Raw genomic sequence first — 56894 nt, forward strand, 5'->3', positions numbered from 1 at the left:
CTTGTCCAGCCGGAAGATCTCGTACGACTCGTCGCCCACCTGCAGCGTGCTGCGGGCGTCGAAGCTGTTCGCCGACACGACAGTCTCCTTCATTGATGTGCGCGTACCACCGTCAATCGTGCCGCCACCCTGGCTGGGCCGATCCGCTAAGGTAAGGCTAAGTTAGGTAAACCTTAGCGGGTGGCGACCGCGGTGCGCCTGGCAGATATCTCGATGTCGAGATAACTCTAGTACATGGGCGCTGGATGGTCATGCCCGGACGCCCGGGGGCACGCCGGAGTCCGGTGGCATGGCTCACACGTCGGTCCACGAGGACCGGCACGGGCCGGAAGGGCGCCCGGGGGCGTCGGCGCCACACGTTCTTCGCCCATCAATACGCCAAACGGGGGTAACCGGACGAAGGGTCCGTGGCACACCCGCCCATCCCGGCAAACCGGCAGAGGCGCCGGTCGACTGACGCGCTGTCACCCGAATGGACCCCCCACACAAGCGCCATCTCATATCTGAGATAACCTCAACCCCATGGCAGACGACTACCTCGTACGCATCGGCAAGCTCATCCGTGACGCCCGGCAGCACCGAGGCTGGACACAGACGCAGCTCGCGGAGGCGCTCGGCACCAGTCAGAGCGCGGTCAACCGCATCGAGCGCGGGAACCAGAACATCAGCCTTGAGATGATCGCCCGCATCGGTGAGGCCCTGGACAGCGAGATCGTGTCGCTGGGTTACGCGGGGCCGATGCATCTGCGAGTCGTCGGCGGCCGTCGGCTGTCCGGTGCCATCGACGTCAAGACCAGCAAGAACGCCTGTGTGGCGCTGCTGTGCGCCTCGCTGCTCAACAGGGGGCGCACGGTGCTGCGCCGGGTCGCGCGGATCGAGGAGGTGTACCGGCTGCTGGAGGTGCTCAACTCCATCGGTGTGCGCACCCGCTGGATCAACGACGGCGTCGACCTGGAGCTGGTGCCGCCGGCCGAGCTGGAGATGGCCGCCATCGACGCGGAGGCCGCCGTGCGCACCCGCTCGATCATCATGTTCTTCGGGCCGCTGCTGCACCGCATGGACCGCTTCAAACTGCCGTACGCCGGCGGCTGCGACCTGGGCACGCGGACCATCGAACCGCACATGATCGCGCTGCGCCGGTTCGGCCTGGACATCGCGGCCACCGAGGGGCAGTACCACGCGCAGGTCGACCGCGCCGTCCGCCCGGACCGGCCGATCGTGCTGACCGAGCGCGGCGACACCGTGACCGAGAACGCGCTGCTGGCCGCCGCCCGGCACGACGGCGTGACGGTGATCCGCAACGCCTCCTCCAACTACATGGTCCAGGACCTGTGTTTCTTCCTGGAGGCGCTCGGCGTCAAGGTCGAGGGCATCGGCACCACCACGCTCACCGTGCACGGCGTGCCGAACATCGACGTCGACGTGGACTACTCCCCCTCCGAGGACCCGGTCGAGGCGATGAGCCTGCTGGCCGCCGCGGTGGTCACCGAGTCCGAACTGACCGTGCGGCGCGTGCCGATCGAGTTCCTGGAGATCGAGCTGGCGGTCCTGGAGGAGATGGGCCTCGACCACGACCGCAGCCCCGAGTACTGCGCGGACAACGGCCGCACACGCCTTGTCGACCTCACCGTCCGCCCCTCGAAGCTGGAGGCGCCGATCGACAAGATCCACCCGATGCCGTTCCCGGGCCTGAACATCGACAACGTCCCCTTCTTCGCGGCCATCGCGGCCACCGCGCAGGGCAAGACGCTCATCCACGACTGGGTCTACGACAACCGGGCGATCTACCTCACCGACCTCAACCGCCTCGGTGGCCGCCTCCAACTCCTGGACCCGCACCGCGTGCTGGTCGAGGGCCCGACCCGCTGGCGCGCCGCCGAGATGATGTGCCCGCCGGCGCTGCGCCCCGCGGTGGTCGTCCTGCTGGCGATGATGGCGGCGGAGGGCACGTCGGTGCTGCGCAACGTGTACGTCATCAACCGGGGTTACGAGGACCTCGCCGAGCGCCTGAACTCGATCGGGGCGCAGATCGAGATCTTCCGGGACATCTGAGCACCTGGCGCCGCTGGGACTCCTCGACGACTCATGGCCCGGTCAAGGCCGGTGGAAGGCAAGGACGACGTTCTGACCGCCGAAGCCGAAGGCTTGGACGAGTGCGGCGGGCACCGGCTGCCGGCGGGGCTCCTCGACGATCAGGTCGAGGTCGATCCGGGGGTCGCGGTTGCCGAGGTTGAGAGTGGCCGGAATCAGATCTTCCTGAATGGACAGCAAGGTCATGATGGCTGCGAGGGCTCCGGCCGCGCCGAGCGTGTGTCCGGTCGCCGACTTGATCGCGGTCACCGCCGGGTGTGGCCCGAGCACCTCGGCGATGGCCTGGGCCTCCGTGTGGTCGCCGGCTGGAGTACCGGTGGCGTGCGCGCTGACGAGTGCCACGTCCGCAGGAGACAGGCCTGCCGCCGCAAGTGCGAAGCGGATGGCGCGGGCCTGTTCGGACCGAAGAGGGGTCGTGAGGTGGTGCCCGTCGCTGGTGATGCCCTGCCCGGCAAGAATGCCCAGGATACGAGCGCCGCGGGCGCGTGCGTGGTCGGCGCGTTCCAGAACCAGGGCGGCTGCGCCCTCGGCCAGCACGAAGCCGCAGCGGTCGGCGGCGAACGGGCGGCTGGCGCCGGACGGGTCGTCGTTGCGTCGGGCCAGGGCTCCGATCCGGTCGAAGCCGCTGATCGACAGAGGTCTGATGCAGGCATCCGCGCCGCCGGCCACGACCACGTCCGCGCGGCCCCAAGCGACCATGTCTGCCGCCGTGGCGAGTGCCTCGGCCCCGGCGGCGCACGCGCTGACCGGGGAGTGAACACCAGCGCGTGCGCGCAAGTCCAGCGAGATGGCTGTGGCCGGCCCGTTGGGCAGCATCATCGGAATGGTGAAAGGTGAAACGGCGCGCCCACCTTTCTCCCGGCGTGCGGCGTCCTGTTGCAGGAGCGTGCGGGCGCCGCCCACGCTGGTCCCCATGACGACGGCGAGTCGCTCGCGTTCCACGTCCGGTGAGCCGGCGTGTTTCCAGGCTTCCCGGGCCGCGATGAGTGCGACCTGCTGGCAGCGGTCGGTCCTGCGGCGGGTGACCCGGTCCAGCGCGTGATCGGTGTCGACGGCCAGTGGCGCGCCGATCCGCACGTCGACGCAATCGACCCAGGGTTCCTCCAGGCGCCGCACGCCGCTCTTGCCGGAGACCAGATTCTGCCAGGTGTCGGTCGCGGTGCCGCCGAGCGGGGTGGTGGCGCCCCACCCGGTGATCGCGACGGCTGCGGGCGCCGGGCTACCCGTGCGAATGACGTCCATGCGGGCATGCAATCACACGCGGAAGCGGCCATAGGTACAGAGACCGGAAATGCCCATCTTCGACGGACATGTACTGTTTTTCAGTGGAGTTGTATGCCTTTTGCCGCTAAGTGGTCTTGATTTCCATGATGCCCGTTGTTCCCGCTATGGTCTGGCTCGCTCAGGTCGCGCGGATCATGGAGGTCGGGTGCACATGTCGCCAGCCAGCCCGGTATGGCGGATCGGCCTGCCGGTGCACTGCCGGGATCTTCAACCCGATTACCGGATGTGGCGAGAGGCTGGTCCGGTGCAGCGTGTGGAGTTCCCGGACGGTCTGCGGGTCTGGGCGGTGACGCGCTACGACGACGTGCTGGCGTTGTTGCGGTCGGAGGGATTCACGCGGGACTGGAGTGACGTGCCCTGTCCGGCCTACGGCTACGGCATGCGTCGCCATGGCGAGGACTACTTCGCGGCCAAGCCGAGCAACCTGTTCAACTCCGACGGCACCGACCATCAGCGGCTGCTGCGCCTGGTGGCACCGTTCTTCAACAGGCGGCGGATCGAGGGACTGCAGCCGTTCATCGACTCAGTCGTCCACGACGTGGTGGAGCGACTCGCCGGGCGCCGGACCATGGACCTGGTCGCCGACTTCGCCGTCCCCATCCCCTTGCGCATCATCGGCCGGCTGCTCGGCATCAGAGACGCCCTGCTGCCGGCTCTCACCGAGCACCTGCACGTGGTCAGCGGCTGGATCGCCCCGGAGAGCGAGCGCTGGCGCCGCTCGATGCTGGCTCTGCATCGGCTCACTCTGCACATCATGCGTGAGCCACGGCCGGAGGAGGACAGCCTGATCGCCGTGCTGCTGAAAGCACATACGGAGCGGGGCCTGATCAGCCGGCCGGAGATCTCCTCGATGATCAAAATCCTCCTGGCCACCGGCTATGAGACAACTGCTGCCCTGCTTGCCAACGGTGCGTGCGCGATGATCGGCGATGCCGCGGTTCGGCAGCAACTCGCCACGCGCAGCGACACCGACGCCTGCGTTGCCGAACTGCTGCGCTGGCAGCCTCCCTCGCCGTGGGGACAGATCCGCATCGCCCTCCGGGACATCACCTTCGCAGGGACCCGTATCAAGGCCGGCGACTTGGTGTATCCGCTCATCGCGGCCGCCAACCGGGATCCGGCCCGGTTCACGGCGCCTGACCGCTTCGACCCCCGCCGACGCGAGGTGACGCACCTGTCGTTCGGACGCGGCCGCCGCCGCTGCCTGGGCACGCCGCTGGCACTCGCCGTCGCCACGGCGGCACTGCCCGAGCTGGCCGAACGACTCCAGGGGGCACGCTTGACCATCCTGGCCGAACGGTTCCACTGGCACGGGCTGATGCACGTTCGCATGCTGCAAGACCTGCCTGTGCTGGCGGTGGACCGGGCGGCAGCTGACGCGGTGAGTCGGTTGTGACCGGCCTCGACAGCCGCAACGCTCTGCTGGCGGCCCTCAACCGGCCATCGTCCCGGGCCGACCCGTATGCGCTGCTGCGCCGGCTGCGAGAGGTGTCGCCGGCGACCGTCGGCCCGGGCGGCACAATGCTGTTGGTCGCGCGCCACCGCGACTGCGACCGAGTGCTGCGTGATCCGGCGATGTCCAGCGACTACCGGCGCGCCCCGGCGCTGTCGTCGGTGCGGCAGACACGCATGTTCGTCACCCTCGATCCGCCCGACCACACCCGGCTGCGCCGCCTGGTGAACAAGGCGTTCACGCCGCGCGCGGCGGCGGCACTCGAACCGCGGGCCCGAGCCATCGTCACCGAACTGCTTTCCACCGCCGACCCGGACGAATTCGACGTGGTGAGCGGGCTGGCGTATCCGCTCCCGCTGCGCATCATCTGCGAGATGCTGGGCGTCCCGCGCGGCGACATCGGACTTTTCGCGGACTGGTCGGATCGGCTCACCCAAAGCCTGGACGCGCTGATGTTCCGTGGGGATCTGGCGGACCGGGACCAGGCGCAGCACGAGTTCGCGGCCTATTTCGCGGACCTGATCGCGCACCGCCGCGGCCGGGACGGCGACGACTTGCTCTCCCGGTTGGTCCGCGTCGAGGAGAACGGGGACCGGCTCACCGAGGACGAACTCATCAGCACTCTCATCCTGCTCTTGACCGCGGGCCACGAGACGATCGCCAACCTGATCGGCAACACGCTGCTGGCGCTGTTGCACCACCCGGACCAGCTCGCGGCCCTGCGCGCCGACCCGGCGCTCGCCGCGGGCGCGGTGGAAGAGGCCCTGCGGTACGACCCGCCGGTGCAACTGGTCGCCCGAACCGTGCGCGGCGGCTACCGGATCGGTGACCTCGACCTGCCGGACCGCACGTTGGTCCTGGTACTGCTCGGCGCGGCCGGACGCGATCCCGGCGCCTTCCCCGACCCGGATCGGTACGACATCAAGCGGGGGTCGACAGCCCATCTGGCGTTCTCCGCCGGACCGCACTTCTGCCTCGGCGCCGCACTGGCCCGGCTGCAGACCACCGTGGTGTTCGAGTCCTTCGCCGGCCGGGTCGTCGACCCGGAACTGGTCGAGGTCACGCACCGGCCGAACGTCGTGATGCGTGGGCCGGGCCGACTGGTCATCCGGACAGGAGGGATCGCCTGCTGACCATGCCCTGTCGCCGTACGAGTCCCCGGCGGCCAGGTGACGGCCCGGACGAACGGTGGGGCCGCCGACGACATCACGACGCGGAGGCCGCCGGAGTGTCGAGGTCAGAACACTTCCGGTCCGGCTGATATGACCTGCAATGCCTGTTGTGCCAGGCATCATGAGAGGAACGAACACCATGCGTACTTCCCCCCTGCGGCGGGGCGCCGCTCTGACGTCCGCCGGCGCTGTGATCCTCGCCGCGTTCGCGGGCGCCGCTCCCGTACAGGCCGCCCCGACGGCCAAGGCCGCCGTCACCGAAAACCTGGTCTGCGTCGGTCACATGACCGTGACTCTGGCCACTCCCGTGACATACACGCCGACCCAGGACACGTTCAAGGTCACCGGTGAGGTGGACGACTGCATGTCCCCCAGCGGCGCCAACCCCCACATCGCCCGGGGCACGTTCACCATGACCGGCTCGGGTCTTCTCAGCTGCACCCAGCAGGAGACCTACAAGCTGGTCCAGAACTTCACCTGGTACAACGCACAGGGGACCAAGCTGGGTGAGACGCGGGTGTCGGCCAGCGGCATGGGCAAGGGCGACCCGGCCCATCACGAGATGCTGAACATCAACCGAGGCATCGCCGACACCGACAGCACCCGCTTCGCCGGCCAGGAGGTCGTGGCCGACTTCGCGCCCAAGGCGGCCGTCGGGTCCTGCGACGAGGGCAAGAACAACCTGACCGGCAGCATCCAGGTGTCCATCCACCCCGCGTAAGCGGCACCTCGACCACGACAGGACTGGTTCCGGCTCCGCTGTACAGGTGACTTGATGCTGCACGCCCCCTATGGACTCCAGCGAGAACTGCTCGGCCGGGCCGGAACGGACCATCAAGGCTGTCCCCGGTTTCACGACTTCCCCAAAGCGTGGGCCGCCTACGAACTGACCGGACGCGTGGACCGGCAAGCGCTGGAAGACGCGCTGGCCTCCGTTTTCGACGCGGCGGACGTCTTCCGGCAGACGATTGCCGGTGCGCGAGCAGGCGGCCGCACGGTCGATCCGCCACGGCATCCGTGCTTCGCGGCGGACAGCACTGAAGCGGCCGAACGACGGTTCCGCAGCGCCATTCTGCCGCTCCTGTTCGATCCGGGGGACCTCGCGGCGGGAGCCCGTCCCTTCAGCCTCACGGTGCACGCGCCAGGTCGCACTCTGCTGGCACTGGGCGCGGACCACGCCTTCCTCGACGGCTACTCGCTGTCCGTACTGCTGCGCGCGGTGACGCGCGACTACCAGTGCCGGGTGCGCAACGAGGAGCCCGCGCCGCTGCCGCCTGGAATCCCGGTGCTGGCCGCCCGTTTCCGGAATCCGAGCGAACGCACCGACCTGGCCCGGCACTTCGCAGCCTGCCCGCAGCCGGCCACCTCGCTTTCCCTGCCCGGCACCCGAGAACTGCCGCCGGAACATTGGGAGGCGCACGACACGCACCAGTTCCTGGTGACAGCCGCCGACGCCGGCGGACTACGGGCGTGGTGTGCACGGCGCTCAGTCGCTGTTTCGGCGGCCTGGCGTGCGCTGGTGCAGTTCACCGCCTCGGTCTGGCGTCGCGACGAGGAGCCGGTACCGGTCCTCTACGCCCGGCTGGGCAGGACGGGGACCGATGCGCTGCGGGCGGTCGGGCCGTTCTACGAGTCGGTCGTCTCGCTGCCCGGGCCCCGGCTCAGTGGCGACTTCGACACCTGGGCCGGGCAAGGGGCTGAGCCTGGCATCGAGGCGCCACCCCTGCTCGGCGCGTGGCTCAGCGACTTCACCGGCCAGCGGCGGCTGGATCTCTATCGACTGGTGTCGTTCAACTACCTTCCCCTACCCCGGCCGGTACGGCTGGACGATGCCACCGCCGCGCCGGTGGGCGGTCCTCTGCTGGCTGGTCTCCAGCCCCGGCCGCCGCAGCGGCTGGAGAAGCGCAACGGCGTCCATGCCGTGGTGTACCGGCTCACGGCCGGCCGGTTCCTGGTTCAGGTGCGGGCGGACCCTCGGATCGCGGGGACGGCGAAGGGATTCGGGCAGGCGCTGCGTCAGGCCCTCCTGCTGATGGGGGAAGGAGCGCCTGTGTCCGTGGTGCGGCGCTCGGTCGCGGACGCATGGGGGTAGGAACTGCCCGTCAGGGTGTCGACTGTCCGTCCGCAGGGGGAACGGCCGGCCTGGGTCGTGTCCGACGAGTTGGGCGAGTTCCTGCCCCGGGGGCCGGGCCTCGGCGTGCATGCTGCCGGCGCGCTGGACCCGACGACGCGCCTCTGGTAGGAGGCGACGCACACCGGCGGTCCTCCCTACCTGCCACCCGCGGGACGTTCCGGTCAGTTCACCGTTGCCGGGCTGAGTTCCTGTGTGGCCGCGAAAGCCGCCCAGGGAGCGCGGTCGACGACCAGACGGCGCAGCGTGCGTACCTGACGAGGGGCGTTCCAGCCGAGTACGCCGACCACCCTGCCGTGGTGCCCGTAGGCGGCGGCGAAGTGGCCGTCCGACGTGCCGCCGTAGACGATCCGCGTCTCCGCGCCCGGCGGGAAGATCCCGTACGCCTGGATCCTGGTGTCGTACTGGTCGGTCCAGAAGTAGGGCACAGGCGCGAACGGAGTCGCGTCGCCGAGCAGGTTGCCGGCCACGGCCATGGCCTGTTCGGTGGCGTTCATCCGATGCTCCAGCCGCATGCGGGTGCCGAAGTGCGCATGGGGCCAGGAGGCGACATCGCCGGCGGCGTAGATCCCGGGTGCCGCCTGGCAATACGCATCGCACTCCACCCCGTCTCCCAGCCGCAGGCCGGACCCTTCCAGCCAGCCGGTCGCGGGCGCGGCACCGAGCGCCATGACGACGACGTCGGCCGGCAGCGTGGTGCCGTCGCCGAGTTCCACTCCGGTCACCCGGCCGCCGGCGCCGCGCAGCCGGCGTACCGGCACTCCGCAACGCAGGTGTGTTCCGTGGTCCCTGTGCAACCCGGCGACGAGCGCACCGATCCGGTTCCCGAACGGGCGCCGCACCGGGACCGGCTCCGGTTCGGCCACGGTCACGTCCAGCCCCATGGCCCGGGCGGCCGCGGCGACCTCGGTGCCGAGGAATCCGGCACCGACCACGACCACCCGGGGCCCGGTTCGCAGCGCGGCGCGCAGGGCGATCGCGTCGTCGAGCGTGCGCAGGACGTGGACTCCGGCCAGATCGCCGTCGGGCAGGCGCCGGGGAGCCACACCGGTGGCGACGACCAGAGCGTCGAAGCCGATGCTCTCGCCGCCTGCAAGCCGCACCCTGCGGCTCGGGACGTCCAGGGCGACGGCGCGCTGCCCGAGCCGCAGGTCGGCCCGCAGCCGCGCGAGATCCGGCAGGGAGCGCAGGGTGGCACGTTCGGGCCCCCAGGCGCCGGTCAGGATCTGCTTGGACAGGGGCGGCCGGTCGTACGGCGGACGCGATTCCTCACCGATCAGCGTGAGGGAGCCGTCCCAGCCGCGGCGACGGAGGGTCTCGGCCGCGGTCAGGCCGGTGGCCGAGGCTCCCACGATGACTATCCGCTTCACTGCTCGTCTCCCTGTTCCTCCACCCAGATCGCCTGGGCCGGACAGAGGGCGACGGCCTGCCGGACGTCGGCCGCCAGGTGCTCGGGCGGGGTCTCGGCGCGCAGGACGACGATGCCGTCCTCCTCTCGCTGGTCGAACACCTCCGGTGCGCTCAGCACGCACTGCCCGGAGGCCACACACTTGTTCTGGTCGACGATCACCTTCATCGGATACTCCTTTCCAGCACGGCACTCGGCCGCGCTCACCAGGTGACGGGCAGCTCGTAGACGCCGTAGACGCTCCCGTCGTGCTTGAACGGGATCTCGTCGAGATCCACGGCGAGCTTCAACGTGGGGACCCGGCGGTACAGGGTGCTGTAGACGACCTGCAGCTCCACCCGGGCCAGCGGCTGGCCCAGGCACTGGTGGACGCCGAAGCCGAAGGCCACGTGGTGGCGGGGGTTGCGGTCGATGTCCAGCCGGTCGGGGGCGGGGAAGGCGTCGGGATCGCGGTTGGCGACGTCGTTGGCGAGGACGACGCCCTCGCCGGCGCGGATGGTCACGCCGCCGACCTCGATGTCCTCCAGGGCCACCCGGCGTCGTCCGCTGTGCACGATGCTCAGGTAGCGCAGGAGTTCCTCGACCGCCGAGGCGACCGTCTTCGGGTCGTCGCTCTCGCGCAGCCGGTCCAGCTGGTCCGGGTTCTGGAGCAGGGCCAGGGTGCCCAGCGCGATCATGTTCGCGGTGGTCTCGTGCCCGGCGGTCAGCAGCAGCATCCCCATGCTTGCCGCTTCATGCCGGGAGAGCTCGCCGGCCCTGACCCGCGCGGCCAGCGTGGAGAGCACGTCGTCGGCCGGGTGGGCGAGTTTGACGCCGATCTGCCGGTCCAGGTACTCGAGCAGCTGCTGGGTGGCGACCCGCGCCTGCTCCACGGTGCTGGTCCGCCTGATCAGGATCTTGCTGTTGGCCTGGAAGAAGCCGTGGTCGGCATACGGAACGCCGAGCAGCTCGCAGATCACCAGTGACGGCACCGGCAACGCGAACGCCTCCACCAGGTCCACCGGCTCGGGCCCGGCGAGCATGGTGTCGATCAGGCCGTCGACGATCTTCTGAATGGCAGGCCGCAGCGCCTCCACCTGCCTGATGGAAAAGGCCGCGGTCACCATCCGGCGAAGCCGGGCGTGCTCCGGATCGTCCATGTTGATGAAGGTCCGCGACTGCCTCCGGCGCTCCTTTTGGGCCGGGCTCAGATGGGGGTAGTGCGGGAGGTCGCTGTCCGAACCGATCCGTGGATCGGCGAGTAGAGCCCGTACGTCCTCGTAGCGCGTGACCAGCCACGGGCTGCTGCCGTCCCACAGCCGCACCCGGCTGATCGGAGCCCGGTCCTGCAGGGTGTGCAGGGCCGGCGGCGGGTCGAAGGGGCAGCGGGCAGCCCGAGGCATGGGGTAGTCCGGTACCTGCGCCGACGGCATGTCGGTGCCGGGTGCCGAGTTGGTGCTCATGGTTCTCCGCCCTTTCCGGAAGTCGGACATGGGGGGCGGTACCGGGACCGGGCCCGGCGCGCGTGGGGCGCGACGTGGCAGCGGAGCAGGTCCCGCCTGCTGGAGGAGACACCCAAGAGCGCGGCCAGGAGGCTCAGGAGGGCGATTCGCCGCCGGAAACGCGGGGTTGTGGGGCGGCTTGGCTCATCCGCCGGACGATGGGCAGGGCCGTGCGCATGGCCTCGCCGAGCGCCCGCACGTCCTGCTCGGGCAACGCGGCCAGCATGTCGGCCACCCGGGCACCCAGCGCGCGCCGGCGCTCGGCCATCAGCTCTCGTCCGGCTCCCGTGATGGCGACCAGGCGGACCCGCCCGTCCTCGGGATGGCCCACTCGAGTGGCCAGGCCCTGGTCTTCCAGCCGATGCACCAGAGCGGTCATCGACGGTTGGGCGATGCCCTCCGCCGCTGCCAGGGCGGTCAGCCGGATCGGACCTTCCTGCTCCAGCCGGCTGAGCGCCGAGGCGGTGGTCAGACTCATGCCCTGCCGGACCGACAGGAGTCGCCTGACCAGTCCGATGGCCAGCTCGTTCAGCGCCGTCGCCACCTCCTGGCGACTCTCTTCAGGTGTCTCGTCCATACCCACACCTATATCACCCTTCTATATAGGATGTCTATATTTTCTATCTATATAGATATCCTATATAGAAGGGTGATATAAATGCCGTAGCCCCTCAGGGGTTCTGGTCACAACCAGGGCGCCACAGCGGCACCCGGAGGAAGGTGATGACCGTGACCGGCACCTACGCCCCAGAGGCACCCCCTCGCACAGGTCCTGCCCGGAGTCCGTCGACATCGGTCGACACGTGGACCCTCGCGCACGACCCGGAAGCCGCGGGCGAGGCCCGCAAGATCACCAAAGGGCTCCTGGCTCAGTGGAGCGTCGCCGAGGACGCGGCCGACTCGGTCCTCCTGACCGTCTCCGAACTCGTCACCAACGCCGTGGAGCATGCCCAGCCTCCACTGGACTTCGGGCTGAGCCGCGACCCGGGCACTCAGCGAGTGCACATCGAGGTGTCCGACGGAGGCCCTGCCGCCGTGCACGGCGACTGGGCGGCCTCCTGCCCCCCTGACGAGCACGGCCGCGGACTGGAGATTGTCGATCAGCTCACCGCCGCGCACGGCCACCGCGAGGAAGCCGGACGCGCTGTCCACTGGGCCGACGTCACCAGCGCGCCCTGATCGACCGCGCGGCAGCAGGGGTGCGGTCGCCACGGATTGACGCCCGGTCAGGCCGCATCGGCGGTAGAACGTCGCGTCTGCCCGGCCGTGACGCGTCCGCCGGCCGCGCTGCCGCACCCGGGGCGGGAAGAGACCGCCACGACTCGAAGTGCCGGTGCCCGCAAGCCGAGGCCCTGGCCACGCATGGAAGCAGGGTGGGCGCTCGCGGTCGTGTCGCGCCCCGTACGGAGCAGCGGGCGAGAATCGGGCACGCCCCTGCGCCGGCCGCCCGGCAGAAGCTGGCGAGCCGGCTCGAAGCTCTCCTGCCCACGCGGTCGATGGAGCCTCGACGGGCGGCGTCGAACCCTGTCGAGGGACACTCGGCAACCGAGGAAACGAGGGGGCCGCCTGACCGGCGGCCCCTGTCTGGTCAATGCCCTGACCTGCCTCGAGCTGATGACAGCTGTCGAACGTTCGTCATCGTCGAGTGTCCTCCAACGACCCGGAGACGGCCCGGGATCACCGCCCGGCGACAGGTTCCAGAACGAACACCGGGAACTCCCGCGAGGTCTTCTTCTGCACGTCGGCGTACCTCGGAAAGACGGCGACCGCGCGCTGCCACCACTCCGTCCTCTCCTTGCCGGTGGCCTCATGGGCCATCATGTCCTGCTTCACGGGGCCGTCCTGGAGTTCGACGTGCGGATCGGCCTTGACGTTGAAGTACCACAGCGGATGCTTGGGGGATCCGCCCACCGAGCCGACCACCGCATAGCGCCCGTCGTACTCGACGCGCATCACCGGCGCCTTGCGGATATTGCCGCTCTTGGCGCCCCGGCTGGTCAGCTGCGAGAACATCCCTAACGACGAGGGGAAGGATGCCATGCCTCTCGAGGGCGAGTACGAACCGACCGTCTCCAACACCGGTGCACGTATCAGACATTCCGGGCACGGGTGGTCACCTCGCAGGTGGACGTCCGAGTAGCCGGCAGGATCCGGGCCGGTTTCCAGATCGCCCAGAAGCTTCTCGTCGCCTCGGGCAAGAACCAGGGCGATCGCCCCTCAGACGCCACACGGCCTGCCGCATCCTCGCCGAGGGCGAAACGGCCGGCCTCAGGACCTTTCCCGCTTCGGGCCTACGCGCCTCGGCCTGCGAGTACGACCTTCCGTCCGGCGCGTGCCGCTTCTCTGATCCGCTCCAGCATGCCGTGCCGCCGGACGGCGTGCCGGAAGTCGGGAACGCCGTCCTCGCCCGGTGCGAGGTTCCCGGTGATCTGGTCGCGCAGAAGCGCGTACTGGTGGGCGACGTTGCAGGCGGGCTCGGCGGTTCGCTCGGTCCACTGGGCCAGCGACCGTTGGTAACGGGCGGGAATCGGAAGTTCGACCGGCGCGCCGTCGCTGCCCCTGGCGCCGTACAGCCGCAGCCCCCCGTACCACCACCATGGAGCCTGGACGGCCTTGACGACCACATCGCCGTCCGTGCCGTTGATCTCCCAGTGAAACGAGGTGGCGCGAGGCGTCCCACCGCGGAAGTGCATCGCGGCCACGGCCCCCGACTCCAGCACACCGGTGACCGCGACCTGGTCCTCTGCGGTCTTGGCCGCGACCACCCCGCTCGTGACGTGGGTGACCTCGGGGCGGAGGTTCTCGACGAGAGCCGACACCTCGCGGAACTCCCCGAGCACCATGGTCAGCGCGTCGACCGAGTGCCCGAAGGGGATCGACAGCAGCGTGGCTCCGCTCGTGACGTCCAGCAGGTACGCGTAGTTGTCGTCGTAGGTGGCGCCCGCGATCCCGCCCGACCCGAGCATGCTGGTCGACAGCACCCGCCCCACATAGCCGTCGGCGACCAGGTCCCGCAGATACCGAAGCGACGGAGCCGACCGGGCCTGCAGGCCGACTCCCGTGAGCACACCCCTGCGGTGCGCGAGGTCGGCCAGCTCCTCGGCCTGCGCGAGGTCGGCACCGAGCGGCCACTCGCTGAACACCATCTTCCCCGCTTCCAGCGCGGGTCGGACGAGCTCCAGGTGGTGCGGAACCTTCACCGTCACCACCACGAGGTCGACTTCCTCACTGCGGGCCAGCTCCTCCGCGCTGCCGAAGGCCAGCGGCACCGCATACTTCTCGCCTGCGGCACGCGCCGATTCGGCGGTGCTGGCGCTCAGCGCCCGCAACTCGTATCCGTCGAGCCCGGCCAGCGCCGGCACATGGGCGGTGGCCGCCCAACCGCCGCTCGCGCTCAGACCCACGACGCCGACACGGATCAACCCTCCATGAGGGGAAGTGGACGTCATGCGCACCCCAGTGTTCGCGACCGCCTGCTCACTCACCTCAGAACGGCCGACAGCCCTGGAGGACACGGTCCAGGCATCACGTTCAGCTACACGCCGAGGCCACCACGCTCACCCGCCGGATCGCGGCGATCACCGGGCCCCCGACCCGGATGCCGTCGCGGGTCTCGCACCGGATGCGCACGCGACGGAACCAGTGCAGCAGCGCGAAGCTCTGCCGGCCCGCTCGGCGGTGTACGGCGAGGTCCTGAGCCGCGGTCGGCGTAGAGCTCGTCCGGCCGTCGGCGGGGTGTCCGCGTCGGCCACGTACCGGCGGGACGGCCTGGGCGAGCGGCATGAGCCGAGTGACGTCGTTGCGGTTCCCGCCGCTCGTGCAGGCGCTGCCACACACCCGCGTCGTTCCGGTCCCTCAGACGCCGCCGGCACGTCATGCCCGAGCCGAAGCCCGGCTCCTGGGGCAGGAACTCCCACGGAATGCCGGTGTACAGCACGAACAGGGGCACGACGGGAAGCAGCGGCTCGATCCGTGCCCGCCACTCATCGGACACGATCACTCATCGGACACGATCCACGGCGGCCCTTCCCCCTGCGCACGCACCGGCCGACAAAGGTCACCGTGCTGCCGGGGAGGGCTGCCGGGGCAGCAAGACCCAGGCCGCGAGGAACGCTCCCGCGAAGACGGCCGCCACGACCAGGAAACCGGTCTGCATCGCCGCTGCGGTGTCGTGTGCGCGCTGAGCCGGTGGCACCGCATGTTCGTGCGCCAGAACCACCGCCCCTACCACGGCGACCCCCAGTGTTCCACCGAGCTGTCGTACCGTGTGGACGATCCCGGACGCCTGCGGCCGCTCGCTCGGCGGCACGCGGCTGAGCGCATCGGTGTTCACGGGGGCCAGGACCAGGCCGAGACCCAGGCCGACCAGCATCACGCCTGGCATTTTCGAGGCCAAAGCGATGTGCGGCATGTCCGACGCCCACTGCACCGCCCCCGCTGTGGCGAGACCGAGTCCGGAGAGAACCGGCGCGCGCACGCCCGAACGGTCGTACCAGCGACCGGCGAATGCGGCGCCGGTCATCAGCGGACCGATCAGCGCCAGCGAGACAAGCCCGGCCTGCGCGGGGCTGTAACCCAGCAGGTTCTGTGTGTACAGCGCGGCGAACACCGCCATCGGCAGCAGACTGAACTGGATGGTCAGAAGCACCACCACGTCACCCGCGAACGCGCGGTGCCGTAGCAACTGGATCCGGACGAGGGGATCGGCGGACCGCATCTGGACCAGCGTGAACGTGGCCGTTGCCGCGACACCGGCGGCCAGGGCGAGCAGGGTTGCCGTCGAGCCCCATCCCCACTGGGCCGACTGCTGAAGCGCGTACACCGTCCCGCCGATGCCCGCCACGAGAAGCACGGCGTGCACGGGGGAGACGGACAGCGACGGCTGCTTTGGATTGGCCGGGCGGCCCCGGTGGGCCAGGACCAACACGACGAGCCCCACCGGCACATTGATCCAGAACACCGCACGCCAGGTGACCCAGCCGGCCAGTGCGCCACCGAGCAGCGGACCGAGCACCAGAAAGAGCTGACTGACGCCCACGTAGACGCTCATCGCCCGCCCGCGCACCGCGGACGGGAAGGCAGCCATGACGATGCTGGCGCTCACCGGCATCATCAGCCCCGCGCCGCAGCCCTGTAGCACCCGGGCGGCGATCAGCCACTCCTGCCCCGTCCCACCGGAGGGGACCAGGCCGCAGCAGGCGGATGCCGTGAAGAACACCCACGCGCCCAGCCGGAACGTCGTGACCGGCCCGAACTTCGTTCCGAGTCTGCCGCCCAGGGCAACGGTGGTGGACATGGCCAGTACATAAGCGTTCACGACCCATTGCTGACCGGCCGGGGACAGGGGCAGCTGACGTGTCATCGCCGCCAGCGCGACGGACACGACCGTTTCGTCGAGCATGAGCATCGACAGCCCGCCCGTCATGGCCCACAGGACGGTCCATGCGCCAGGCGTCGGCCGGTCCACCTCGGCAGCCGCTCGCGTCGTCGTCGCGGTCATGCGCTCGCCCCCCCGTTTCCGCCGCTGCCGGCCGCCAAGGCGATCCCTGCCCCGTGCCGGAAGCCGCAGACGAACAGCGGGACGGGGACATCGCCGTGGAAGGGCAGGTCCCGCCGCCCGCCGCAGCCGCGTGCACCGGCCTCCTCGGGTGGCCCCGCAGCCGTGCGGCGGCCGTGCGCCGTCCCGCTCGCCCTCGCCATGAACACCTGTGCCACCTGTCCACAAGAGATGTGGTGCGGGTCCGACGCGTCGACATCTCGTCGGGCCCGCACCGATACGAACGCCAGACACGATAAGCGACGACTCGGGCACTCTCTGACACAGCCAGTCCCTGGCTCCCTGGACGTGACTCACCCGGATGTCGTTCGTTCACGTTGCCGTGATGCGAGGACGGGACGACGCGGAGCACGACGCTCGGCGCTCGGAAGCGACCGACGACGACGAGCAGTTGCGCGGTGCACTGCCCTTGGAATCGGTCAGCGCCGCTGTGCGCACCTCCACGGACGGGCTGGCGCGGACCGTGGCCCGCATCATGCGCGCGTATGCGGATCGCCCCGCTCTCGGTGAGCGGGAGACGGAGACGGTGGTTGACCCGCTGTCGGGCCGCACCTCGCAGGTGCTGTTGCCGCGTTTCACGACGATCAGCTATGCCGAGCTGTGGGAACGGGCCGGCGCGGTCGCGGCGGAATGGCGACTGCACGGACAGCGCGCCGTGGGCGCGGGGGACTTCGTCGCGCTGTACGGATTCAGCAGCGTCGACCATACGGTGCTCGACCTGGCGTGCCTGCGGCTGGGTGCCGTGTGCGTGCCGTTGCAGTCCGGCGCCCCGGTATCCCGGTTGCGGCGCATCGTCGAGGAGACCGAGCCGCGTGTGGTGGCGGCAAGCCTGGAGGTCCTGGACCGGGCCGTCGAGCTGGTGCTGTCGAGCCCGTCGAGTCCGCGGCTGGTGGTCTTCGGCTACCACCCGGAAGTGGACCACGAGCGGGAGAAGTACGAGGCCGCGCGGTCTCGGCTCGCAGGGGCCGGTGTGACCGCGATCGACTCTCTCGCCGCGATCGTCGGCCTGGGCAGTGACCTTCCGGAGGCGCCACTGGGGCAGCCGGAGCGGGACACGGACCCCATGAGGCTGCTGATCTACACCTCCGGAAGCACCGGGGCACCGAAGGGCGCCGTCTACACGGAGCGGATGCTGCACCGGCAGTGGGTCGGTTGGGGTCCGGCCCAGTATGAGCTTCCCTCCATCGACCTCGGCTACATGCCGCTCAGTCATACGGCCGGGCGTACGGCCCTGTACGGCACTCTCGGGCGGGGCGGTACCTCGTACTTCACCGCCCGGAGCGACCTGTCCACGCTGTTCGAGGACATGGGGCTCGCCCGGCCGACGAAGCTGCTGCTGGTGCCGCGCGTCTGCGACATGTTGTTCCAGGCATACCAGAGCGAGCTGGTCCGCCGGGCTCCGGAGTTCAAGGACCGCTGCTCGCTGGAGGCCGCGGTCAAGGCGGACCTGCGCCAACGTGTCCTGGGTGGCCGTCTGCTGCAGCTGACGTGCAGCGGCGCGCCGATCTCGCCGGAGCTCAAGCGGTTCGTGGAGTCGTGCCTGGAGCTGCCCGTCCATGACGGTTACGGATCGACCGAGGCCGGCTGCATCCTGATCGACTCGCGGGTGCAGCGGCCCCCGGTGACCGAGTACAAGCTCGTCGACGTGCCGGAACTCGGTTACTTCACCACGGACTCCCCGTATCCGCGGGGCGAACTGCTGGTCAAGACGGACTCCATCACCCCGGGGTACTACAAGAGGCCCGACGCCACGGCCGAGGTCTTCGACGCCGACGGCTTCTTCCGGACCGGTGACATCATGGCCGAGGCGGGACCGGAACAGCTCGTGTACGTCGACCGCCGCAACAATGTGCTGAAGCTGGCCCAGGGCGAGTTCGTCACGATCTCCCGTCTGGAGAGCACCTTCGTCACCAGCCCCCTCATCAGGCAGATCTACGTGTACGGCAGCAGCGAGCGCGCCTACCTGCTGGCCGTCGTGGTGCCCACCGACGAAGCGCTTCGGCAGGCAGCGAGCCACCAGGAACTCCGGGGGCGGCTGCGCGAGTCGCTGCAACAAGTCGCCGCCAGAGCGGAGTTGGAGTCGTTCGAGATTCCACGGGACTTCCTGATCGAGACAGAGCCCTTCTCGGTCGAGAACGGGCTGCTGTCGGAGATCCGGAAGAATCTCCGCCCGCAGATCAGGGAACGCTACGGAGACCGCCTGGAGCAGCTCTACGAACAGTTGGCGAGCGGACAGGAGGAGGCACTCCGTGCCGTGCGCGAAGGCGGCCCCGGCCAGCCGGTGTTCGAGGCGGTATGCCGCGCCGCTCGTGCGTTGCTGGGCTGCTCGGCCGCGGACCTGACCCCGACCGCGCGTTTCTCGGATCTGGGTGTCGATTCGCTGTCCGCGCTGTCGTTCGCCCGGTTGCTGCGGGACGTCTTCGGTGTCGAGACGCCGGTCGGGGTGTTGCTCGGCCCGACGCACGACCTCCGGGCGGTCGCGGCCCATATCGAGGCGGAACGCGCCTGCGGCGTCGAACGGCCGTCGTTCGCCGTGGTGCACGGCAGCGACAGCGCCGAGGTCTGTGCCACCGATCTCGCGCTGGAGAAGTTCCTTGACGCGGAGACGCTTCGTACCGCGCGCCGGCTGCCCCGCGCTGCGGGGCAGAGCACGGTGCTGCTGACCGGGGCCAACGGCTATCTGGGCCGCTTCCTGTGCCTGGACTGGCTGGAACGGTTGGCCGGGTCCGGCGGCAGGCTGATCTGCGTCGTACGGGGACGTGACGCCGCCGACGCCCGTCGGCGTCTGGATGCCGCCTTCGACACCGGCGACACAGGCCTGCTGCACCACTACGGGGAGCTGGCCGCGCACCACCTGGACGTGCTCGCCGGCGACATCTCCCAGGACCGTCTCGGCCTGGCTCCGGACACCTGGGGCCGGCTGGTCCAGGAGGTCGACCTCGTCCTCCACCCGGCCGCGATGGTCAACCACGTCCTGCCCTACGACCAGCTGTTCGGCCCCAATGTCGTGGGCACCGCGGAACTGATCCGGCTGGCACTGACCGGGAAGGTCAAGCCGTTCACCTACCTGTCGACGGTCGGCGTGGCCGACCGGCTCGACCCGTCACGCCTCGACGAGAGCGCCGACATCCGTGTCGTGAGCCCGGTGCGCACCCTCGGCGACGGGTACGCCACCGGCTACTCGGCCGGCAAGTGGGCGGGTGAGGTCCTGCTGCGGGAGGCCCACGACGCGTGCGGCCTGCCGGTGACCGTCCTCCGTTCTGGCATGATCCTCGCCCATCAGCGCCACACCGGCCAGCTGAACGTCCCCGACGTGCTCACCCGCCTCCTGTTCAGCCTCGCGGTCACCGGCACCGCCCCGGCCTCCTTCTACCGGGCCGACGCACAGGGTGACCGGCGACGGGCGCATTTCGACGGCCTCCCCGTCGACTTCGTCACCCAGGCCGTCAGCACCCTCGCCGCGCGGAACACCGACGGCTACCGGACCTTCAACGTGGTCAACCCGCACGACGACGGAATCTCGCTGGACACGTTCGTCGACTGGTTGGCGGACTCCGGCCACCCCATCCGCCGCATCGAGGATTACGACGACTGGTTCACCCGGTTCGAGTGCGCGCTGCGGGCCCTGCCGGAACCCAGGCGCCGGCACTCGCTGCTGCCGCTGATCCACGCCTTCCGGCAACCCGCCGCACCCGTCCGCGGCTCCGCCGTCCCGTCCCACCGGTTCCAGCAAGCCGTCCGCGAAGCCGAAATCGGCGGCGCCGGGGACACACCACATCTTTCCGCCACGCTGATCACCAAGTACGTCACCGACCTGCGTCAGCTGAATCTTCTGTAGGGCCCGTGGTCGCAGGGACGTCCACCATCGAGTCGTAACTCGCCCCGCTCGTCGGCGAGTCGTCCATCGGGACCGGTTGGGGTCACCGTGAGCGGTCCGTCGGACGCCCGGTGCGTCAAATGAGCGTCACGTCCGCCGGGACCAGCGCCGAGCACCCCGCGGCGCCTCCCTCACGTAGCCACGGTCGATGCGGGTGGAGTCCAGCGCCGGGTGCGCGGCACGGTGCCGCTGACGCCGAAGTCCTTCTTCAGGTGCTCGGGGACGGCGTAGTGCATGACGCGTCCGCGGGTGAGGGAGGACAGCTCGAAGACGGTGGTGAGGTGGCCGAGGCGGTCCAGGGCCCAGGCGCCGAACGGGGAGCGGTCCTCGATGCTTTCCAGAACCCCGAGCAGGGCCGGGACGACCTTGGCGACGTTGTCCCAGGCGGTGCGGGGCACCTCGAGCCAGTCGGCGCAGGTGTCGCCGATCAGGTAGCGGATGAGGGCGGAGACGATGGGGTCGAAGAAGGTGCCGGGAACCACCTCTTCGTAGAGGTCGATCAGTTGCCTGGTCAGATGCGCGCCCTCGGGGCTCGGTCCCATGTGGCGGACCATGTACAGGTCGAGGAACTGCCGGGCCTCGTCCAGGTCGCGCGGTACGGCCTCCTGGTCGACGCCGAGCATCGCTCCCACCACGCGCCAGGCGTAGAAGTAGGCTTCGGCGCCCTCGGTGGACATGTGGATGTTCAGGCGGTGCAGGCTGTCCAGGACGAGCAGGGAGAAGAACATCTGACCGCCGATCATGTCCTCCTGGCAGATCGGCGTCCCGAGAGTCCCGGTGTCCCAGCGGTTCTCGCGCTGCAGGTGGTGGCGGATCGAGGCGTGCAGCAGGCGCACCTTCTGCGCGGCGGGGATGAAGCGGCTGCCGGCCTCGAAGGCGCCGGGCTGCATCAGGTAGACGGTGAACTGGCCGGTCTCCGCCATCCGCCTGGACGGGTAGTCCAGTCCGTGCGTCGCCGACAGGAGCTTCGCGACGTGCGGGACGACATAGCAGGCGGGCATGGAGGCGAAGGACAGGGCGGTGGAGATGTGGACGTTGTTGTCGATGAAGAACAGCCGCGCCTTTTCCATCTCGCCCCAGTCCACCCAGTCCGGTGGGAAGCCGGTGGCCCGGAGGTACTCGCGGGCGACGTCAGGCAGTCCCTCGGGCAGCGGCGAACCGGCCGTGGAGACGTGGCGCATCAGGGAGTTGAACTTGCCGACCTCCCCTCGTTCGAACAGGGTCGCCACCACAGCGTCGGCGAGTTCGTCACCGGACTGGCGCAGGGCGTTCATCGAGGCTTCTGTGCAGGTCATGTCACGGTCCTCTCGACGGCACCGCCCAGGACGACCTGGGTGGTGCCGTCGCGCAGTGGGGGTCAGTGGCGGCGGTCGGTGGCGGAGCGGGCGAGTTCGGTCAGGGCCCTGCGGGCCGGCGCGGGCATGCCGAGCCCGTCCAGGTGGCCGACGGCATCCGCCACCCGTGCGGCGATCAGGTCCTCGACCTGCTCCGGGGCCCTGAGCTCCAGCATCAGCTCGCGGACCTCGCGCAGGTCCTCCTCGCCGAGGTCACGGCGTCCCAGTACCTCGGCGAGCCGCCCACGCTCTGCAGGACCGGCGGCCTGCCAGGCTTTGGCGAGCAGGGTGGTGGGGCGGTGGCCGCGGATGTCGTCCAGGCCGGCTTTGCCCGTGCGGTGGGGCTCGCCGAACAGGCCCAGCAGGTCGTCACGCAGCTGGAACGCCTCCCCCAGTGGCAGCCCGTACGCGGAGAGGCCGGCGCGCAGCCGGGGGGCGGCGCCCGCGAGCAGACCGCCGATGAGCAGGGGCTGTTCGACGGTGTACTTGGCGGTCTTGTAACGGACGACCTTCAAGGACACGTCCGCATCCGGTGGGGTTCCGGTGCTGAGGATCTCCAGGCATTCGCCCGCGATGACTTCCCGAGCGAGTTCCGCCCAGATCGGCCGCGCCCTGGCCAGGTACGCGGCGGGCAGGCCACTGGCCGCGAACAGCCGGCCCGCCAGGGCGATGAGGTGATCCCCGACCAGCATGGCCAGGGAGCGGGCGGCCGCGTGCGGCCTCGGATGTCCGGTCACCGCGGAGCGCAGGGCGACGTGCGCGGCGGGCAGGTTGTGCCGCAGCGGGCTGTCGTCGATGAGGTCGTCATGGACGATCGCCGCCGCATGGACCAGTTCCATCGAGGCAGCCGCACGCATGAGGGCGTCGTTGTCGGGCTGCCCCGCCGCGCGCCATCCCCAGTAGCAGAATGCGGCGCGGATCCGCTTGCCGTGCCTGGCCGCCACCTGCAGTTGCTCGGCCATCGGCGTGAGAGCGGGATCGATGCCGACCAACTGCTCGGCTTCCTCGGCCAGGACGCCATGGAGGACCGTGTCCATGCGCTTCCTGAACGCGACGGCGTCCCAGCGCTCAGACATCGCCACCGGGCGCCGCCCGACTGGCGAGAGCGTGCCGGGCCAGCACCTCCAGGTGCGCGGCGGGGGCAGTGGCACAGCGGTCCAGTGCGATACGGCCGCGGGCCATCAGGTCGCGCTGCGCGTCCTTGGCGATGTCCGCGCCATCGGAACGGCGCAGCAGTTGCCGGGCCGCCCCGACTGCCGAGCCGACGGTGCTCACCGCCAGGTCCATCAGTCCTGCCACGAGCAGGACCGCCTGCTCCTCTGCACGTGCTCCGCTGTGCGGAGTGTCTGCCATGCTGATGCCTCTCGCCTCCTCGGTCACTCGCCGCGGGCGCCCGACTCCCGGCAACCGCCGGCACGAGCCTGACGCCTCGACCGCTCTGCGTCAGCCGCGATACCGGATCGAGCGATAAGCCTGATCAGATGTGCGACCGGCCGTCCCGCCCCTTCGCGGAAGCGGTCCCATGGCGGCCGACCGCTGTCCAGGGCTGGTGCGCTCCGCGCGTCGAGCGGCAGCGGGCCCGGTAATCCGGTGATCAGGAGCGTGCGGCACGTCGTCACGCGCCGGGCGTTCCCGTGTCGCCCGGCGCAGACTGACCGCACCACCCTGGAGGTGTCCCGCCGGCGGATCCCGCCCGGCTGTCGGTCCGCGCGTATCTCCCGGACGAGAGGTGCAGCGGGCGCGGAGACACTGGTCCCCTGGCCCTGATCCCTCACTGCGCCTGCTGGTCGCGGCCTGCGTCTCCGAGTTCCTTGAGCAGCAGAGTCAGGGTCTCGAGCCGTTCGGGCCCGAGCAGTTCTTCGATCCAACGGCTTGTCTCCCGCGCCTGCCGGCGCCCGCCGTGCGTGCGAGACGAACGATCTGGAGGTGCCCGCCTCCGCCGAGGTCGTCATCGAGGGGCACCTTTCCGCGATGCGCGACGCCGTGGAGGGCCCGTTCGCGGAGTTCCACGGCTGGGCCCTGCCCGAGACGTCCCCGCAGCCGCTGTTCAGCATCGAGGCGGTCACCTACCGGGACGACCCGATCTGGCCACTGGCCGCCGCCGGACGCCCCGTCGACGATTCACACGTCGCACCGGCTGCGGGCATCTCCGCAGAGGTCGTCGCGGTCCTGCGGGAGGCCGGGCTGCCCATCACGACGGCCTGGCTGCCGCTCGGCGCCGCCTGCTTCTGGACGGTGATCACGGTCCCGCAGAACTGGCGTGACCTGATGCCGGGGATGGACACCGCGCGCTTCGTGCACCGTATCGGCGAGGTCCTGAACGGCACGCGCGTCGGACGGCTCTCCCCGGTCGTCTACGTCCTGGACGACGACGTGGATCCGTCGAACGACTCGGACCTGCTGTGGGCACTGGCCACCCGCGTGCACCCGTCGCTCCGGCAGGAGCAGTGGCACGGGCCGATCATGCCCTGGTACCCGTGCTTCACCGAGGAGGAACTGCACAACGGCTGGGGAGCCGTCGTCGTCCACGACGCCCTGCTCCCGGCGGTGGGCAGCGGACGCGTTCCGCCCGCCACGTTCGACGGCGTCTTCCCCGAGGATGTGCGCGCCAAGGTCCTCGCCGCCGAAGCCGGGCCGGCGGACGGCACCGGCTCTGGCGCGTCGCGCTGACGCCTGCCGCCCGAGGACAGCCGGAGGCTGCCGACTGCCGTGACGGCATCCGCGAGCCGCTGGGCGAGTGACCCATGGGATTTGGCGGTCACATGGCGAGGTACCGATCAACGTGCGTGTCGGACTGTCGGCGGCACCGGTCCTCGGCCACAGGCGTCGAGACGCCACTCGTCCGGCATGAGCCCATGAGGCTGCCGACCCTGTGAGTCAGGAGAGGAACAGTCGTGACCCATCAGAGTGTGACGGTTGCCGTCACGGGAGCGGGCGGCACCGGCGTGGCCAAAGCCCTGCTTGCCGCACTTCAGCGAGATGACCGGGTAGGCCATGTCGACCTTCTGGTGTCGGCCAACGGGCGCAAACTCGTGGCCTTCGAATTCCAGACCGGCGAGGATCCGGAGTCGGTGGTCCGGGCCCTGGAGGCGACATCGCCGAAAGTGCGCTTCCTGGATCCGGACGATATGGCCGGACCAGTGACCAGCGGCAGTTATCCGAGCGACATGATGATCATCCTGCCGTGTGCGGCCGGTGTCCTCGGACGCATCGCTCACGGACAGTCGGAGAGCCTCGTCGAGCGAGCCGCCGACGTGATGCTGAAGCAACGGCGCAGACTCGTCCTCTGCCTCCGTGAAGCGCCCCTCAACCTCATCCACCTGCGCAACATGGTCGCCGTCACGGAGGCGGGAGCCACTGTGTACCCCATGATCCCCACGTACTACAACCTGCCCGAGACGCTCGCGCAACTGCGGGACGAGTTCGTGGAACGCGTCCTGCAGTTCCTGGGGCTGTCCAGCACAGATCGCTATCAGTGGGACGGCAGCGACACGGCGGCCCGACGCAAGCACAGCCGCGGGCGTTGACGGTCGTGTTCGGCCATACGAGGGCGCGGCACCTCTGCCAGGAGATCCCTACGCGTTCTCACGCGCCGGTGCCGGTGGCCCGGTGAGGGGTGCCGCGGCACGGCCGGTCCAGGGGATCCGGAACGCCGTCAGTGTGACGATCAGGGCCGAGACGGCGACCGTGCCCATGCCGAGGGTCAGACTCGTGGCGCCGGCGACGAACCCGATCAGGGCCGGACCGGCCAGCAGCCCGGTCGTGCCCATCGCGGCGACCAGGGCCAGGGCATCCGAGCCGTGACCGGCCGCCGCGACGTACACGCACGGGGTGACGGCGGCGGCGCCCAGACCGACGCAGGCGAAGCCGAGGAGGGTCGGCACCACCCCGCCGGTGAGCAGGGCGAGGGCCAGGCCGGCTGCGGCCACCGCGCTGCCCACCCGGACCACCGCGCCGTCGCCCCAGCGGGTGCGCCAGCGGTCCGCGCGCAGGCGGGCCAGCAGCATCATTCCGGAGACGACCGCGATGCCCAGGGGGGCCACCGCCGAGGAGGCCCCGACCGCGTCCTTCAGGTAGAGCGTCGACCAGTCGTTCATCGCGCCCTCGGTGATCGTGCCGAAGGCCATCGCGCAGCCCATCAGCAGGGTCGCCCACGAGGGAAGGGCCAGCGTGCGGTTCCGCTTCGGGCCGTCCGCCGTCTCCGGTTCCGGGTGCGTCAGCAGGCCGGAACGGGCGCCGGCCGGCAGGAGCAGCAACAGGGCGCCCGCCGCGGTGAAGTGGGCCGGCACCGAGGCGGTCAGGGTGGTCACGCCGGAGGTCAGCAGCGCTGCGGCGAGCAGGCCGGCGCTGAAGGTGGCGTGCAGCTGGGACATGGCGGTGCGGTCGTACGCCTTCTCCAGGGCGGCGCCCTGGGCGTTCATGGCGACGTTGAGGCAGCCGACCGCGACTCCGTCGGCGCAGACGGCGAGGAGTGCGAGCGGGTAGGTCGGTACGACGGCCAGGGCGGCCAGCACGGCGATCAGGCACAGCGCGGAGACGAGGGACAGCCGCCGGGAGCCGAGGCGGCGCATCAGGACGGCGACGAGCGGGAACGAGGCCGCCGCTCCGGCCCCGCAGGCCATCAGCAGCAGGCCCACCTCCCCGGCTCCCAGGTCCAGCCGGGTCTTGAGCGCGGGGAGGCGGGAGACCCAGGTGCCGTACTGGAAGCCGAGGAAGCAGAACAGCGCCGCGATCGACCACTTGGCGCGCCGGAAGGAGGGACTGGGCATCAGCTCGCCTCCCGCACCGCGGCCAGTCGCGCCGACATGTACACCGCGCCGCTGCCGTAACCGGCCGGCAACCGCGTCCCGTGGTGGGTGCGGTAGCCGTTGGCCCGCCAGAAGGACTCCTTGCCGGCGACGGCGACGAGCGACATGGTCGCGAAGCCGCGGGCGCGGGCCACGCCCGACACGTGGCGGGCCATCCGGGTGCCGAGCCCCCTGCGCCGCAGGGGCGCGGTGACGACGAGGTCGTGCAGGTGGAGGTTGGAGGAGCGGTGCGCGGTCTGCTCCGGCCGGGTCAGGTCGGGACAGCTGAACCTGGGGTAGGGCAGAGCCAGTGCGTAGCCCGCTATCCGGCCGTCGAGGTCCAGGACGAAGCAGGTGCCCGCCGCGGCCCGGGAGCGCAGCGCGGTCTCCCCCTCCGTCAGCGAGGTGTCCGCGTAGACCTCCGCTTCCAGGGCCACGACCTCGGGCCAGTCGGCCTCGGTGACGCCCCGTACGAGGTGGGTCATGTCAGTGGTGTCCTTCCTGCCCGCGGGTGCACACGCAGGGCAGCGGGCGGATGCCGTTGAACCCCTGGGTCATGTAGCTGGTGGCGTAGGCGCCGGCGGAGAGGATCCAGACCGGGTCGCCGGAGGCGAGGGACGCCGGTACGCGCACCGGGTGCCGGCCGTCGCCGTAGGCGTCGTCGCTGTCACAGGTGGGGCCGGCGACGATCGCGGAGACGTGTTCCTGGGCCCCTGAATGGCCCGGGAAGACCATCCGGTGCGTCAACTGGTCCATCTCGTAGAGGCCGTTGAACTTGCCGCAGCTCAGGTAGAGCCAGTGGGCGTCGGTGCCGTCCGGCTGCCGGCGGCGGGTCAGCCGGGAGACGTGGGCGCGGACGGCACCGTGGTCGGCGACCAGGTGGCGGCCGGGTTCCAGGACGAAGTCGAGGGGGGCGGGGCTGAGTCCGCGCAGGTGGTCCATGCCCTCGCGGAGCACGGTGAAGATCTTGTCCAGGGGCGGGTCGAGGGGGTTGCCGTGGCGGTCCTGGTAGCCGAGCGCGGGCAGGCCGCCGCCGAGGTTGACGTGGTCGGGTACGATCCCACGCCCCACCAGGGCCGTCAGGGTGCCGGCGAGGGTGTCGAGGGCCTGCTGCCAGGCCTCACCGGTCATCTGCTGGGAGCCGACGTGCACGGACAGGCCGGCCGGGGTGAGGCCGGCCGCGCGGGCCGTCGTCAGCACGCGGACGGCGTCGTCGGGGGCGCAGCCGAACTTGCGGTTCAGGCCCCACAGGGCGCCCTGCCCGCTGGTGGCGAGACGGCAGAACACCTGGGAGCCGGGGGCGTGTTCGGCGAGGGCGGTGACGTCCTCGACGCTGTCGGTGGCGAAGGTGCGGACACCCAGGCGGTGGGCCTCGGCGATGTCGTGGTCGGACTTGACGGTGTTGCCGTAGTGGATGCGGGCCGGCTGGGCGCCGGCGTGGAGGGCCTGGGTGATCTCGGCGGGGCCGGCGGCGTCGAATCCCGCACCGCGGGCGGCGAGGGCGTGCAGGACCTCGTCGACGGGGCAGGCCTTGAGGGCGAAGCGGACGTGCGTACCGGGGAGCTCGTTCAGCAGGGTGTCGTATTGGTGCTCTATGCCGGTGAGGTCGTAGATGATGCGGTCGGTTCGGGCCGCGGCGAGGTGTGGGGCGAGTGCGCCCGAAGGAGTGCCGCGACGTGCCGTCGGGCGGCCACCGGCTCGTCGTGGTTGATCGCGCGGTTCCTCGCGCCACTTCGGGGCGCTCATGCCTGGGCCGCCTCGACGAGCGCCGGCCAGGCCTCGACCAGGTACGCGTAGTCCTCGATGTCCGACTGAGCCTCGTCCAGTAACCGCTCCCGCTCCACGGCGAGTCGGTCGGCGAACTCCGCGTACCGGCCACCCAGTTTGCGGTACGCCGTGTCCACCCGGTCCAGTCGCCAGACGTTCTCGGTGCGGTCCACGCCGGTGCTCCCCCGCAGGAACTCCACGATCCGGTCGGCCCGTACCCGATGCCGCTCGTCCAGCAGTCCGGCGCCTTCGGCGGCCATGCGGTCATAGACGTGGTGGAAGTAGAGCATCGACAGCAGGAACTTCACGAACCGCCGCTGGTAGGCCGGGAAGCCGGTGTCGGTGCGGCGTTCGGGGGTGTGGAAGTTCTGGATATGCCGGTTGTGCAGGATGCCGGGCAGGCCGGCGTCGTGGACGAGGTGGAGGAGGAAGTAGTCGCTGCCGATCGTGTCCGTGGCGGGCGGCAGGGGGACGCGTTCGTACACCGCGCGGTCGAAGGCGATGTTGCACATGTCGACCCGCATCGGATCGACGACGGTGAGGGTCGACCGGTCACCGGTGAAGGGTGCCGTGCCGGCGCCGGTGAAGGACTCCTCGACCAGCTCCCGTCTGCGCTCCTCGGACCAGTCGCCGGGCGCCCAGAGGCCGACGACGTCGTGGTAGATCCCCTCGTCCAGGCGCCGTATCTCCCCGATGTCGACGGAGAGTTCGCCGATGAAGGAGGCCCCGGCCAGCGACACCGGGCGGCCGCGCAGTGCCGGGTCGAGGTCGGTGTGGAGCCCGCCTGCCCCGGCCTCGGCGGCGGGCCTGCCGAGGTACGGCAGCTCGTGGTGGACGGGGAACACCGGCTCGCCGGCGTGTACTTGGTAGGTGCTGTCGGAGTCCCGGCGGTGCACCGAGGCACAGCCGAGGGCGGCGGCCAGCAGGAAGGCGCGGTTGGTGCAGGCGCCGTAGGACACGGCCGGCGGGAGCATGAGGTGGAGCAGGCGGTCGGGCTCGGGCAGGCCGGCCCGCTCGGTGGTGCGGCGCAGGAAGGCGCGCTGGGCGGCCTCGTCGAGGTGGTGGACGGTGACGTTCCCGGCCGGGGGCAGGGCGGCGACGGTCCGGGCGTGCTCGGCACGGGTGTGGGCGTCGGAGGAGTCGAGGATGAGCAGGTTGACATCGGCGCCGTGGCGGCGGGCGGCGTAGGCGGCCTCGTCGTGGAGGGCGGCGATGGTGGCGGAGCAGGCCCGGTTGGTGGGCAGGCAGAGGCAGACGCGGTTCACTGTGCCTCTTCCGCGGTGGTGGTCCAGGGGTCCAGTCCGAGCAGCTTTCTGCCGAGCGGGGTGAGCGTGGCCGGTCCGTAGCGGTGCGCCTCCGGCTCGCGGGCGTCGCCGAGGAGGGTGGCGTTCCAGGTGGGAGTGGCGAGGGTGCGCCAGGAGTCGATCCGGGAGTCGCGCAGAGCCGTGTGCTCCTCCAGCGCGGGCATCATCGACAGGTACTGCACGGCTCGGACAGCGTTGTCAGAGAGGTTCGGTGCCACGCCGTGCGCCAGCAGCCCGTTGAAGATGAGCAGGTCGCCGGCCTGGAGGTCGGGTCGGGTCACCGGGAACTCGGCGCGGTCGGTGCCGGGCCGGACCGGGTCGCGGCCCGCCGGCCGGCCCACGCGCCACTCCTCGAACCGGCGGAAGAGTTCCGGGGCGCACTGGAAGCCGCCGAGCTCGGGCCGGGTGTCGTTGAGGGCGATGATGCCCTGGACGCGCTGCGGCAGGACGGCGAGAGTGGTGTCGACGTCCCAGTGCAGTTCGATGTCGAAGCCCTCGTCGGTGGGCTCGATCTGGGCACGGGAACGGGTGTGCCGGTTGGGCGGGTTGAGGTTGAGCCGGTCCAGTGTGACCCACAGCTCCTCGCAGTCCCACACGTCCACGAAGGCGTCGTAGACCCGCTGGGTCTGGCGGCTGTCCCAGAGGAGCTGGTGGTGGTAGGCCTCGACGAAGCCGTAGATGAACAGGTGCTGGTCGAGTTCGGAACGGAACTCCGGCTCGTCGTACCAGGTCTCGGGGCGGTCGGGGTCGAGCCCTTGGAACTGCCAGGCGAAGTCCAGGAGTTGTTTGGCCTCCCCCGGGGTGATGGCCTCGCGCACGACGACGTAGCCGTATGTCTGCCAGAAGGCGAAGTCCTCTTCGGAGAGCACCCTGAGGGGCTCTGACTTCTCGATGTGGCGCAGCGGGGTGGGGGTGAGGTAGGTCTCGCCGTCGGCGCTGAAGTAGGGGCGCGCGGAGGCGGCCCGGTGGAGGTAGGGGGCGGACGTCTGCATGTGTTCGCTCCGGGATGATCGGGTCGGAATACACCTGCGGTTTGGACGTGCGACATGTGCCGGTGGCATACCCGAGGGCGCGTGGGGCCACCGATTTCCCTGCGCATGCTCGGGGTCGGGGCCGCCCGCCGACTCGGCGGGCGGCCGTTGCGGATCGGGCGTCAGCCGGCGACGACGGCCTCGGCGGCCGCCACGCCGCACACCCGGGCGGCGCCGTAGGTGACGATGTGCAGGGCGCCGCGCGGGGCGGCCTGCGGCAGGCCCATCTCCACGACGACGGTCTCGGGGCGGGCGGCGAGCAGGGTGTCGAGGGCGGAGCGCATCCAGTCGTGCCGGTGTTCGTCGCGGACCACGGCGACGATCCGCCGGCCGCCGGCCGCGGCGAGGGCGGCCTCACCGGCACCGTCGCCGGAGAAGGAGGCGGAGCCGGTGCCGGGCAGCAGCCGCTGCAGCTCGGCGGCGACGCCCCACGGGGTCTGGTCGCCGACGGCGATGTTGCGGGCCGGCTCGAACTGGGCGACGTACACCGGTGCGGCGACCGGTGCGGCGGCGCCGGAGCGGGTCACGGTGAGCGCGCGCCGGGCCGCTGCCAGACCGACCCCCGGGTCGGGCGTGGTCGCGGCCCCCGCCCCGCGGGCCCCGGCGGTCCATGCGGCCAGGCCCCGCACCCGGGCGGCCGCGTCCGCGAGCCGTTCCTCGGGCAGTTCACCGGAGCGTACGGCGGCCACGAGCGCGTCCCTGAGCCTCAGCACGGTGCCCTCGTCGCACAGCCCGCCGCCGACGCAGATGGCGTCGGCGCCGGCCGCGATCGCGAGGACCACGCCGTGCTCCAGCCCGTAGGTACCGGAGATCGCGCGCATCTCCATGCCGTCGGTGACGATCAGGCCCTGGTAGCCGAGTTCCTCGCGGAGCAGCTCGGTGAGGATGCGGCGGGAGAGGGTGCCGGGGCGGTCCGGGTCGAGGGCGGGCACGAGGATGTGCGCGCTCATGACGGCCCTGGTGCCGGCGGCGATGGCCGCGCGGAACGGGGGCAGTTCACGCTCGTACAGCGTGTCGGCGTCGACGTCGATGCGGGGTACCGCGTGATGGGAGTCGACGTTGGTGTCGCCGTGGCCCGGAAAGTGCTTGGTGCAGGCGGCGACGCCGGTGGACTGCAGGCCCTCGACCCAGGCGGCGGTGTGCCGGGCGACCAGGTCGGTGCTCGCGCCGAAGGAGCGGACGCCGATGACGGGGTTGTCGGGGTTGGCGTTGACATCGGCGGACGGCGCCCAGTCGAAGTTGACTCCGCAGGCGGCCAGGCGCCGGCCCAGCTCGCGGGAGACGGCCCGGGTGAGGTCCGGGTCGTCGACGGCGCCGAGCGCGTGGTTGCCGGGGAAGGAGGAGCCGGTGCGTACGTCGAGGCGGGTGACGTCGCCGCTCTCCTCGTCGATGGCGACCAGCAGATCGTCCCGCTCGGCCCGCAACTGCGCGGTGAGCTCGGTGACTTGGTCCTCGCTGACGACGTTGCGGCCGAACAGGGCGACGGAGGCGAGGCCCTCACCGAGGCGGCGGCGCACCCAGTCCGGCGCGGTCGTGCCGTCGAACCCCGGCTGCAGTACCGCGAGGGCGTCACGGATGAGGGTGTGGGTGCCGGTGGCGAGTGTGGTCATCGGCCGGGTCATCCCTTCACGGCGCCGTCGGTCAGACCGCTGACAGCCTTGCGTTGCAGGAAGATGAAGAGGATCAGGATGGGCAGCGCGAACAGGGACGAGGCGGCCATGGTGGCGCCCCAGTCGTCGCCGAAGGCGGTCTGGAACTGCGACAGCCACAACGGCAGCGTCTGCTTCTCGATGTCCTTGTTGAGGATCAGGACGAGCGGGAACTCGTTCCAGGCGGTGATGAACCCGAACAGCGAGGTCGCCATCAGACCGGGGGCCAGCAGCGGGAAGATGACCCGGACGAACGCCTGGGTGCGGGTGCAGCCGTCGACCATGGCCGCCTCCTCCAGGTCCTTCGGCACGGCTGCCACATAGCCGCGCAGCGTCAGGACGGTCAGCGGGAGCACCATCATCGTGTAGAAGACGGTGAGCGGGACCAGGCTGTCCAGCATGTCGTTGTCGCGGACGATCATGTAGATGGCGATGATCATGACCTCCCAGGGGGCCATCTGCGCCAGCATGAACGTCACGATGAGCCCGCGCCGGCCCTTGAACCGCATCCGGGCGAGCGCGAAGGCCGCGACCAGGGCGATGACGAGCGCGAAGACGACCGACAGGACCGTGACGGTGACGGAGTTGACGACCAGCGTCCAGAAGTGGTCGGCGTCGATCGCCTTCTTGAAGTGGCCGAGGGTGATGTTCGTCGGGAACCACACCGGGTTCTCGGAGATGATGTCGCCGGTCGGCTTGAAGGCCGTCGCGAACATCCAGTACACGGGGAACACGAAGCCGACGAAGAGGACGACGGCGGTCGCGTTGGGCCAGATACGGCCGAAGAGCGAGCGGTTCACAGCTCGTCCTCCTCTTGCTTGAGGACCATGCGCAGGTAGTACGAGGTGATGACGAGCAGCACCAGGATGGTCAGGAAGGAGATCGCCGCGCCGACCCCGAAGTGCTGGTTGCCGACGCCCTCGACGAAGGCGTAGATCGGCAGGGTCTCGGTGAGGCGGTCGGGACCGCCCTGGTTGATCGCGAAGAGCTGCGTGAACGACTTGAAGACCCAGATGACCTCGAGGAAGGTCGTGGCGTAGAGGAACGGCCGCAGGAAGGGCAGGGTCACCGAGGTGAAGCTCTGCCAGGCGCCGGCGCCGTCCAGGGACGCGGCCTCGTACAGCTCCTTGGGGATGGTGGTGGTGGCGGCGTAGAGGTTGATCGCCACGAACGGGATCGACTGCCACACGATCAGCAGGATCACCACGGCGAACGTGGAGAACTGGCTGGCCAGCCAGTTGTGGTCGGCCATGGTGTGCCAGCCGAGCTTGTCCAGGACCCAGTTGACGACGCCGAAACGCTGGGCGAACAGCCACTGGTAGACGGTCGTGGCGGCGATGGGAGGCATCGCCCAGGCCAGGACGAGGCCCGCCATGAGCACCAGCCGCATCCTCTTGCCCAGCCGGACCAGCAGCAGGCCGATCAGGGTGCCGAGCACCATGACGAGGACGACGTTGGCGGCGGTGAAGAAGACGGAGCGCTCGACGACGTGCCAGAACTCCGACTCGGACAGCACCTGCCGGTAGTTCTCGACGCCGTTCCACTCGGTGAGGTGCTGGATGAGCTGCCGCGGGTTGAGGTTCTGGAACGACAGCATGCCGTTCTTGACCAGGGGCCAGCCGAGCAGGACCACGGTGGCCAGCAGCGCGGGCAGCAGGAGCAGGTAGGGGGCGGCGGCACCGCGGCGGGACGGGGATCCGGGGTCACGGTCCGCACCCCGCGGCGGCCCCGGTATCCGGGCCTTGCGGACAGCGGGCTCCCCGGCCGTGTCCGTGCCTTGGGTCTGCACTGACATGAGTTGCCATCTCTTCCATGGCCGAACCGGCCGTACGGACGACTGAGCCGGGGGCACCCTCGGGCGCCCCCGGCGGGGTCATCAGTTCTGCTGGGCCAGGCGCTTGTCGATCTCGCTCTCGACCTGCTTCGCGGCGTCCGCCGGGGACTTACCGTTCAGCACGGAGGTCATGTAGGACTTGATCGGGTTCGGGGTGTTCTCCACCGCGGCCCACTCCGGGATCAGCGGGGTGGTGCCGCCGACCGCGGCGCCGGGCGCGGCGGCCTCGGCGGCGGCGTTGCCCTTGAGGTTGCTCTCCAGGGAGGTCTTGTTCGGGACGATGCCGTTGAGCTTGGCCAGTTCGCCCTCGTACTGGTCGGACAGGGCGATCTTCAGGAACTCCTTGGCCAGGGACTGCTTCTTGCTGCCCTGGGCGACGGCGAGGTTGGAGCCGCCGAGGAAGACGCCCTCGGGCTTGTCGGCCGTGCTGCCGGGGATGGTGAAGTAGCCCAGGTCCTTCTCGATGGCCTTGTTGGCCTGGATCGCGGTGCCGGCCTCCCAGCCCATGCCGATGAACGCGCCGGTCTTGCCCTTGGCGAAGATGGTCGCCTGCTGCGGGGTGGCCTCGTCCTTGTCCTTGGGGGCCTTGGAGTAGGAGGCGTACTTCTTGTAGATCTCCATGGCCGCGGCGACCTTCGGGTCGGCGAGGTTGGAGACGTACTTGTCGCCCTGCTTCTTCACCAGCTCGCCGCCCTGACCGATGATCAGGCCGTCGAGGAAGTACCAGTTCTGGCCCGGCAGGTAGATCGGCTCGGCGTCGGTCTTCTTGCCGATGGTGTCCAGGTCCTTGAAGAACTCGTCGCGGGTCTTCGGGGTGGTCTTGATGCCGGCCTTCGCCCAGATCGCCTTGTTGTAGATGACGACGCGGTTGGCGAAGTACCAGGGGGCGGCGTACTGCTTGCCGTCGTACACGGAGGACTGGGAGACCGACGGCGTCCAGTCGGCGCCGATCTCCTTCTTCAGGTCGGCGAGGTCGGCGAGGCCACCGGTGGCCGCGTAGGCGGGGGTCTGGGTGTTGCCGACCTCCAGGACGTCCGGCGGGTTGTCCTCGGAGAGGGCGGTGGTGATCTTCTGCTGGATCCCGTCCCACTTCTGGATCTCGAACTTCAGCTTCGCGCCGGTCTTCTTCTCGAACGCGGCCTGGACGTCCTTGGTCCACTGCGGCGGCGCGGAGCCGTCCATGGTCCAGACGGTCAGCGTCTGGCCCTTCCAGCTCGACGGTCCCGCGTCCTTGCCGCTGTCCTTGCCGTCGTTTCCGCCACACGCCGCAACGGAGACCATCATGCCCGCGATCACGATCGCGGCAGCGAGCTTGCGCTTCACGCCACCCTCCTCAGGGATGCCTCTAACCCCCCACGCCCTCGGCGGTGACCTGCGTACGACGCTGTTGCACGTAGGGCTCGGGACCTGGCCACTAATGGTGTAGACCAGTACCGTGGAGCTTGGCCTAGACCTTTCGGGGTGTCAAGGGTGGTCCGCGAAGCCGATTCCGGCCGTTACGAGAACGTCACCGGAGCGCCTGCGTCCGCATCCGCCCCCTTTCGCCCGGCGTCCGGCTGGACCGGACCCTGACGAGCGAGTTGGACTAGACCATAGGGCAGTTGGTCGCTATAACGGGAGACCGTCGACACAGCCGGGAAGGCAGGCATGACCACCGACGTCAGCAGCGCCCAGCCGCACAGGGGGGCGTCCGGCCGCACCGCGCGCGTGCCGAAGTACTACCGGATCAAACAGCAACTGCTCGCCATGGCCGAGGAGTTGCAGCCCGGCTGCGCCATGCCGGCCGAGCGGCTGCTCGCCGTCCGGTTCGACACCTCGCGGACCACCATCCGGCAGGCTCTTCAGGAACTGGTCGGCGAGGGCCGCCTGGACCGCATCCAGGGCAAGGGCACCTTCGTGGCCCAGCCCAAGCTGTACCGCACGCTCCAACTCACCTCGCACACCGAGGACATGCAGGCACAGGGCCTCACCCCCGCCTCGCAGGTGCTGGACATCGGGGAGGTGCCGGCGGACGAGCGGCTCTCGGGCCTGCTCGGCATCGGGATCGGCGAGCGGGTGCTGCGCATCGAACGGCTGCGGCTGGCCAGCGGCGACCCCATGGCGATCGAGACGACGCATCTGTCCGCCCGCCGCTTCCCCGGACTGCGCGCCTCCCTGGCCACGTATCCGTCGCTGTACACGGCGCTCGCCGAGGTGTACGGCGTCCATCTCGCCGAGGCCGACGAGACCATCGAGACGTCGCTGTCGACCCCGCGCGAGGCGCAGTTGCTCGCCACCGACGTGGGGCTGCCGATGCTGCTGCTGTCCCGGCACTCGCGGGACGCGGAGGGCACCCCGGTGGAGTGGGTGCGCTCGGTGTACCGGGGGTCGCGCTACAAGTTCGTGGCCGCGCTGCGCCGGCCGGGCACCACGGTGGTGCGGCGGAGACGGACCCCGTCGGACGAGGACGGGCTCAACACCGCCTGAGACGACAGGCGTTCGGCTGCACGCCGCGGACCGGGCCGCCCTGTTGGCGCAACCGCCGACGACGGACATCGTGCGGTAAGCCCACCCGGTGCGGCCGACCCCCCTCACCATGGCTTCCGCCCCCTCGACGCGTCCCGCAGCCGGCGCTCACGACCGGCGTCCCGCCGCGGCGCGGAGCGGCCCGGTGCGTCCTTTCTCCGGGCCGCTCGGCATGGGCCCGCTGCTCACCCCTTGGCGAGGGTGACGTCCTGGTCCGTGGCCGCGTGGAAGGTGGGCAGCGGGACGAGGCCCGACGGGCGCAGCTCCATGAGGGTGGCCTGGACGTGGACCTTCCCGGCCTTGTACTCCTTGGTGTCGACCTGGCCGGAGTTCTCCCAGCGGTGCTCGGCGCCGTCGCACTGGGCGACGCTGCCGCCGACGCCGTGCTTGGCCTGCGGATCGCTCTGGCTGATCGAGGAGCTGACGAACACCGGACCGGTACCGGCGGTGCAGCGGTAGCTGCCGGAGAGCGTGACGGTGCCGTCGGCCGTGATGCGGCCGGTGGTGTCGACCTTGACGGTCTCGGCAGGGTCGGCGGAGTCGGCGCCGGCCGGTCCTGCGGCGGCCGGACCGGCGGTGGCACACAGCAGGGCGGCGGCGCCGAGGGCCGCGGCGAGGGCGGGGCGTACGGGCATGGGATACCTCCCGGTTCCATGGGATGGGGGGTTCCACTGGTACCGGGCTGCCGGGCCGCCGGGTGTGATCGTCACTCCAACGGTGGCGCGTCTTGGAACCGTCCGGGAGTTGTCCGGGTGTTGTCACGCTTCACGACACGCGGTTCCGGGGCGTTCACAAGGAGAGCATGGTCTATGCATGACGGGGGCGGCCACATCCGCCGGCCCCTCACATCCCGATGTGGAGGTGCGCCATGTGCTCCAACCAGTCCTCGTACCCCGCGTCCGGCCCGGCCCCGCGGCACCCCGTGGCCGCCCACCCCGAGCAGGGCTGGACCTTGCTGTGCGACGGTTCGATCGTCTTCGACGACAGCGGCGAGCTGCACCCGGACGGCAGCGTGGTCCCGCCGTGCCGCCTCCCGGCGGAGCGGCTCGCGGTGGCGGCCTGACCGGTCCGGCTGCCGGTCAGGGCAGTACCGCGAACCCGTCCAGCTCCACCATCGCCTGCTCGTCCCACAGCCGTACGACCTGCACGACGGCCATCGCCGGATAGTCACGGCCCGCCAACTCCCGCCAGACTTGTCCGAGTCGGCCTGCGTGGGCGCGATAGGCGGCGACGTCCGTGGTGTAGACGGTGACGCGGGCGAGGTCGGCCGGGGTGCCGCCGGCCGCGCGCAGGGCCGCGAGGAGGTTGCCGAGGGCCCGCTCGAACTGCTCGGGGAGCGTGTCGCCGGTGACCTTGCCATCGGCGTCGAGGGCGGTCTGGCCGGCGAGGAAGACCACGCGGGAGCCGGACGCGACGACCGCGTGGGAGAAGCCGGTCGGCGGGGACAGCTCGGGCGGGTTGACGCGCTCGGTCGTCACCGGGACTCCTCCTTCGTCCTCGCGTACAGCTCCTTGGCGATGATGCCCCGTTGGACCTCGCTCGCGCCCTCGTAGATGCGCGGGGCGCGCACCTCGCGGTACAGGTGCTCCAGGAGGTGGCCACGGCGCAGGGCCCGGGCGCCGTGCAGCTGGACGGCGGTGTCGACGACGTACTGCGCGGTCTCGGTGGCGAGCAGCTTGGCCATCGCGGCGCGCCCCGGCACGTCGGCGGCGCCCCGGTCGTACGCCGTGGCCGCCGCGTACACCACCAGCCGGGCGGCCTCCGTGCGCAGGGCCATCTCGGCGACCTGGTGGGAGACGGCCTGGAGGTCCATCAACGTGCCCCGGAACGCCTCCCGCCGGCGGGTGTGCCGGACCGTCGCGTCGAGCGCGGCCTGGGCCATGCCGACCGCGAAGGCGCCGACGCTGGGCCGGAAGAGGTTGAGGGTGCCCATGGCGACGGCGAATCCCCGGTCCACCTCGCCGAGCACGTCGGCGGCGGTGACCGGCACGGCGTCGAAGTCCAGGGCGCCGATGGGGTGCGGTGAGAGCATCTCCAGGGCGCTTCCGGTGAGGCCGGCCCGGTCGGCCGGGACGAGGAAGGCGGTCACGCCCCGGGCTCCGGCGCCGGGGGTGGTGCGGGCGAAGACGGTGTAGAAGTCGGCCTCGGGGGCGTTGGAGATCCAGCACTTGGCGCCGGTCAGCCGCCAGCCGTCGCCGCCGTCGGGTTCGGCCGCGAGGGACAGCGCGGCCGCGTCCGAACCGGCCCCGGGCTCGCTCAGCGCGAAAGCGGCGACCGCGCTGCCGTCGGCGACCCGGGGCAGCCAGCGCTCGCGCTGGGCGGCGCTGCCGTGGGCGTGCACCGGGTGGGCGCCCAGGCCCTGCAGGGCGAGGGCGGTCTCGGCCTCGGTGCAGGCCTGGGCGAGGGACTCCCGCATCAGGCACAGGTCCAGCGCGCCCGAGGTGAACAGCCGTGACAGCAGGCCGAGTTCGCCGAGTCCGGCGAGGAGCGGCCGGTTGACGTGCCCCGGCTCGCCCTTGTCGGCGAGCGGGCGCAGCCGTTCGGCGGCCAGCGCGCGCAGTTCGGCACACCAGGCGGTCTGCTCCGGTTCGAGCGAGAATGCGGACACTGCCGGCCCTCCCTCCGGGCGGGTCCACCAGGACCCTTCCCGTCGCCACCCGGGAGACCCCCTCGGTCCGCCCCGGCTCCCCACCGACGTTATCGCGGAAGGTTGACTGCCGTCACCAACACGATACGCTCGATCCGCGAGCCCACCAGGACGCCGGTGCCCACCACGACGCCCGTCTCGACGTCTGTCACGGCAAGGGGGCGAACCGCCATGCACCGCTCGGCCCACGTCGACACCTTCGCCCGCGACCACCTGCCGCCACCCGACGAGTGGCCCGAGCTCAGGTTCGACCTGCCGGAGCTGCACTACCCCGATCGGCTGAACTGCGCCGCCGAACTCCTGGACCACGCCGATTCGGACCGCCCGGTCTTCCACACCCCGGACGGCCCCACCTGGACGTACGGCGAGCTGCGCGGGCGCGTCGACCGGATCGCCCATGTGCTCACCGGTGACCTGGGCGTGGTCCCCGGCAACCGGGTGCTGCTGCGCGGCCCCACCACGCCCTGGCTGGCGGCCTGCTGGCTGGCGGTGCTGAAGGCGGGCGCGATAGCGGTCACCGTGCTGGACCGGCAACGCCCGCACGAGCTGGCCACCATGTGCGACATCGCCCTGGTGCGGCACGCGCTGTGCGACATCCGGGCGGTGGACGATCTGGCGAAGGCCGACATACCCGGGCTGCGGATCACGACCTACGGCGGCGACGGCCCCGACGACCTGCTGCACCGGCCCGGGCCCGGCACTCCGTACCAGGCCGTCGACACCGCGGCCGACGACGTGGCCCTGATCGCGTTCACCTCGGGCACCACGGGTCGCCCGAAAGGGTGCATGCACTTCCACCGGGATGTGCTGGCCATAGCCGACACCTTCTCGAAGCACGTGCTGCGCCCCCGCGCGGACGACGTCTTCACCGGCTCTCCCCCGCTCGGCTTCACCTTCGGCCTGGGCGGTCTGGTGGTCTTCCCGATGCGGGCCGGCGCCAGCGCCCTGCTGCTGGAACAGGCCGGCCCCCGCCAGCTGCTGCCCGCGATCGCCGGCCACCACGTCTCGGTTCTGTTCACCGCTCCGACCGCCTACCGCGCCATGCTGGAGCAACTGGACAGCCACGACGTCTCGTCGCTGCGGCGCTGCGTGTCGGCCGGCGAGAACCTGCCCGCGGCCGTCTGGCGGGCCTGGCACGAGCGCACCGGGCTGCGCGTCATCAACGGCATCGGCGCCACCGAGCTGCTGCACATCTTCGTCTCCGCCGCAGACGAGCACATCAGGCCGGGCACCACGGGCGTGCCGGTGCCGGGCTGGCAGGCGCGGGTGCAGGACGCGCACGGCACACCGGTGCCCGACGGCGAGCCCGGACTGCTCGCCGTGCGCGGGCCGGTCGGCTGCCGCTACCTCGCCGACCCCCGCCAGCGCGCGTATGTGCGCGGCGGCTGGAACATCACCGGCGACACCTACGTCCGCGAGCCCGACGGCTACTTCCGTTACGTGGCCCGCGCCGACGACATGATCATCTCCGCCGGGTACAACATCGCCGGACCGGAGGTGGAGGACGCGCTGCTGCGGCACCCGGACGTGGTGGAGACGGCGGTCGTGGGCCGGCCCGACGAGGCCCGCGGACAGGTGGTCGTGGCCTACACGGTGGTGCGCGCCGGCGCCGCGCGCGACCCGGAGGCCCTGCGCGCCTTCCTCAAGGCCGAACTGGCACCCTACAAATGCCCGCGCGAGTTCGTCTTCCTCGACGCACTGCCCCGCACCGCGACCGGCAAACTGCAGCGGTTCCGACTGCGCACCGAAGGTGACCGGCAGTGATGCCGACGACCTAAAATGATCAACGTGTCCGAGCAGCACGCCCCCAGGTCCCTCATCGTCACGTTCTACGGCGCGTACGGCCGCTTCATGCCCGGCCCGGTGCCCGTCGCCGAGCTGATCCGGCTCCTGGCCGCGGTCGGAGTGGACGCGCCCTCCGTGCGTTCCTCGGTCTCCCGGCTCAAACGCCGCGGGCTGCTGCTGCCGGCCCGCACCGAGCAGGGCGCGGCCGGCTACGAGCTTTCTCCGGAGGCACGGCAGTTGCTGGAGGACGGCGACCGGCGCATCTACGCGGCCGCGCCCGCGGAGGCCGTCGAGTGGGTGCTCGCGGTGTTCTCCGTGCCCGAGTCGGAGCGGCAGAAGCGGCATGTGCTGCGCTCCAGGCTGGCCGGCCTGGGCTTCGGCACGGCGGCTCCCGGGGTGTGGATCGCCCCGGCGAGGCTGTACGAGGAGACCCGGCACACCCTGCGCCGGCTGCACCTGGACCCGTACGTCGACTTCTTCCGCGGTGAGCACCTGGGCTTCGCGCCGACGGCCGAGGCGGTCGCCCGCTGGTGGGACCTGGCCGCGATCGCCAAGGAGCACGAGCGCTTCCTGGACGCGCACGCCCCGGTCCTGCGCGCCTGGGAGCACCGTACGGGGACCTCGCCGGAGGAGGCCTACCGCGACTACCTCCTCGCCCTGGACTCCTGGCGCCACCTGCCCTACGCCGACCCCGGCCTGCCCGGCCGACTGCTGCCCGCGGGCTGGCCGGGCGCGCGCTCGGCGGAGGTGTTCCAGGGGCTGCACACGAGGCTGCGGGACGCGGGGGCCGAGTTCGCGGGGGTGTGAGACGCGACGGTTTCACAGGGAGGTCAGGCAGTACAGGTGTGCTCCCTCCGTCCGGGCGCGGTGGGCCAGGCCGACGAACGTGCGGATGCTGTCCTCGGCGTGCAGGTAGTCGGCGAAGTGCGCCTCGTCGATGTCGCACGCCTGGAGCGCGAGCATCGGCACCCCGTCCTCGACCACGTCGGCGAGCGCGTCCCGCCAGGCGTCGGGCAGTTCCTCGAGCAACGTCCCATCGTCCCAGGCGGTCCCGGACACCACCGACGTCTCGTGGGGGTACGGCACCTCGTCCGGGTCGGGCGAGACCGGTTCGGGCCGCTCCCCGCGGGCGGGCGGTATGCCCGCCGCGAAGGCGATCAGCCGGGGCAGCGCCAGGTGAGGGTCCATGCCCCCTACATCGAGCCCGTCCAAGCCCAGCCGGTCACCGTCCGGCCCGATGACCTGCTCCACCGCCGCGCCCCGGTCGGCGGCCAGGAAGTACTCGTGCGACACGCCCATGATGTCTCCGTTCGTCTCACTGCCCCACGAGTCGAGTACAGCAGACGGCACTGACAATCATCCGCCGAGCGACAGCCGCGGCTTCGGGGCGTCCGTGCGCCCGGTCTGCGGGCGTCTGCTGCCCGCCCGGTAGGGCGCCGGCCAGACGACGCCCGGCCCCTCGTACCCCTGCTCGGCCGCCGCGTGCAGGGTCCAGTGCGGGTCGTACAGGTGCGGACGGCCCAGCGCGCACAGGTCCGTGCGCCCGGCGAGGATCAGGGAGTTGACGTCGTCCCAGGACGAGATCGCGCCGACGGCGATCACCGGGACGCCCGCCTCGTGCCGGACGCGGTCGGCGAAGGGCGTCTGGTACGACCGCCCGAACTCCGGCCGCTCCCCGTCCACGACCTGCCCGGTGGAGACGTCGATCGCGTCGGCCCCGTGCGCGGCGAAGGCGCGGGCGATCCCGACCGCGTCCTCGGCGCTCGTCCCGCCCTCGGCCCAGTCCGTGGCCGAGATGCGCACCGTCATGGGCCGCTCCGCCGGCCACACCGCGCGGACGGCGTCGAAGACCTCCAGCGGGAAGCGCAGCCGCTTCTCCAGCGAGCCGCCGTAGGCGTCGGTGCGCCGGTTGGTGAGCGGGGAGAGGAAGCCGGAGAGCAGATAGCCGTGCGCGCAGTGCAGTTCCAGCAGGTCGAAGCCGGCCCGCGCGGCGCGCCAGGCGGCCGCGGTGAACTGCTCACGCAGGTCGGTGAGTTGGGCACGGGACAGCTGGCGCGGGATCTGGCTGCCGGGCTTGTACGGCAGTGGGGAGGCGGCGACCAGGGGCCAGTTGCCGTGGGGCAGCGGCTCGTCGATGCCCTCCCACATCAGCTTCGTGGATCCCTTGCGGCCGGAGTGGCCGAGCTGCACGCCGATCGCCGTGCCGGGCGCCCGGGTGTGCACGAAATCGGTGACGCGCCGCCACGCCTCGGCCTGCCGGCCGCTGTAGAGACCGGCGCAGCCCGGCGTGATCCGGCCCTCCTCGCTGACGCACACCATCTCGGTCATGACCAGCCCGGCCCCGCCGAGGGCACGGGCGCCCAGGTGGACGAGGTGGAAGTCGCCGGGGACGCCGTCGGTGGCGGAGTACATGTCCATCGGCGACACCACGACCCGGTTGCGCAGGGTCAGGCCGCGCAACCGGAACGGGGTGAACATCGGCGGCGTGCCGGCCGGGCAGCCGAACTCGCGCTCGACCGCCCCGGTGAAGCGGGCGTCGCGCACCCGGAGGTTGTCGTGGGTGACGCGGCGGCTGCGGGTGAGCAGGTTGAAGGCGAACTGGCGGGGCGGCTGGTCGAGGTAGAGGGAGAGGTTCTCGAACCATTCGAGACTGGCCCGGGCGGCGCGCTGGGTGGAGGCGACGACGGGTTTGCGTTCCTCCTCGTAGGCCGCCAGCGCGCTGCGCACGTCGGACTGTTCCCGCAGGCAGGCGGCGAGGGCGAGGGCGTCCTCCACGGCGAGCTTGGTGCCGGAGCCGATGGAGAAGTGGGCGGTGTGCGCGGCGTCGCCGAGGAGGACGACGTTGCCGTGCGACCAGCGGTCGTCGACCACCGTACGGAAGGTCGTCCAGGCCGAGTTGTTGGAGCGCAGGGGCTGCCCCCGCAGGGCGTCCGCGAAGATCTTCGCGCACCGTTCGACGGACTCGTGCGGGGCCATGTCGTCGAATCCGGCCGCCCGCCACACCTCCTCGCGCATCTCCACGATCACGGTGGAGGCGTCCGGCGCATACGGGTAGCCGTGCAGCTGCAGCACGCCGTGTTCGGTCTCGGCGATCTCGAAGCGGAAGGCGTCGAAGGGGAAGTCGGCGGCGAGCCAGATGTAGCGGCAGCGGTGTGCGCTCACCTGGGGGCGGAACACATGGGCATAGGCCTCGCGGGTGGTGCTGCGCACACCGTCGGCGGCGATGACGAGGTCGTACGACGCCGACAGCCGGTCCGGGGACGGCGCCTCGGTGCGGAAGCGGATGTCCACGCCGAGGGCGCGGCAGCGCGTGTGCAGGATCTCGAGGAGGCGTTTCCTGCCCAGGGCGGCGAAGCCGTGTCCCGAGGAACGGTGCGTCGTGCCCCGGTGCACGATGTCGATGGCGTCCCACCGGACGAAGTCCCGTTGCAGCGCGTCGTAGACCACGGGGTCGGCATGTTCGATTCCGCCGAGCGTCTCGTCGGAGAGGACCACGCCGAAGCCGAAGGTGTCGTCGGGGGCGTTGCGTTCCCAGAGGGTGATCTCCCGGTCCGGGTCGAGGCGTTTGAGCAGGGCGGCGGCGTAGAGGCCGCCGGGACCGCCACCGATGACAGCGACCTTCATGTCACCTCACCTCCCCTGCCACTTCGGGGGACGCTTCTCCGTGAAGGCCGCGTGGAACTCGGCGTAGTCCTCGCCGTTCATCAGCAGGGCCTGGGTCGAGGCGTCCAGCTCGATGGATGCCGCAAGGGGCATGTCCAGCTCGGCCGTCAGCAGCGCCTTCGTCTGGGCGTGTGCCAGGGCCGGGCCGTCGGCCAGGCGGCGGGCCAGGTCCGCGGCGGCCGCGTCGGCGCGTCCCTCCTCCGTCAGCTCGCTGATCAGGCCGATGCGCTGGGCCTCGGGGGCCCGGACCGTCTCGCCGAGCATGAGCAGGCGGGTGGCGTGGCCGAGGCCGACGACCCGGGGCAGCAGATAGGCCGCGCCCATGTCGCCGCCGGACAGGCCGACGCGGGTGAAGAGGAAGGCGAAGCGGGCGGTCGGGTCCGCCACCCGGAAGTCGGCGGCGAGGGCGAGGACCGCCCCCGCGCCGGCGGCCACGCCGTGGAGCGCGGCGATCACGGGGAAGGGGCACTCGCGGATCGCCCGGACGACCTGGCCGGTCATCCGGTTGAAGTCGAGCAGTTGGGCGGTGTCCAGGGCGAGGGTGGCGCCGATGATCTCGTCGACGTCGCCGCCGGAGCAGAAGCCGCGCCCCTCGCCGGCCAGCACCAGAGCGCGTACGGCGCGCTCCCGGGACAGCTCGGCCAGCAGGTCGCGCAGGTCGGCGTAGGCGCCGAAGGTGAGCGCGTTGAGCTTCTCGGGCCGGGCGAGGGTGACGGTGGCGACCCCGTCGGCGAACTGGACGCGCACATGCTCCCAGCCGGAGGTGCGGGCGGCGGAGCCGGTGAAGGGACTCATGACGTGCGGCCTCCTTGGGCGGCGGTGCCGTACGTTGCACTGTCCCATGAAGTTATCACTCATTTGTGACTGTCGTCACGAGTGCGCGACAGACCGCGTTCGACCGGCCGAGCCGGGTCACGTGCGTCACCGGTTCTCGACAGCGGCGTAACAGTGGGCACGGACGCGCTAGCCGGGTCGTTCGCGGGGGTAGGCCGCCGGTACCGGGGCCGAGGGTCCCGGGCGAAGCCCACCGACGGCCTGAAGTGGCCGGGCCCGTACCATGCCTACAGTCGAAAGCAGGACAGCCTGCTCCATGAACGGACTCGCCTTGCACGAACGCCCCACCGAATCGGCCTCCTGGCGCATCGCGCTGCCGCACACCGCCGCGGCGGTGCCCGTGGCACGTGCCCTGGTGCGCACGGCCCTCTCCGAGGTGGAGCACCCGGCCGACAGCGACACCGCGGAACTGCTCACCGCGGAGCTGGTGGCCAACGCGGTGGAGCACACCGCCGGGCGCGGCCCGATAGAGCTGGTGGTGGAGCTGATGCCGAGCGGCTGCCAGGTCGAGGTGCACGACCCGGACCCGGCGCCGCCCGGCCACCTGACCCGCCCGGTGATCGAGGAGCCCGACGTCTGGCAGGAGGGCGGGCGCGGGCTGCTGCTGATCCGTGCCCTCAGCTCGTCCTGCGGTCACCGCCCCACCCCGTCGGGCAAGGCGGTGTGGTTCAGACTGCCTGCGGTTCCCGCTCAGCGGCGGCGCTCGGCGTGACCTCGGGGGCCACCTGGCCCAGCGTGGAGTGCCGACGGCCGTAGACCGCGTAGATCGCGAGGCCCACCACGAGGAACACGGCGAACTGGACCCAGGTCCGCCAGCCGGTCTCGTACATCAGGTACAGGCAGAAGGCGACGCCGAGCAGCGGGCCCACGGGGTAGAGCGGCACCCGGAAGCTGCGGGTGAGGCCCGGTTCGCGGCGGCGCAGGGCGATCACCGCGATGTTGACGACGGCCATGATGGCGAGGGTGCCGATGGTGCACAGGTTCATCACGGCGTCGAGGGAGGCGAAGGCCGCCGGGAGGGCGAAGACGACGGCGACGATCAGGGTGCCGGCCACCGGGGTGGAGGTCTTCGGGTTCACCTTCTCGAAGACGCGCGGGATCAGGCCGTCCCGGGACATCGACATCAGGATGCGGGTCTGGCCGTACATCACCGCGAGGACGACCGAGGCGATGGCGACGACCGCGCCGAAGGCGATCACTCCGCCGCCGACGGCCGAGCCGGTGACCTCGTTGACGACGTAGGAGAGGGCGGCGGGGCGGCCGGCGACCTGCTTGCCGCCGATGGCGCCGATCGCGGCCAGCGCGACCGCGCAGTACAGCAGGGTCACGATGCCCATGCAGACCATGATCGCGACCGGGATGTCCCGGCGGGGGTTCTTGGCCTCCTCGCCGGCCGTGGTGATCGCGTCGAAGCCGATGTAGGAGAAGAACGCGGCCGTGGTGCCCGCGCCGATGCCGCCGAGGCCGGCCGGGGAGAACGGGGTGAGGTTGCCGTGCTTGAAGGCGCTGTAGCCGATGGCGCAGAAGGCCAGCAGGATGACGAGCTTGACCGCGGCCATCGCGGCCGTCGCCCGCGCGCTCTCGCGCACCCCGCGCACCAGCAGCACCGAGGCCATGGCGATGACGATCACGGCGGGCAGGTTGACGACGCCGCCGTCCCCGGGGCCCGCGGACAGCGCGGCCGGGAGCTGGACGCCGGTGAGGCTGTGCAGCAGCTCGTTGACGTACTGGCTCCACCCGACGGCGACGGCCGAGATGGAGATGCCGTACTCCAGCAGCAGGCACCAGCCGACCAGGAAGGCGGTGGACTCGCCGAGGCCGGCGTAGGCGAAGGAGTACGAGGAGCCGGAGACCGGGATCGCGCCGCCCAGCTCCGCGAAGGAGAAGGCGGTGAAGACGCAGGTGATCGCGGCGAGGACGAAGGAGACGACGACGGCGGGGCCGGCCTGGGCGACGGAGTCGGAGAGGCCGACGAAGATGCCGGTGCCGACGATGGCGCCGACGCCGAAGCAGATGAGCTGGAAGAGGCCCATCGTGCGCTTCAGGCCGTGTCCCTCGCGGTCGGCGCCGGATTCGGCGAGCAGCAGGTGCGGGGACTTGATACGGGGAGCGGGCATGCGGGTGGTGCTCGTTTCTCGGTGGTGCGGGCGACCGGGTGAGGTCGGCGGCGGCGCCGGGTGGGGTGGTCCCGGGCCGCCGGCCAGGATAAGGCCTGGTGACGCGGGTCAGGCAATGCTGTGTGACGCACCCGCCAGGGTGGCCACCAGGACCGCCTTGATCGTGTGCATCCGGTTCTCCGCCTCGTCGAAGACGACGGAGTGCTCGGACTCGAACACCTCGTCGGTGACCTCCAGCTCGGTCAGCCCGTGCCGCTCGTGGATCTCGCGCCCGACGGCGGTGCCGAGGTCGTGGAAGGCCGGCAGACAGTGCAGGAACCTGACGTCCGGGTTGCCGGTCGCGCGCAGCACGTCCATCGTCACGGCGTACGGGCCGAGCAGCGCGATCCGCTCGTCCCAGACCTCCTTGGGCTCGCCCATCGACACCCAGACGTCGGTCGCGAGGAAGTCCGTGCCGCGCACGCCCTCCTTCACGTCGTCGGTGAGCGTGACCCGGCCACCGGACGCGGCGGCGAGCCGCCGGGCGACCTCGACGATCGTCTCGTCCGGCCACAGCACCCGGGGCGCGACGATCCGGATGTCCATGCCGAGCAGGGCGCCGGTGACGAGGTACGAGTTGCCCATGTTGTAGCGGGCGTCACCGAGATATGCGAAGGCGATCTCGTCCAGCGGCCTGTCGGTGTGCTCGGTGATGGTGAGCACGTCGGCCAGCATCTGGGTGGGGTGCCATTCGTCGGTCAGGCCGTTGTAGACGGGCACCCCCGCGTAGGCGGCCAGCTCCTCGACGACCCCCTGGCCGTGCCCGCGGTACTCGATCGCGTCGAACATCCGGCCGAGCACCCGGGCGGTGTCCTTCACGGACTCCTTGTGCCCGATCTGCGAGCCGGACGGGTCGAGGTAGGTGGTGTGGGCGCCCTGATCGGCGGCGGCGACCTCGAACGCGCAGCGGGTGCGCGTCGAGGTCTTCTCGAAGATCAGCGCGATGTTCCGGCCGCGCAGGTACTGCGTCTCGGTCCCCGCCTTCTTGGCGGCCTTCAGCTCGGCCGCCAGCTCGACCAGGCCGCGGAACTCCTCCTGGGTGAAGTCCAGCTCCTTGAGGAAGTGGCGGCCGGCGAGGGCGGTCGGGACTGTCGCCATGGGGCGCTCCAGGGGATACGAGAACACGGACTCTGGAATTCTATACGAATAATGGCATTTATATGCGAGCCCCGGGAGTCCACCCGGTCACACCGGTCAGACGGCTTCCCGCTCCACGGGACAGCTCATGCACCGGGGACCGCCCCGGCCCCGGCCCAGCTCGCTGCCCGGGATCTCGATCACCTCTATGCCCTGCTTGCGCAGATGGGTGTTGGTCGTCGAGTTGCGCTCGTAGGCGACGACGACCCCGGGCTCGACGGCGAGCACGTTGCAGCCGTCGTCCCACTGCTCGCGCTCGGCGGCGTGCACGTCCTGGGTGGCGGTCAGGACGCGGATCTCACTGAGCCCGAGGGCGGCGGCGATCGCGCGGTGCATGTGCTCCGGCGGATGGTCGGTGACCTTGAGCTCCTTGTCGGCGGCGCCCGGCTCGATGGTGTACGAGCGGAGCATGCCGAGGCCCGCGTACTGCGTGAAGACGTCGCCGTCGACCATGGTCATCACGGTGTCCAGGTGCATCAGGGCCCGCTTCTTCGGCATGTCGAGAGCGACGATCGTCTGCGCGGACCCCGCGGCGAACAGCTTGTGCGCGAGCATCTCGACGGCCTGCGGGGTGGTGCGCTCACTCATGCCGATGAGGACCGCGCCGTTGCCGATCACCAGGACGTCGCCGCCCTCGATCGTGGACGGATAGTCGGCCTGCCCCTCGGACCAGAGGTGGAACATCTCGTCGCGGAAGAGCGGGTGGTGCCGGTAGATCGCCTCGAAGTGCACGGTCTCGCGCTGCCGCGCCGGCCAGCGCATGGCGTTGATGGAGACGCCGTCGTAGATCCACGCCGAGGTGTCGCGGGTGAAGAGGTGGTTGGGCAGGGGCCTCAGCAGGAAGTCGTCGACGTCCATGACGTGGAACCGCACGGAGGTCGGCTCCTCGTGCGCCTCCAGGAACTCCCGCTTGGTCATCCCGCCGACCAGGGCCTCGGCCAGCTCGTGCGCGGGCAGCGTCTCGAAGGCGGCGCGGAGGTGGTCGGTGGCGAGCGGGCCGTACTCCTTCTCGTCGAAGACGCGGTCCAGGACGAGCGTCCGCGCGGCCGGGATCTCCAGCGCCTCCGTGAGCAGGTCGCCGAAGAGGTGGACGGTGACGCCACGGTCGCGCAGGACGTCGGCGAATCCGTCGTGCTCGGCGCGCGCCCGTCGCACCCACAGCACGTCGTCGAAGAGGAGCGCGTCCTTGTTGCTGGGGGTGAGCCTTTTGAGCTCCAGGTCGGGCCGGTGCAGTATCACGCGGCGCAACCGCCCGGCCTCGGAGTCGACGTGGTATGCCATGCCTCCATCCTGGCCGTCGACGCCCGCCTTCACGCCCTTGTCGACCGTTTCCGACCCTTCCTGTTTTCATCTTATTGACGAGAAGCCAGGCCTTCCTTTATCGTCCTCATGACGAGAAAGCGGCTCGCCACCGCCGGGCCTCGACGGCGACGGGGGTGTCGTCGAGGCCCAGGCCCCCTTCGGGGATGCTGGTGGGCGACGGCAACGGTGGCCGCCGGTGCGGCGGGCGCTCAGATCGCGGTACAGGGGACCGGCCAGCGCCGGATACGCGGGGCCAGGGCCACCGCCCAGCCTCCGGCGGCCAGCACCAGCCGCTCGGCGACGAGGAGTTCCACGGCCTCCCGGTCGGTCGCGTCGAGCGGGGCCGGTTCCTGCAGCCGGAGAAACGCGGCGAGGAGAGCGGGGTGGTCGAGGGTGAGCCGTACGGCCGTGCCCCGCGCCCTGCGGTCCAGCACCGTCACAAAGCCGGGCCCCCGACGGTGGTAGAGGGCGCCGTAGGCGTATCCGGCCCGCCACGCCGCCAACTCCACCTCCTGGTCGGCGAGTTCTTCCGGAGGCGGCAGATGGCGGAGGAGACCGATGTCGTACGCCGCTCTGCCCGTCGCCCGCCAGGTCACCCGCACCCCCTGGCTCTGGCACTCGCGCAGGAAGCGCACCGCCTCCGCCGTCGCGCGGCCCGCGCCGCTCAGGTCCAGCGGCCGGGCCACCTCCACCTGCCGTCCGGTGCGCCGGTGCGGCACGGCGGCGGGCAGCGCGTTCATGCGGCGCCCTCGGGAAGGCGGACCGGCTCGCCCCAGGTCGGCAGGGACACCCAGGTCGCTCCGTCGCGGAACAACAGGCCGAGCCCGACGGCGTGCCGGACCCAGTCCGTCAGCTCGTCCGCCGTCGGTCCGTGGCCGTCGGCGGTCAGCAGCCGGTGCAGCGCCGGTACGGTCCTGCCGTCCTGCAGGCGGCGCAGGGCCTCGGCCTGCCAGCCGGTGAAGCTGTGGGTGGCCGCCGGCCGGCCGTACCGCGTGTCGTGGACCAGGAGCTCCTCGCCGTCCTCCTCGAACAGCAGGCGGGAGTGCGGGTGCCCGGCCCGCCATGCGGCGACGGCCTCCTTCAGCCGCCGCTCGACCTCGCCCGCGATCCCGGCGTCCTCGGTGTCGAACAGGTAGACCAGGTCGGCGAGTTCGCTCTCGGGCAGCTCGTAGACGTGCTGGTACATCTCGGCCGGGCGGCGCTTGCCGAAGCCGAGGCCGGGGTCGGTGAAGTGCGGGCTGAACCGCTCCAGCTGGATGCGGTGGGCGCCGCTCGGCGGCTGGAGGTGGACCAGCGCGGGCAGCTGGTCGATCACCGGTGCGTAGTCCTCGGCCGTCTCGCCGGGGAAGCCGTAGAGGAGGTTCCAGGAGCAGGTCAGGGCGTGGTTCTCGCACTCGCGCAGGGTGCGGACGTTACGGGCGCCGGTGACGCCCTTGTCCATCAGGTCCAGCACCCTGCTGCCCAGGCTCTCGATGCCGGGCTGGATGTGCACGGTGCCGGAGGCGCCGAGGAGCTCCAGCTGTGCCGGGGTGAGGTTGGACTTGACCTCGTAGTGCAGCCGCAGGTCCCAGCCGCTCTCGGCGACGCGGGGCAGGAGGTCCCGGAAGTAGGCCATGTCGATGATGTTGTCGACGGTGACCACGTCGAGGATGTGGTGCCGGCGCACCAGCCGGTCGATCTCGGCCCACAGCCGCTCCCCCGGCTTGGCACGGAAGGCCATCGCGGTGCCGTTGAGTCCGCAGAAGGTGCAGTGGTGCTTCTCGCCCCACCAGCAGCCTCGGGCGCCCTCCACGACGAGCTTCGGATGGACGTACTCCCGGACCGGGGAGGCGTCCAGCGCGGCCTGCCACTGGTCGTAGTCCGGCGCGGGGATGTCGGCGGGGGCCACGGTCCGCCGGGTCGCGGGGTTGGCGCGCGACACGGGGCCGTCCCACCAGCACAGGCCCGGCACGTCGACGGGGGCGGTGCCCTCGGCCAGGTGGCGCAACAGGGCCGGGAAGGCGTGCTCGGCCTCGCCGCGGACGACGTGGTCGACGAAGGGGTGGTTGCGGTGCAGGGCGTGTCCCATCGGCCCGTCGCAGTTGCTGCCGCCGAAGACGACCGTCAGCTCCGGGCGCCTCCGCGTGAGTTCGCGGGCGAGCGCGAGGGAGGCGACATTCTGCATGAAGGTGCTGGTGAACCCGACGACGTCCGGCACGGCCGCCAGCACCTCCTCGGCGCAGGCGGCCACGAACGCGGCGGCGTACGGCCGCATCGCGACGGCCGTGTCGATGAGGACGTCCCGGTCGGCGGCGTACTCCCGCAGCCGGGCCAGGCCCCAGTCCGGGTCGTCGTAGAGGACGCCGGAGAAGACCCAGTCGCCCAGGCCGTGGAAGATCGCGTCGCTGCCGACGGAGACGTAGTCACCCGGCCGCAGCCGGCCCCCGGAGTGCTCCAGCAGGAACTCCGCCCAGCGCAGGGAGCCGTGGAACTCCGTGACCTCGGCGTCCGGAAGGGCCTGCCGGACCAGCCGGTTCAGCAGGCCGAGCTGGAGGGACGGAAGGTCGAGCGGATGCCAGGGCATCGTGACCAGGTGAACGCGCATGCTCAGCGGGTCGGCCGCTTCTCCAGGATCGCCGGCCGGCGGCCGGTGCTCTGCTGCTCCTCGCGGACCACGACCTTCTTGATCTCCACGGAAACCACTCCCCTCCCGACGCGCGAACACCCTTGTGCCGCACGGCCGTCCACCATATGGACGATGTGTGTGCGACACAAGGGCGGTCTGTGACGGTCGACGGTGCCGTGCGACCGGCTACAGGCGCGGGTCCACCGGCTCCGACTCCAGGGCCAGCACGCCGAACACCGCCTCGTGCACCCGCCACAGCGGCTCCCCGTCCGCGAGCCGGTCCAGGGCCTCCAGGCCGAGGGCGTACTCGCGCAGGGCGAGGGACCGCTTGTGGTTCAGGAACCGCTGCCGCAGCCGGGCGAGGTTCTCCGGCCGGGTGTACTCGGGACCGTAGATGATCCGCAGGTACTCACGGCCCCGGCACTTGATGCCGGGCTGCACCAGCCGCCCGTCCCGGTTGCGGACCAGCGCGCCGGCCGGCTTGACCACCATGCCCTCGCCGCCGCGGGAGGTCATCTCCAGCCACCAGTCGACGCCCGCCCGCACGGACTCCGTCTCGCCGGTGTCGACGTACAGCCGCCGGGTGGTCTGCAGCAGACCGGTGCCGTCGTGCTCCACCAGCCGGTCGATCAGGGCCAGTTGCTCGTCGTGCGGCAGCAGGGCGAGGCTGCGGCCCTGGACGGCCAGCAGCTGGAAGGGGGCGAGGCGGACGCCGTCCAGGCCCTCCGTGGTCCAGCAGTAGCGGCGGTAGGCGGCAGTGAACGCGGCCGCGTCCGAGGCGCGCTCGCGCTGCCGGTCCAGCAGACCGCCCAGGTGGGTGCCGCGTGCCGCGGCGGCCTCCAGGGCGGCCAGCGCGCCCGGGAACACCGCGCCGGAGGCGGCGCCGACGGCCGCGTACTGGCTGCGCAGCAGCCCCGAGGCCTTCAGCGACCACGGCATCAGCTCGGCGTCCAACAGCAGCCAGTCGGTGGCCAGTTCGTCCCACAGGCCCGCGTCGCCGATCGCCGAGCGCAGCCGGCCGAGGATCTCCTCGGTCACCTGCTCGTCGTCGAAGAACGGCCGCCCGGTGCGGGTGTACAGCGACCCGGTGGGCCCGCCGTCCACGCCGAAGCGCTTCCGGGCCGTCTCCGCGTCCCGGCACACCAGGGCCACGGCCCGCGAGCCCATGTGCTTCTCCTCGCACACGACCCGCCCGACGCCGTCGGCCGCGTACTGCGCGAAGGCCTCGGCCGGGTGCTCCAGGTAGCCGTCCACCTGCGAGGTCGCCGTCGGGGCCATGGTCGGCGGCAGGTACGGCAGCAGGCGCGGGTCGATCGCGAAGCGGCTCATGACCTCCAGGGCCGCCGCCGCGTTCTCCTCGCGGACCGCCACCCTGCCGGCGTGCCGGGTCTCCACGGCCCGGCGGCCGGATACGTCCGCCAGGTCCAGCGGCCGGCCGTCCTGTCCGCCGGGCGCCTCGGAGCGCAGCGGACGGGTCGGCTCGTACCAGACCCGCCCGGCCGGCACGTCGACCAGCTCGCGCTCCGGCCAGCGCAGTGCGGTCAGCCTGCCGCCGAACACGGCACCTGTGTCCAGGCAGATGGTGTTGTTCAGCCAGGTCGCCTCCGGCACGGGTGTGTGGCCGTAGACCACCGCCGCGCGGCCCCGGTAGTCCTCGGCCCACGGGTAGCGCACCGGCAGCCCGAACTCGTCCGTCTCGCCGGTCGTGTCGCCGTAGAGCGCGTGCGAGCGGACCCGGCCGGAGGTGCGGCCGTGGTACTTCTCGGGCAGGCCGGCGTGGCAGACGACCAGCCTGCCGCCGTCGAGGACGTAGTGGCTGACCAGGCCCTCCAGGAAGCGGCGCACCCGCTCCCTGAACTCCTCGCTCTCGCCGTCCATCTGCGCGACGGTCTCGGCGAGCCCGTGGGTGTGCTGGACCTTGCGGCCCTTGAGGTAGCGGCCGTACTTGTTCTCGTGGTTGCCGGGCACGCACAGCGCGTTGCCCGTCTCGACCATGGACATCACCCGGCGCAGCACGCCCGGGGTGTCCGGGCCACGGTCGACCAGGTCGCCGACGAAGACGGCGGTACGGCCCTCCGGGTGGACCCCGTCCGCGTAGCCCAACTTGGCCAGCAGCGCCTCCAGTTCGGTGGAGCAGCCGTGGATGTCGCCGATGATGTCGAACGGGCCGGTGAGATGGGTCAGGTCGTTGAAGCGCTTCTCGGTGACGACGGTGGCCTGCTCGACCTCCTCGGCCCCACGCAGCACGTGCACCTTGCGGAAGCCCTCGCGCTCCAGGTGCCGCAGCGAGCGGCGGAGTTCGCGGATGTGACGCTGGATGACCCGGCGGGGCATGTCGGCGCGGTCGGTGCGGGCCGCGTTGCGTTCGGCGCACACCTCCTCCGGCACGTCCAGCACGATGGCGATGGGCAGCACGTCGTACTTCTTGGCCAGCTCGACCAGCTGCCGGCGGGCGTCCTGCTGCACGCTGGTGGCGTCGACGACGGTGCGGCGGCCGGCGGCCAACCGCTTGCCGGCGATGTAGTGCAGGACGTCGAACGCGTCCCGGGTCGCGCTCTGGTCGTTCTCGTCGTCGGAGACGAGTCCGCGGCAGAAGTCGGAGGAGATCACCTCGGTCGGCTTGAAGTGCCGGCGGGCGAAGGTGGACTTGCCGGAGCCGGAGGCGCCGACGAGAACGACCAGCGAGAGGTCGGTGACCGGGAGGATCCGCTCCCTGTTCCCCTGTGCCTCGGTCATGCCGCCTTCACCTCCTTCCCGGTCTCGATCACGAACACAGCCATCTGGGTGGGCGGGCCCACCTCGGGGTCCTCGGGGCCGACCGGCCGGAACTCCACGGTGTAGCCGTGCCGTTCGGCGACCCTCCGCGCCCAGGCGCGGAACTCCTCGCGGGTCCACTCGAACCGGTGGTCGCCGTGCCGGACGTGCCCCGCCGGGAGGCTCTCCCAGCGGACGTTGTACTCGACGTTCGGGGTCGTCACGAGGACCGTGGGCGGGCGGGCGTGCCCGAACACGCTGTACTCCAGGGCGGGCAGCCGGGGCAGGTCGAGGTGCTCGATCACCTCGCTGAGCACGGCGGCGTCGTAGCCCCGGAGCCGGCCGTCGGTGTAGGCGAGCGAGCCCTGGACGAGCGTGACGCGGGAGGCCTGCCGCTCCCCCATGCGGTCCAGCTTGAGGCGACGGGAGGCGATGGTGAGCGCCCGCACGGACACGTCGACACCGACGATCTCGGTGAACCGCACGTCCTTCAGCAGGTCCTGCACCAACTGGCCCTGTCCGCAGCCGAGGTCGAGGACGCGGGCGGCGCCGCGGTCCCGCAGGACGCCGAGGATCGCCTCGCGGCGCAGGACCGCGAGCGGGGTCGGCTTCTCCTCGGTCTCCGTCTCCTCGGCGACCGCGTTGTCGATCTCCTCGACCTCCGTGTCGTCGGCCTCCGCGAGGCGTACCAGCTCCAGCCGCTCCATCGCCTGCCGGGTCAGCGACCAGCGGCGCGAGAGGTACCGGCTGGTGATCAGCTTCTGCTCCGGGTGTCCGGGCAGCCAGCCCTCGCCGGCCCGCAGCAGCTTGTCGACCTCGTCGGCGGAGACCCAGTAGTGCTTGGCGTCGTCGAGGACCGGCAGCAGCACGTACAGATGGCGCAGCGCCTCGGCGAGGGTCAGCGTCTCCGCCTCCAGGACGAGGCGGACGTACCGCGAGTCGCCCCACCGCGGGAACTCTGCGTCGAGCGGGACGGGATCGGCGGTCACCGTCCAGCCGAGCGGCTCGAACAGGCGCCGTACGACGTCCGGGCCGCCGCGGGCGGGCAGCGCGGGTACCTCGATGCGCAGGGGCAGCGCGGTGGCCGCCCGCTCGGGGCGGGCGGTGCACACTCCGCGCAGGGCGCTGGAGAAGACACCGCTGAGCGCGACCGCGAGCAGCGAGGAGGCCGCGTAGGGGCGGTCGTTGACGTACTGGGCGAGCGCCGCGTCGGGGGTGCCGCCACGGCCCTTGCCCTTGCTCCGCCGGACCAGTGCGAGCGTGTCGATCTCCAGCAGCAGGGCCGCGGTGCAGCGCCGGTCGTCCGCCTCGGGGTAGAAGACGTGCGCCGTGCCGTGGGAGGTGGA

Annotated in this window: 48 protein-coding genes and 1 pseudogene (2 of these 49 cut by a window edge); 14 read left to right on the top strand and 35 right to left on the bottom strand. The window is 71.1% G+C overall.

The genetic code is table 11. The annotated features are described in order from the left end of the window. Window positions 1-78, bottom strand: the start of a protein-coding gene (gene acnA, locus AB0L59_RS12340) for an aconitate hydratase AcnA (RefSeq protein ID WP_365582018.1). It extends 2637 nt beyond the left edge of the window; 78 of the gene's 2715 nt are visible here — the first part of the coding sequence; the start codon lies at window positions 76-78; the stop codon falls past the left edge of the window. A gap of 444 nt (window positions 79-522) precedes the next feature. Here acnA and AB0L59_RS12345 point away from each other — a divergent pair, with 444 nt between their 5' ends. Next, on the top strand, window positions 523-2052 hold the full coding sequence (locus tag AB0L59_RS12345) for a UDP-N-acetylglucosamine 1-carboxyvinyltransferase (protein WP_365582019.1): 1530 nt from the start codon (window positions 523-525) through the stop codon (window positions 2050-2052). Between the two features lie 42 nt (window positions 2053-2094). Here AB0L59_RS12345 and AB0L59_RS12350 read toward each other — a convergent pair whose 3' ends face one another. Further along, a complete protein-coding gene (locus AB0L59_RS12350; protein WP_365582020.1) occupies window positions 2095-3333 on the bottom strand; it encodes a beta-ketoacyl-[acyl-carrier-protein] synthase family protein in 1239 nt (412 codons plus the stop codon). Between the two features lie 49 nt (window positions 3334-3382). Between AB0L59_RS12350 and AB0L59_RS12355 the strand changes: the two genes are divergently transcribed. The 4 genes from AB0L59_RS12355 to AB0L59_RS12370 all read left to right on the top strand — a co-directional run bounded on the left by AB0L59_RS12355 (window position 3383) and on the right by AB0L59_RS12370 (window position 8092). After that, the gene (locus tag AB0L59_RS12355; RefSeq protein ID WP_365582021.1) at window positions 3383-4771 is read left to right on the top strand and encodes a cytochrome P450; all 1389 of its coding nucleotides are present in this window, start codon (window positions 3383-3385) and stop codon (window positions 4769-4771) included. Further along, the gene (locus AB0L59_RS12360; RefSeq protein ID WP_365582022.1) at window positions 4768-5961 is read left to right on the top strand and encodes a cytochrome P450; all 1194 of its coding nucleotides are present in this window, start codon (window positions 4768-4770) and stop codon (window positions 5959-5961) included. Before AB0L59_RS12355 ends, AB0L59_RS12360 begins: the two co-directional genes overlap by 4 nt. Before the next feature lie 178 nt (window positions 5962-6139). Continuing rightward, the gene (locus AB0L59_RS12365; RefSeq protein ID WP_365582023.1) at window positions 6140-6721 is read left to right on the top strand and encodes a hypothetical protein; all 582 of its coding nucleotides are present in this window, start codon (window positions 6140-6142) and stop codon (window positions 6719-6721) included. A gap of 54 nt (window positions 6722-6775) precedes the next feature. Continuing rightward, window positions 6776-8092: a hypothetical protein gene (locus AB0L59_RS12370; RefSeq protein ID WP_365582024.1), complete on the top strand. Its 1317-nt coding sequence runs from the start codon at window positions 6776-6778 to the stop codon at window positions 8090-8092. 203 nt (window positions 8093-8295) lie between these two features. Here the strand turns inward: AB0L59_RS12370 and AB0L59_RS12375 are convergent, their stop codons facing one another. The 4 genes from AB0L59_RS12375 to AB0L59_RS12390 all read right to left on the bottom strand — a co-directional run bounded on the left by AB0L59_RS12375 (window position 8296) and on the right by AB0L59_RS12390 (window position 11597). Beyond that, the gene (locus AB0L59_RS12375; protein ID WP_365582026.1) at window positions 8296-9501 is read right to left on the bottom strand and encodes an FAD/NAD(P)-binding oxidoreductase; all 1206 of its coding nucleotides are present in this window, start codon (window positions 9499-9501) and stop codon (window positions 8296-8298) included. Next, window positions 9498-9707, bottom strand: a complete 210-nt coding sequence (locus AB0L59_RS12380; RefSeq protein ID WP_365582028.1) for a ferredoxin — start codon at window positions 9705-9707, stop codon at window positions 9498-9500. The genes AB0L59_RS12375 and AB0L59_RS12380 overlap by 4 nt, the downstream gene beginning before the upstream one ends. Before the next feature lie 35 nt (window positions 9708-9742). Beyond that, a complete protein-coding gene (locus AB0L59_RS12385; RefSeq protein ID WP_365582029.1) occupies window positions 9743-10981 on the bottom strand; it encodes a cytochrome P450 in 1239 nt (412 codons plus the stop codon). 133 nt (window positions 10982-11114) lie between these two features. Beyond that, complete coding sequence (locus tag AB0L59_RS12390; RefSeq protein WP_365582199.1) at window positions 11115-11597, bottom strand: MarR family winged helix-turn-helix transcriptional regulator; 483 nt, start codon at window positions 11595-11597, stop codon at window positions 11115-11117. 152 nt (window positions 11598-11749) lie between these two features. On the opposite strand from AB0L59_RS12390, the gene AB0L59_RS12395 reads away from it, so the two are divergent. Continuing rightward, the gene (locus AB0L59_RS12395) at window positions 11750-12199 is read left to right on the top strand and encodes an ATP-binding protein (protein ID WP_365582031.1); all 450 of its coding nucleotides are present in this window, start codon (window positions 11750-11752) and stop codon (window positions 12197-12199) included. Window positions 12200-12697: 498 nt separating this feature from the next. On the opposite strand, the gene AB0L59_RS12400 is transcribed toward AB0L59_RS12395, so the two are convergent. The 4 genes and pseudogenes from AB0L59_RS12400 to AB0L59_RS12415 form a co-directional block, all read right to left on the bottom strand. Next, the gene (locus AB0L59_RS12400; protein ID WP_365582201.1) at window positions 12698-13186 is read right to left on the bottom strand and encodes a nitroreductase family deazaflavin-dependent oxidoreductase; all 489 of its coding nucleotides are present in this window, start codon (window positions 13184-13186) and stop codon (window positions 12698-12700) included. Between the two features lie 125 nt (window positions 13187-13311). Then, window positions 13312-14442, bottom strand: coding sequence for a Gfo/Idh/MocA family oxidoreductase (locus AB0L59_RS12405; RefSeq protein ID WP_365582032.1), 1131 nt, complete (start codon window positions 14440-14442; stop codon window positions 13312-13314). A 395-nt stretch (window positions 14443-14837) separates the two neighbouring features. Further along, window positions 14838-15020 (bottom strand): annotated as a pseudogene (locus AB0L59_RS12410) (transposase); the annotation flags it as partial. A 57-nt stretch (window positions 15021-15077) separates the two neighbouring features. Beyond that, window positions 15078-16520 carry an MFS transporter gene (locus tag AB0L59_RS12415; protein WP_365582033.1) on the bottom strand — a complete coding sequence of 481 codons (1443 nt, stop codon included), beginning with the start codon at window positions 16518-16520 and terminating at the stop codon, window positions 15078-15080. 382 nt (window positions 16521-16902) lie between these two features. Between AB0L59_RS12415 and car the strand changes: the two genes are divergently transcribed. Continuing rightward, window positions 16903-20415: a carboxylic acid reductase gene (car, locus tag AB0L59_RS12420; protein WP_365582035.1), complete on the top strand. Its 3513-nt coding sequence runs from the start codon at window positions 16903-16905 to the stop codon at window positions 20413-20415. 170 nt (window positions 20416-20585) lie between these two features. Here car and AB0L59_RS12425 read toward each other — a convergent pair whose 3' ends face one another. From AB0L59_RS12425 to AB0L59_RS12435, 3 genes are all read right to left on the bottom strand, one after another. Further along, entirely contained in the window at window positions 20586-21749 is a 1164-nt protein-coding gene (locus AB0L59_RS12425; RefSeq protein ID WP_365582036.1) for an oxygenase MpaB family protein, read from the bottom strand. A 62-nt stretch (window positions 21750-21811) separates the two neighbouring features. Continuing rightward, window positions 21812-22864, bottom strand: a complete 1053-nt coding sequence (locus tag AB0L59_RS12430; protein WP_365582037.1) for a polyprenyl synthetase family protein — start codon at window positions 22862-22864, stop codon at window positions 21812-21814. Continuing rightward, complete coding sequence (locus tag AB0L59_RS12435; RefSeq protein WP_365582039.1) at window positions 22857-23141, bottom strand: polyprenyl synthetase; 285 nt, start codon at window positions 23139-23141, stop codon at window positions 22857-22859. The genes AB0L59_RS12430 and AB0L59_RS12435 overlap by 8 nt, the downstream gene beginning before the upstream one ends. A 519-nt stretch (window positions 23142-23660) precedes the next feature. Here AB0L59_RS12435 and AB0L59_RS12440 point away from each other — a divergent pair. Together AB0L59_RS12440 and AB0L59_RS12445 are read left to right on the top strand one after the other, a co-directional pair. Continuing rightward, entirely contained in the window at window positions 23661-24458 is a 798-nt protein-coding gene (locus AB0L59_RS12440) for a UbiD family decarboxylase domain-containing protein (RefSeq protein WP_365582041.1), read from the top strand. Window positions 24459-24682: 224 nt separating this feature from the next. After that, complete coding sequence (locus AB0L59_RS12445) at window positions 24683-25315, top strand: UbiX family flavin prenyltransferase (protein ID WP_365582043.1); 633 nt, start codon at window positions 24683-24685, stop codon at window positions 25313-25315. 48 nt (window positions 25316-25363) lie between these two features. Here the strand turns inward: AB0L59_RS12445 and AB0L59_RS12450 are convergent, their stop codons facing one another. The 9 genes from AB0L59_RS12450 to AB0L59_RS12490 form a co-directional block, all read right to left on the bottom strand. After that, window positions 25364-26557 (bottom strand): MFS transporter, encoded by a 1194-nt coding sequence (locus AB0L59_RS12450; RefSeq protein ID WP_365582045.1) that lies wholly within the window; start codon window positions 26555-26557, stop codon window positions 25364-25366. Next, a complete protein-coding gene (locus tag AB0L59_RS12455) occupies window positions 26557-27060 on the bottom strand; it encodes a GNAT family N-acetyltransferase (protein ID WP_365582046.1) in 504 nt (167 codons plus the stop codon). The genes AB0L59_RS12450 and AB0L59_RS12455 overlap by 1 nt, the downstream gene beginning before the upstream one ends. A 1-nt stretch (window position 27061) precedes the next feature. Next, complete coding sequence (locus tag AB0L59_RS12460; RefSeq protein WP_365582048.1) at window positions 27062-28321, bottom strand: type III PLP-dependent enzyme; 1260 nt, start codon at window positions 28319-28321, stop codon at window positions 27062-27064. After that, window positions 28318-29607: a DUF6271 family protein gene (locus AB0L59_RS12465; protein ID WP_365582050.1), complete on the bottom strand. Its 1290-nt coding sequence runs from the start codon at window positions 29605-29607 to the stop codon at window positions 28318-28320. Before AB0L59_RS12465 ends, AB0L59_RS12460 begins: the two co-directional genes overlap by 4 nt. After that, the gene (locus AB0L59_RS12470) at window positions 29604-30638 is read right to left on the bottom strand and encodes a phytanoyl-CoA dioxygenase family protein (protein ID WP_365582051.1); all 1035 of its coding nucleotides are present in this window, start codon (window positions 30636-30638) and stop codon (window positions 29604-29606) included. Before AB0L59_RS12470 ends, AB0L59_RS12465 begins: the two co-directional genes overlap by 4 nt. Before the next feature lie 161 nt (window positions 30639-30799). Beyond that, window positions 30800-32287 (bottom strand): glycoside hydrolase family 3 protein, encoded by a 1488-nt coding sequence (locus tag AB0L59_RS12475; protein WP_365582053.1) that lies wholly within the window; start codon window positions 32285-32287, stop codon window positions 30800-30802. A gap of 8 nt (window positions 32288-32295) precedes the next feature. Then, the gene (locus AB0L59_RS12480; RefSeq protein WP_365582055.1) at window positions 32296-33126 is read right to left on the bottom strand and encodes a carbohydrate ABC transporter permease; all 831 of its coding nucleotides are present in this window, start codon (window positions 33124-33126) and stop codon (window positions 32296-32298) included. After that, complete coding sequence (locus AB0L59_RS12485; protein WP_365582057.1) at window positions 33123-34121, bottom strand: sugar ABC transporter permease; 999 nt, start codon at window positions 34119-34121, stop codon at window positions 33123-33125. Before AB0L59_RS12485 ends, AB0L59_RS12480 begins: the two co-directional genes overlap by 4 nt. Before the next feature lie 81 nt (window positions 34122-34202). Beyond that, entirely contained in the window at window positions 34203-35483 is a 1281-nt protein-coding gene (locus AB0L59_RS12490) for an extracellular solute-binding protein (protein WP_365582059.1), read from the bottom strand. Window positions 35484-35807: 324 nt separating this feature from the next. On the opposite strand from AB0L59_RS12490, the gene AB0L59_RS12495 reads away from it, so the two are divergent. Then, window positions 35808-36626 (top strand): GntR family transcriptional regulator, encoded by an 819-nt coding sequence (locus AB0L59_RS12495; RefSeq protein ID WP_365582061.1) that lies wholly within the window; start codon window positions 35808-35810, stop codon window positions 36624-36626. Window positions 36627-36850: 224 nt separating this feature from the next. Here the strand turns inward: AB0L59_RS12495 and AB0L59_RS12500 are convergent, their stop codons facing one another. Beyond that, window positions 36851-37300, bottom strand: a complete 450-nt coding sequence (locus AB0L59_RS12500; RefSeq protein ID WP_365582063.1) for a DUF6299 family protein — start codon at window positions 37298-37300, stop codon at window positions 36851-36853. Window positions 37301-37533: 233 nt separating this feature from the next. Here AB0L59_RS12500 and AB0L59_RS12505 point away from each other — a divergent pair, with 233 nt between their 5' ends. Then, a complete protein-coding gene (locus tag AB0L59_RS12505; RefSeq protein WP_365582065.1) occupies window positions 37534-37728 on the top strand; it encodes a DUF5999 family protein in 195 nt (64 codons plus the stop codon). Between the two features lie 16 nt (window positions 37729-37744). Here the strand turns inward: AB0L59_RS12505 and AB0L59_RS12510 are convergent, their stop codons facing one another. After that, complete coding sequence (locus tag AB0L59_RS12510) at window positions 37745-38143, bottom strand: RidA family protein (RefSeq protein ID WP_365582067.1); 399 nt, start codon at window positions 38141-38143, stop codon at window positions 37745-37747. Continuing rightward, window positions 38140-39273, bottom strand: a complete 1134-nt coding sequence (locus AB0L59_RS12515) for an acyl-CoA dehydrogenase (RefSeq protein ID WP_365582068.1) — start codon at window positions 39271-39273, stop codon at window positions 38140-38142. The genes AB0L59_RS12510 and AB0L59_RS12515 overlap by 4 nt, the downstream gene beginning before the upstream one ends. Before the next feature lie 210 nt (window positions 39274-39483). Here AB0L59_RS12515 and AB0L59_RS12520 point away from each other — a divergent pair, with 210 nt between their 5' ends. Then, complete coding sequence (locus AB0L59_RS12520; protein WP_365582070.1) at window positions 39484-41076, top strand: AMP-binding protein; 1593 nt, start codon at window positions 39484-39486, stop codon at window positions 41074-41076. Between the two features lie 15 nt (window positions 41077-41091). Beyond that, complete coding sequence (locus AB0L59_RS12525) at window positions 41092-41904, top strand: PaaX family transcriptional regulator C-terminal domain-containing protein (RefSeq protein ID WP_365582071.1); 813 nt, start codon at window positions 41092-41094, stop codon at window positions 41902-41904. A 12-nt stretch (window positions 41905-41916) separates the two neighbouring features. Here AB0L59_RS12525 and AB0L59_RS12530 read toward each other — a convergent pair whose 3' ends face one another. From AB0L59_RS12530 to AB0L59_RS12540, 3 genes are read right to left on the bottom strand one after another with little or no spacing between them, the layout of a single operon-like run. Next, the gene (locus tag AB0L59_RS12530) at window positions 41917-42396 is read right to left on the bottom strand and encodes a hypothetical protein (protein ID WP_365582073.1); all 480 of its coding nucleotides are present in this window, start codon (window positions 42394-42396) and stop codon (window positions 41917-41919) included. Between the two features lie 57 nt (window positions 42397-42453). Next, window positions 42454-44721 carry a bifunctional salicylyl-CoA 5-hydroxylase/oxidoreductase gene (locus AB0L59_RS12535; RefSeq protein WP_365582075.1) on the bottom strand — a complete coding sequence of 756 codons (2268 nt, stop codon included), beginning with the start codon at window positions 44719-44721 and terminating at the stop codon, window positions 42454-42456. A gap of 6 nt (window positions 44722-44727) precedes the next feature. Continuing rightward, the gene (locus AB0L59_RS12540) at window positions 44728-45555 is read right to left on the bottom strand and encodes an enoyl-CoA hydratase family protein (protein ID WP_365582077.1); all 828 of its coding nucleotides are present in this window, start codon (window positions 45553-45555) and stop codon (window positions 44728-44730) included. A 295-nt stretch (window positions 45556-45850) separates the two neighbouring features. Between AB0L59_RS12540 and AB0L59_RS12545 the strand changes: the two genes are divergently transcribed. Continuing rightward, window positions 45851-46306, top strand: coding sequence for an ATP-binding protein (locus AB0L59_RS12545; RefSeq protein ID WP_365582079.1), 456 nt, complete (start codon window positions 45851-45853; stop codon window positions 46304-46306). On the opposite strand, the gene AB0L59_RS12550 is transcribed toward AB0L59_RS12545, so the two are convergent. The 7 genes from AB0L59_RS12550 to AB0L59_RS12580 all read right to left on the bottom strand — a co-directional run. Beyond that, a complete protein-coding gene (locus AB0L59_RS12550; RefSeq protein ID WP_365582080.1) occupies window positions 46263-47711 on the bottom strand; it encodes an amino acid permease in 1449 nt (482 codons plus the stop codon). The two genes, AB0L59_RS12545 and AB0L59_RS12550, sit on opposite strands and share 44 nt — an antisense overlap. Before the next feature lie 108 nt (window positions 47712-47819). Then, the gene (gene argF / locus AB0L59_RS12555; RefSeq protein ID WP_365582082.1) at window positions 47820-48848 is read right to left on the bottom strand and encodes an ornithine carbamoyltransferase; all 1029 of its coding nucleotides are present in this window, start codon (window positions 48846-48848) and stop codon (window positions 47820-47822) included. Between the two features lie 96 nt (window positions 48849-48944). Continuing rightward, complete coding sequence (locus tag AB0L59_RS12560; protein ID WP_365582084.1) at window positions 48945-50168, bottom strand: arginine deiminase; 1224 nt, start codon at window positions 50166-50168, stop codon at window positions 48945-48947. A gap of 230 nt (window positions 50169-50398) precedes the next feature. Beyond that, a complete protein-coding gene (locus AB0L59_RS12565) occupies window positions 50399-50929 on the bottom strand; it encodes a DUF5825 family protein (protein ID WP_365582085.1) in 531 nt (176 codons plus the stop codon). Further along, on the bottom strand, window positions 50926-52773 hold the full coding sequence (locus AB0L59_RS12570; RefSeq protein ID WP_365582087.1) for a RiPP maturation radical SAM C-methyltransferase: 1848 nt from the start codon (window positions 52771-52773) through the stop codon (window positions 50926-50928). The genes AB0L59_RS12565 and AB0L59_RS12570 overlap by 4 nt, the downstream gene beginning before the upstream one ends. Window positions 52774-52980: 207 nt before the next feature. Beyond that, entirely contained in the window at window positions 52981-55530 is a 2550-nt protein-coding gene (locus AB0L59_RS12575; RefSeq protein WP_365582089.1) for a polynucleotide kinase-phosphatase, read from the bottom strand. Beyond that, window positions 55527-56894: the 3' portion of a 3' terminal RNA ribose 2'-O-methyltransferase Hen1 gene (locus AB0L59_RS12580; protein WP_365582090.1), read on the bottom strand. The gene runs 96 nt beyond the window's last position; the window shows 1368 of its 1464 coding nt (coding positions 97-1464); its start codon lies off the right edge, out of view; the stop codon is at window positions 55527-55529. Before AB0L59_RS12580 ends, AB0L59_RS12575 begins: the two co-directional genes overlap by 4 nt.

Source organism: Streptomyces sp. NPDC052109, assembly GCF_040680195.1.
GTDB lineage: Bacteria > Actinomycetota > Actinomycetes > Streptomycetales > Streptomycetaceae > Streptomyces.

What these genes read in the sequence shown, in the direction of transcription:
- AB0L59_RS12385 (WP_365582029.1), bottom strand. Translation starts at nt 10,981, where the DNA reads ATGAGCACCAACTCGGCACCCGGCACCGACATGCCGTCGGCGCAGGTA.
- AB0L59_RS12565 (WP_365582085.1), bottom strand. Translation starts at nt 50,929, where the DNA reads ATGAACGCGCTGCCCGCCGCCGTGCCGCACCGGCGCACCGGACGGCAG.
- AB0L59_RS12535 (WP_365582075.1), bottom strand. Translation starts at nt 44,721, where the DNA reads ATGAAGGTCGCTGTCATCGGTGGCGGTCCCGGCGGCCTCTACGCCGCC.
- AB0L59_RS12450 (WP_365582045.1), bottom strand. Translation starts at nt 26,557, where the DNA reads ATGCCCAGTCCCTCCTTCCGGCGCGCCAAGTGGTCGATCGCGGCGCTG.
- AB0L59_RS12470 (WP_365582051.1), bottom strand. Translation starts at nt 30,638, where the DNA reads ATGCAGACGTCCGCCCCCTACCTCCACCGGGCCGCCTCCGCGCGCCCC.
- AB0L59_RS12475 (WP_365582053.1), bottom strand. Translation starts at nt 32,287, where the DNA reads ATGACCACACTCGCCACCGGCACCCACACCCTCATCCGTGACGCCCTC.
- AB0L59_RS12495 (WP_365582061.1), top strand. Translation starts at nt 35,808, where the DNA reads ATGACCACCGACGTCAGCAGCGCCCAGCCGCACAGGGGGGCGTCCGGC.
- AB0L59_RS12355 (WP_365582021.1), top strand. Translation starts at nt 3,383, where the DNA reads ATGCCCATCTTCGACGGACATGTACTGTTTTTCAGTGGAGTTGTATGC.
- AB0L59_RS12370 (WP_365582024.1), top strand. Translation starts at nt 6,776, where the DNA reads ATGCTGCACGCCCCCTATGGACTCCAGCGAGAACTGCTCGGCCGGGCC.
- AB0L59_RS12350 (WP_365582020.1), bottom strand. Translation starts at nt 3,333, where the DNA reads ATGGACGTCATTCGCACGGGTAGCCCGGCGCCCGCAGCCGTCGCGATC.
- AB0L59_RS12560 (WP_365582084.1), bottom strand. Translation starts at nt 50,168, where the DNA reads ATGGCATACCACGTCGACTCCGAGGCCGGGCGGTTGCGCCGCGTGATA.
- AB0L59_RS12415 (WP_365582033.1), bottom strand. Translation starts at nt 16,520, where the DNA reads ATGACCGCGACGACGACGCGAGCGGCTGCCGAGGTGGACCGGCCGACG.
- AB0L59_RS12460 (WP_365582048.1), bottom strand. Translation starts at nt 28,321, where the DNA reads ATGAGCGCCCCGAAGTGGCGCGAGGAACCGCGCGATCAACCACGACGA.
- AB0L59_RS12500 (WP_365582063.1), bottom strand. Translation starts at nt 37,300, where the DNA reads ATGCCCGTACGCCCCGCCCTCGCCGCGGCCCTCGGCGCCGCCGCCCTG.
- AB0L59_RS12455 (WP_365582046.1), bottom strand. Translation starts at nt 27,060, where the DNA reads ATGACCCACCTCGTACGGGGCGTCACCGAGGCCGACTGGCCCGAGGTC.
- AB0L59_RS12365 (WP_365582023.1), top strand. Translation starts at nt 6,140, where the DNA reads ATGCGTACTTCCCCCCTGCGGCGGGGCGCCGCTCTGACGTCCGCCGGC.
- AB0L59_RS12380 (WP_365582028.1), bottom strand. Translation starts at nt 9,707, where the DNA reads ATGAAGGTGATCGTCGACCAGAACAAGTGTGTGGCCTCCGGGCAGTGC.
- AB0L59_RS12550 (WP_365582080.1), bottom strand. Translation starts at nt 47,711, where the DNA reads ATGCCCGCTCCCCGTATCAAGTCCCCGCACCTGCTGCTCGCCGAATCC.
- AB0L59_RS12485 (WP_365582057.1), bottom strand. Translation starts at nt 34,121, where the DNA reads ATGTCAGTGCAGACCCAAGGCACGGACACGGCCGGGGAGCCCGCTGTC.
- AB0L59_RS12540 (WP_365582077.1), bottom strand. Translation starts at nt 45,555, where the DNA reads ATGAGTCCCTTCACCGGCTCCGCCGCCCGCACCTCCGGCTGGGAGCAT.
- AB0L59_RS12530 (WP_365582073.1), bottom strand. Translation starts at nt 42,396, where the DNA reads ATGGGCGTGTCGCACGAGTACTTCCTGGCCGCCGACCGGGGCGCGGCG.
- AB0L59_RS12545 (WP_365582079.1), top strand. Translation starts at nt 45,851, where the DNA reads ATGAACGGACTCGCCTTGCACGAACGCCCCACCGAATCGGCCTCCTGG.
- AB0L59_RS12525 (WP_365582071.1), top strand. Translation starts at nt 41,092, where the DNA reads ATGATCAACGTGTCCGAGCAGCACGCCCCCAGGTCCCTCATCGTCACG.
- AB0L59_RS12505 (WP_365582065.1), top strand. Translation starts at nt 37,534, where the DNA reads ATGTGCTCCAACCAGTCCTCGTACCCCGCGTCCGGCCCGGCCCCGCGG.
- AB0L59_RS12570 (WP_365582087.1), bottom strand. Translation starts at nt 52,773, where the DNA reads ATGCGCGTTCACCTGGTCACGATGCCCTGGCATCCGCTCGACCTTCCG.
- AB0L59_RS12520 (WP_365582070.1), top strand. Translation starts at nt 39,484, where the DNA reads ATGCACCGCTCGGCCCACGTCGACACCTTCGCCCGCGACCACCTGCCG.
- AB0L59_RS12430 (WP_365582037.1), bottom strand. Translation starts at nt 22,864, where the DNA reads ATGTCTGAGCGCTGGGACGCCGTCGCGTTCAGGAAGCGCATGGACACG.
- AB0L59_RS12390 (WP_365582199.1), bottom strand. Translation starts at nt 11,597, where the DNA reads ATGGACGAGACACCTGAAGAGAGTCGCCAGGAGGTGGCGACGGCGCTG.
- car (WP_365582035.1), top strand. Translation starts at nt 16,903, where the DNA reads ATGCGAGGACGGGACGACGCGGAGCACGACGCTCGGCGCTCGGAAGCG.
- AB0L59_RS12425 (WP_365582036.1), bottom strand. Translation starts at nt 21,749, where the DNA reads ATGACCTGCACAGAAGCCTCGATGAACGCCCTGCGCCAGTCCGGTGAC.
- AB0L59_RS12575 (WP_365582089.1), bottom strand. Translation starts at nt 55,530, where the DNA reads ATGACCGAGGCACAGGGGAACAGGGAGCGGATCCTCCCGGTCACCGAC.
- argF (WP_365582082.1), bottom strand. Translation starts at nt 48,848, where the DNA reads ATGGCGACAGTCCCGACCGCCCTCGCCGGCCGCCACTTCCTCAAGGAG.
- AB0L59_RS12345 (WP_365582019.1), top strand. Translation starts at nt 523, where the DNA reads ATGGCAGACGACTACCTCGTACGCATCGGCAAGCTCATCCGTGACGCC.
- AB0L59_RS12435 (WP_365582039.1), bottom strand. Translation starts at nt 23,141, where the DNA reads ATGGCAGACACTCCGCACAGCGGAGCACGTGCAGAGGAGCAGGCGGTC.